General features: G+C 66.2%; 48 protein-coding genes and 3 tRNA genes (2 of these 51 only partly in view). 46 read left to right on the top strand and 5 right to left on the bottom strand.

Translation table 11 applies throughout. From position 1 onward, the window contains the following. From prmB to D5301_RS12370, 13 genes are all read left to right on the top strand, one after another. Positions 1 to 320 carry the end of a 50S ribosomal protein L3 N(5)-glutamine methyltransferase gene (gene prmB, locus D5301_RS12310; RefSeq protein WP_110713009.1) on the top strand. It extends 610 nt beyond the left edge of the window, so the window shows 320 of its 930 coding nt (coding positions 611-930); the start codon falls outside the window, past its left edge; its stop codon occupies positions 318 to 320. After that, positions 317 to 1,420 carry a chorismate synthase gene (gene aroC, locus D5301_RS12315; RefSeq protein ID WP_005410486.1) on the top strand — a complete coding sequence of 368 codons (1,104 nt, stop codon included), beginning with the start codon at positions 317 to 319 and terminating at the stop codon, positions 1,418 to 1,420. Before prmB ends, aroC begins: the two co-directional genes overlap by 4 nt. Continuing rightward, positions 1,413 to 2,450: a D-glycerate dehydrogenase gene (locus tag D5301_RS12320; protein WP_153855808.1), complete on the top strand. Its 1,038-nt coding sequence runs from the start codon at positions 1,413 to 1,415 to the stop codon at positions 2,448 to 2,450. Before aroC ends, D5301_RS12320 begins: the two co-directional genes overlap by 8 nt. A gap of 91 nt (positions 2,451 to 2,541) precedes the next feature. Beyond that, on the top strand, positions 2,542 to 3,570 hold the full coding sequence (locus tag D5301_RS12325; protein ID WP_110713006.1) for an aspartate-semialdehyde dehydrogenase: 1,029 nt from the start codon (positions 2,542 to 2,544) through the stop codon (positions 3,568 to 3,570). 172 nt (positions 3,571 to 3,742) lie between these two features. Further along, positions 3,743 to 5,791: a FimV/HubP family polar landmark protein gene (locus D5301_RS12330; RefSeq protein ID WP_153855809.1), complete on the top strand. Its 2,049-nt coding sequence runs from the start codon at positions 3,743 to 3,745 to the stop codon at positions 5,789 to 5,791. Positions 5,792 to 5,817: 26 nt separating this feature from the next. Next, the gene (locus tag D5301_RS12335) at positions 5,818 to 6,180 is read left to right on the top strand and encodes a VOC family protein (RefSeq protein ID WP_093999948.1); all 363 of its coding nucleotides are present in this window, start codon (positions 5,818 to 5,820) and stop codon (positions 6,178 to 6,180) included. Between the two features lie 31 nt (positions 6,181 to 6,211). Beyond that, on the top strand, positions 6,212 to 6,982 hold the full coding sequence (gene truA, locus D5301_RS12340; RefSeq protein ID WP_153855810.1) for a tRNA pseudouridine(38-40) synthase TruA: 771 nt from the start codon (positions 6,212 to 6,214) through the stop codon (positions 6,980 to 6,982). Then, positions 6,979 to 7,635: a phosphoribosylanthranilate isomerase gene (locus D5301_RS12345; RefSeq protein WP_153855811.1), complete on the top strand. Its 657-nt coding sequence runs from the start codon at positions 6,979 to 6,981 to the stop codon at positions 7,633 to 7,635. The genes truA and D5301_RS12345 overlap by 4 nt, the downstream gene beginning before the upstream one ends. A gap of 168 nt (positions 7,636 to 7,803) precedes the next feature. Then, a complete protein-coding gene (locus tag D5301_RS12350; RefSeq protein WP_110713002.1) occupies positions 7,804 to 8,478 on the top strand; it encodes an OB-fold-containig protein in 675 nt (224 codons plus the stop codon). Next, the gene (locus tag D5301_RS12355) at positions 8,478 to 10,496 is read left to right on the top strand and encodes a hypothetical protein (RefSeq protein ID WP_180846267.1); all 2,019 of its coding nucleotides are present in this window, start codon (positions 8,478 to 8,480) and stop codon (positions 10,494 to 10,496) included. Before D5301_RS12350 ends, D5301_RS12355 begins: the two co-directional genes overlap by 1 nt. A gap of 85 nt (positions 10,497 to 10,581) precedes the next feature. Continuing rightward, positions 10,582 to 15,978 carry a DNA repair ATPase gene (locus D5301_RS12360; protein WP_153855812.1) on the top strand — a complete coding sequence of 1,799 codons (5,397 nt, stop codon included), beginning with the start codon at positions 10,582 to 10,584 and terminating at the stop codon, positions 15,976 to 15,978. 2 nt (positions 15,979 to 15,980) lie between these two features. After that, complete coding sequence (locus D5301_RS12365) at positions 15,981 to 16,682, top strand: hypothetical protein (protein WP_153855813.1); 702 nt, start codon at positions 15,981 to 15,983, stop codon at positions 16,680 to 16,682. Positions 16,683 to 16,722: 40 nt separating this feature from the next. Further along, positions 16,723 to 17,832: a toxic anion resistance protein gene (locus D5301_RS12370; protein ID WP_110712999.1), complete on the top strand. Its 1,110-nt coding sequence runs from the start codon at positions 16,723 to 16,725 to the stop codon at positions 17,830 to 17,832. 71 nt (positions 17,833 to 17,903) lie between these two features. Here the strand turns inward: D5301_RS12370 and D5301_RS12375 are convergent, their stop codons facing one another. Further along, complete coding sequence (locus D5301_RS12375; RefSeq protein WP_153855814.1) at positions 17,904 to 18,791, bottom strand: LysR family transcriptional regulator; 888 nt, start codon at positions 18,789 to 18,791, stop codon at positions 17,904 to 17,906. Between the two features lie 96 nt (positions 18,792 to 18,887). Between D5301_RS12375 and trpB the strand changes: the two genes are divergently transcribed. The 6 genes from trpB to D5301_RS12405 all read left to right on the top strand — a co-directional run bounded on the left by trpB (position 18,888) and on the right by D5301_RS12405 (position 24,787). Next, positions 18,888 to 20,105 (top strand): tryptophan synthase subunit beta, encoded by a 1,218-nt coding sequence (gene trpB / locus D5301_RS12380; RefSeq protein WP_110712997.1) that lies wholly within the window; start codon positions 18,888 to 18,890, stop codon positions 20,103 to 20,105. Continuing rightward, positions 20,102 to 20,782, top strand: coding sequence for a hypothetical protein (locus tag D5301_RS12385; RefSeq protein WP_164161529.1), 681 nt, complete (start codon positions 20,102 to 20,104; stop codon positions 20,780 to 20,782). Before trpB ends, D5301_RS12385 begins: the two co-directional genes overlap by 4 nt. Position 20,783: 1 nt before the next feature. Continuing rightward, positions 20,784 to 21,593 carry a tryptophan synthase subunit alpha gene (gene trpA / locus D5301_RS12390; protein ID WP_110712995.1) on the top strand — a complete coding sequence of 270 codons (810 nt, stop codon included), beginning with the start codon at positions 20,784 to 20,786 and terminating at the stop codon, positions 21,591 to 21,593. Between the two features lie 218 nt (positions 21,594 to 21,811). Then, the gene (accD, locus tag D5301_RS12395; protein WP_110712994.1) at positions 21,812 to 22,687 is read left to right on the top strand and encodes an acetyl-CoA carboxylase, carboxyltransferase subunit beta; all 876 of its coding nucleotides are present in this window, start codon (positions 21,812 to 21,814) and stop codon (positions 22,685 to 22,687) included. Further along, positions 22,687 to 24,048 (top strand): phosphoglucosamine mutase, encoded by a 1,362-nt coding sequence (glmM, locus tag D5301_RS12400; RefSeq protein WP_110712993.1) that lies wholly within the window; start codon positions 22,687 to 22,689, stop codon positions 24,046 to 24,048. Before accD ends, glmM begins: the two co-directional genes overlap by 1 nt. Before the next feature lie 256 nt (positions 24,049 to 24,304). Further along, positions 24,305 to 24,787 carry an RcnB family protein gene (locus D5301_RS12405; RefSeq protein WP_110712992.1) on the top strand — a complete coding sequence of 161 codons (483 nt, stop codon included), beginning with the start codon at positions 24,305 to 24,307 and terminating at the stop codon, positions 24,785 to 24,787. 48 nt (positions 24,788 to 24,835) lie between these two features. On the opposite strand, the gene galE is transcribed toward D5301_RS12405, so the two are convergent. From galE to D5301_RS12425, 4 genes are all read right to left on the bottom strand, one after another. After that, positions 24,836 to 25,858, bottom strand: a complete 1,023-nt coding sequence (galE, locus tag D5301_RS12410) for a UDP-glucose 4-epimerase GalE (protein ID WP_110712991.1) — start codon at positions 25,856 to 25,858, stop codon at positions 24,836 to 24,838. A 75-nt stretch (positions 25,859 to 25,933) separates the two neighbouring features. After that, positions 25,934 to 26,791, bottom strand: coding sequence for a polysaccharide deacetylase family protein (locus D5301_RS12415; protein WP_014037956.1), 858 nt, complete (start codon positions 26,789 to 26,791; stop codon positions 25,934 to 25,936). Then, positions 26,784 to 27,929 carry a glycosyltransferase family 4 protein gene (locus tag D5301_RS12420; protein ID WP_110712990.1) on the bottom strand — a complete coding sequence of 382 codons (1,146 nt, stop codon included), beginning with the start codon at positions 27,927 to 27,929 and terminating at the stop codon, positions 26,784 to 26,786. The genes D5301_RS12415 and D5301_RS12420 overlap by 8 nt, the downstream gene beginning before the upstream one ends. An 18-nt stretch (positions 27,930 to 27,947) precedes the next feature. Further along, positions 27,948 to 29,828 carry a DUF3413 domain-containing protein gene (locus D5301_RS12425; protein ID WP_153855815.1) on the bottom strand — a complete coding sequence of 627 codons (1,881 nt, stop codon included), beginning with the start codon at positions 29,826 to 29,828 and terminating at the stop codon, positions 27,948 to 27,950. A gap of 153 nt (positions 29,829 to 29,981) precedes the next feature. Here D5301_RS12425 and D5301_RS12430 point away from each other — a divergent pair, with 153 nt between their 5' ends. From D5301_RS12430 to pnp, 27 genes are all read left to right on the top strand, one after another. Beyond that, positions 29,982 to 30,959 carry a 2-oxoglutarate and iron-dependent oxygenase domain-containing protein gene (locus tag D5301_RS12430; RefSeq protein ID WP_153855816.1) on the top strand — a complete coding sequence of 326 codons (978 nt, stop codon included), beginning with the start codon at positions 29,982 to 29,984 and terminating at the stop codon, positions 30,957 to 30,959. Between the two features lie 689 nt (positions 30,960 to 31,648). Then, on the top strand, positions 31,649 to 32,404 hold the full coding sequence (gene tpiA, locus D5301_RS12435; RefSeq protein WP_153855817.1) for a triose-phosphate isomerase: 756 nt from the start codon (positions 31,649 to 31,651) through the stop codon (positions 32,402 to 32,404). Positions 32,405 to 32,435: 31 nt separating this feature from the next. Next, positions 32,436 to 32,873, top strand: a complete 438-nt coding sequence (secG, locus tag D5301_RS12440; RefSeq protein ID WP_153855818.1) for a preprotein translocase subunit SecG — start codon at positions 32,436 to 32,438, stop codon at positions 32,871 to 32,873. Between the two features lie 51 nt (positions 32,874 to 32,924). Next, positions 32,925 to 33,009: transfer RNA gene (locus D5301_RS12445), tRNA-Leu, on the top strand. A gap of 111 nt (positions 33,010 to 33,120) precedes the next feature. Further along, entirely contained in the window at positions 33,121 to 33,477 is a 357-nt protein-coding gene (locus D5301_RS12450) for an NADH-quinone oxidoreductase subunit A (protein WP_008265012.1), read from the top strand. Continuing rightward, the gene (locus D5301_RS12455; protein WP_005417936.1) at positions 33,468 to 34,022 is read left to right on the top strand and encodes an NADH-quinone oxidoreductase subunit B; all 555 of its coding nucleotides are present in this window, start codon (positions 33,468 to 33,470) and stop codon (positions 34,020 to 34,022) included. The genes D5301_RS12450 and D5301_RS12455 overlap by 10 nt, the downstream gene beginning before the upstream one ends. Positions 34,023 to 34,055: 33 nt before the next feature. Next, entirely contained in the window at positions 34,056 to 34,805 is a 750-nt protein-coding gene (locus tag D5301_RS12460; protein ID WP_005410462.1) for an NADH-quinone oxidoreductase subunit C, read from the top strand. Further along, entirely contained in the window at positions 34,802 to 36,109 is a 1,308-nt protein-coding gene (locus D5301_RS12465) for an NADH-quinone oxidoreductase subunit D (RefSeq protein WP_110712985.1), read from the top strand. Before D5301_RS12460 ends, D5301_RS12465 begins: the two co-directional genes overlap by 4 nt. Positions 36,110 to 36,206: 97 nt before the next feature. After that, entirely contained in the window at positions 36,207 to 36,734 is a 528-nt protein-coding gene (gene nuoE, locus D5301_RS12470; protein ID WP_005410460.1) for an NADH-quinone oxidoreductase subunit NuoE, read from the top strand. A gap of 4 nt (positions 36,735 to 36,738) precedes the next feature. Beyond that, complete coding sequence (gene nuoF, locus D5301_RS12475; protein ID WP_005410459.1) at positions 36,739 to 38,079, top strand: NADH-quinone oxidoreductase subunit NuoF; 1,341 nt, start codon at positions 36,739 to 36,741, stop codon at positions 38,077 to 38,079. After that, positions 38,076 to 40,310: an NADH-quinone oxidoreductase subunit NuoG gene (nuoG, locus tag D5301_RS12480; protein ID WP_006381130.1), complete on the top strand. Its 2,235-nt coding sequence runs from the start codon at positions 38,076 to 38,078 to the stop codon at positions 40,308 to 40,310. Before nuoF ends, nuoG begins: the two co-directional genes overlap by 4 nt. After that, entirely contained in the window at positions 40,307 to 41,401 is a 1,095-nt protein-coding gene (nuoH, locus tag D5301_RS12485; protein ID WP_006381129.1) for an NADH-quinone oxidoreductase subunit NuoH, read from the top strand. Before nuoG ends, nuoH begins: the two co-directional genes overlap by 4 nt. 3 nt (positions 41,402 to 41,404) lie before the next feature. Further along, a complete protein-coding gene (gene nuoI / locus D5301_RS12490; RefSeq protein ID WP_006381128.1) occupies positions 41,405 to 41,893 on the top strand; it encodes an NADH-quinone oxidoreductase subunit NuoI in 489 nt (162 codons plus the stop codon). Positions 41,894 to 41,902: 9 nt separating this feature from the next. Next, positions 41,903 to 42,559, top strand: a complete 657-nt coding sequence (locus D5301_RS12495; RefSeq protein ID WP_032128645.1) for an NADH-quinone oxidoreductase subunit J — start codon at positions 41,903 to 41,905, stop codon at positions 42,557 to 42,559. Then, complete coding sequence (nuoK, locus tag D5301_RS12500) at positions 42,556 to 42,861, top strand: NADH-quinone oxidoreductase subunit NuoK (RefSeq protein WP_005417921.1); 306 nt, start codon at positions 42,556 to 42,558, stop codon at positions 42,859 to 42,861. Before D5301_RS12495 ends, nuoK begins: the two co-directional genes overlap by 4 nt. A gap of 7 nt (positions 42,862 to 42,868) precedes the next feature. Further along, a complete protein-coding gene (gene nuoL / locus D5301_RS12505; RefSeq protein WP_110712983.1) occupies positions 42,869 to 45,028 on the top strand; it encodes an NADH-quinone oxidoreductase subunit L in 2,160 nt (719 codons plus the stop codon). Between the two features lie 23 nt (positions 45,029 to 45,051). Then, positions 45,052 to 46,560 carry an NADH-quinone oxidoreductase subunit M gene (locus D5301_RS12510; protein ID WP_049437087.1) on the top strand — a complete coding sequence of 503 codons (1,509 nt, stop codon included), beginning with the start codon at positions 45,052 to 45,054 and terminating at the stop codon, positions 46,558 to 46,560. Between the two features lie 15 nt (positions 46,561 to 46,575). Beyond that, on the top strand, positions 46,576 to 48,036 hold the full coding sequence (nuoN, locus tag D5301_RS12515) for an NADH-quinone oxidoreductase subunit NuoN (protein ID WP_032128648.1): 1,461 nt from the start codon (positions 46,576 to 46,578) through the stop codon (positions 48,034 to 48,036). Between the two features lie 127 nt (positions 48,037 to 48,163). Then, positions 48,164 to 48,240 (top strand) — tRNA-Met (locus D5301_RS12520). A gap of 84 nt (positions 48,241 to 48,324) precedes the next feature. After that, positions 48,325 to 48,401, top strand: a tRNA-Met gene (locus tag D5301_RS12525). Positions 48,402 to 48,767: 366 nt separating this feature from the next. After that, the gene (gene rimP / locus D5301_RS12530; RefSeq protein ID WP_019660578.1) at positions 48,768 to 49,358 is read left to right on the top strand and encodes a ribosome maturation factor RimP; all 591 of its coding nucleotides are present in this window, start codon (positions 48,768 to 48,770) and stop codon (positions 49,356 to 49,358) included. Positions 49,359 to 49,362: 4 nt separating this feature from the next. Then, positions 49,363 to 50,874: a transcription termination factor NusA gene (nusA, locus tag D5301_RS12535; protein ID WP_005410449.1), complete on the top strand. Its 1,512-nt coding sequence runs from the start codon at positions 49,363 to 49,365 to the stop codon at positions 50,872 to 50,874. A 92-nt stretch (positions 50,875 to 50,966) separates the two neighbouring features. Further along, positions 50,967 to 53,612 (top strand): translation initiation factor IF-2, encoded by a 2,646-nt coding sequence (infB, locus tag D5301_RS12540; protein WP_032128650.1) that lies wholly within the window; start codon positions 50,967 to 50,969, stop codon positions 53,610 to 53,612. A gap of 159 nt (positions 53,613 to 53,771) precedes the next feature. Further along, positions 53,772 to 54,155, top strand: coding sequence for a 30S ribosome-binding factor RbfA (gene rbfA, locus D5301_RS12545; protein ID WP_005410447.1), 384 nt, complete (start codon positions 53,772 to 53,774; stop codon positions 54,153 to 54,155). 107 nt (positions 54,156 to 54,262) lie between these two features. Beyond that, positions 54,263 to 55,171, top strand: a complete 909-nt coding sequence (truB, locus tag D5301_RS12550) for a tRNA pseudouridine(55) synthase TruB (RefSeq protein ID WP_110712981.1) — start codon at positions 54,263 to 54,265, stop codon at positions 55,169 to 55,171. Positions 55,172 to 55,344: 173 nt separating this feature from the next. After that, the gene (rpsO, locus tag D5301_RS12555; RefSeq protein WP_005410445.1) at positions 55,345 to 55,605 is read left to right on the top strand and encodes a 30S ribosomal protein S15; all 261 of its coding nucleotides are present in this window, start codon (positions 55,345 to 55,347) and stop codon (positions 55,603 to 55,605) included. A gap of 151 nt (positions 55,606 to 55,756) precedes the next feature. Next, on the top strand, positions 55,757 to 57,671 hold the 5' portion of the coding sequence (gene pnp / locus D5301_RS12560) for a polyribonucleotide nucleotidyltransferase (protein ID WP_032128652.1). The gene runs 194 nt beyond the window's last position; the window shows 1,915 of its 2,109 coding nt (coding positions 1-1,915); the start codon lies at positions 55,757 to 55,759; its stop codon lies off the right edge, out of view.

Consider the following 57,671-nt stretch of genomic DNA (forward strand, 5'->3'; position numbering starts at 1 on the left):
CGCCGTACGTCACCAACGACGAGACCGATGCCCTGCCGCAGGAGTACTCCTACGAGCCGGAGATGGGCCTGCGTGCCGGCGACGACGGCCTGGACCTGGTGCTGAAGATCCTGCGCGATGCCCCGCTGCACCTGAGCGAGGACGGCCTGCTGATCTGTGAAGTGGGCGAGTCCGAGCAGCACCTGATCAAGCTGCTGCCGGAAGTCGACTTCGCCTGGATCGAATTCAAGGTTGGCCAGATGGGCATCTTCGCGGTCGAATGCCGCGAGCTGATCGCCCACAGCGCCCGCATCACCGAACTGGCGGCGCAGCGCCCGTGAGTTCCAATTCGTTCGGCAAGCTGTTCACCGTCACCACGTTCGGCGAGTCGCACGGGCCGGCCATCGGCTGCGTGATCGATGGCTGCCCTCCGGGGCTGGCGCTGGACGCGGCCGAATTCGCCCACGACCTGCAGCGTCGCGCTACCGGCAAGAGCCGGCACACCTCGGCCCGCCGCGAGGCGGACGAGGTCGAGATCCTGTCCGGCGTGTACGAGGGCCTGACCACCGGCACGCCGATCGCCCTGCTGATCCGCAACACCGACCAGCGCAGCAAGGACTACGCCAACATCGGCCAGCAGTTCCGGCCGGGCCATGCCGACTACAGCTACTGGCACAAGTACGGCATCCGCGACCCGCGCGGTGGCGGTCGTTCTTCCGCGCGCGAGACCACCATGCGCGTGGCCGCCGGCGTGGTCGCCAAGAAATGGCTGGCCGAGCGCTTCGGCGTGACCGTGCGCGGCTACCTGTCGCAGCTGGGCGACATCACCCCGGCCGGTTTCGACTGGTCGGCGGTGGAAGACAATCCGTTCTTCTGGCCGCACGCCGCACAGGTGCCCGAGCTGGAGGCGTACATGGATGCGTTGCGCAAGTCCGGTGATTCGGTCGGTGCGCGCGTGGACGTGGTGGCCGACAACGTGCCGCCGGGCTGGGGCGAGCCGATCTACGGCAAGCTCGATGGCGAACTGGCCGCCGCGCTGATGAGCATCAACGCGGTGAAGGGCGTTGAGATCGGCGACGGTTTCGCCAGCGCCGCACAGAAGGGCACCGAACATCGCGACCTGCTGACCCCGCAGGGCTTCGCCAGCAACCATGCCGGCGGCATCCTTGGCGGCATTTCCACCGGCCAGCCGGTGGTCGCCTCGATCGCGTTGAAGCCGACCTCCAGCCTGCGCCTGCCGGGCCCGTCGCTGGATACCGCCGGCAACGTGGTGGAGGTGGTCACCACCGGTCGCCACGATCCCTGCGTCGGCATCCGCGCCACCCCGATCGCCGAGGCAATGGTGGCGATGGTGCTGATGGACCAGGCGCTGCGCCATCGCGCGCAGTGCGGCGATGTCGGCACGATCACCCCGCGCATTCCCGGGCAGATCGATGGCTGACACGCGGCCGACCGTGTGGGTGAGCCAGCCGCTGATCGACGCGGCCATCGCGCCGCTGCGCGATCGCGTGCAGCTGCGCATCACCGACACCGTCACCGCCTGGTCGCCCGAGCAGATCGCCGAACAGCTGGCCAGCGCCGACGGCGCCATCATCACCCTCAACGAGCGCATCGGCGCAGCGCAGGTGGCCGATGCCGCGCAGCTGCAGGTGATCGCCAATGTCGGTGTCGGCTACAACAACCTGGATGTCGACGCGCTCAGTGCGGTCGGTATCCTGGCCAGCAACACGCCGGACGTCCTGACCGAAACCACTGCCGATCTCGGCTTCGCACTGCTGATGGCCACCGCGCGCCGCATCACCGAGTCCGAGCGCTGGCTGCGCGAGGGCCAGTGGCAGCAGTGGTCGTTCCAGACCATGCTCGGTGCCGACATCCACGGCAGCACGCTGGGCATCCTTGGCATGGGCCGCATCGGCCAGGGCATCGCCCGTCGCGGCGCGCACGGTTTCGGCATGAAGGTGCTGTACCACAACCGTTCGCAGCTGCCGGCCGCGACCGAAGCGGAGGTGGGGGCCCGTTATGTGGACCTGGACACGCTGCTGGCGCAGTCCGATCACCTGCTGCTGGTGCTGCCGTATACCCCTGCCTCGCACCACCTGATCGATGCCGCCGCGCTGGCGAAGATGAAGACGTCGGCGACGCTGGTGAACATCGCCCGCGGCGGCCTGGTCGATGAGATCGCGCTGGCCGATGCGCTGGCCAACGGCCGCCTTGCTGCAGCGGGTCTGGATGTGTACGAAGGCGAGCCAAAGGTACGCCCCGAACTGCTGGCGCTGCGCAACGTCGTGCTCACTCCGCACATCGGCAGCGCCTCGCTGGCTACGCGCACGGCGATGGTACAGCTGGCCGTGGATAATCTGGTTGCCGGGCTCGGCCTGGACGGCGGCCCGTCGCGCATGCCGAGCGCGATCAACGCTGACGCGGCGATGGCCGCGCGCGTGACTCTGGGCAAAAAAACCGGGAAACGATAGGGAACCTCCGCGCGCCCCGCTTGAGGAGGTTCCCCGAACCCAGCTGTCGTGCGTGTTTTTTCCCATCCCCGTTTTCGTGAGAGTTTCCCCCATGAGCAATGCACAGCGCAGTTTCCACGTCGCCGTCGTCGGTGCCACCGGTGCGGTCGGCGAGACCATGTTGTCGATCCTGGCCGAGCGTGGTTTCCCGGTCGGTACCCTGAGTGTCCTGGCCTCCGAGCGTTCGGCCGGCGGTGAGATCGAATTCAACGGCCAGAAGGTCAAGGTCCAGGATCTGGCCACCTTTGATCCGACCGGCGTCGAGATCGCCCTGTTCTCGGCCGGTGGCAGCGTGTCCAAGGAATACGCACCGAAGTTCGCGGCTGCCGGTGCGGTGGTGATCGACAACTCCTCGGCGTTCCGATACGACGATGACGTGCCGCTGGTGGTGTCCGAGGTCAACCCGGAGCAGGTCGCCAACCGTCCGCGTGGCATCATCGCCAACCCGAACTGCTCGACCATGCAGATGCTGGTGGCGCTGGCGCCGCTGCACCGCAAGTACGGCATCGAGCGCATCAACGTCTCCACCTACCAGTCGGTGTCCGGCGGTGGCCGTTCGGCAACCGAGGAGCTGGGCAAGCAGACCGGCCAGCTGCTGAGCTTCCAGGAAATCGATCCGCAGCGTTTCCCGGTGCAGATCGCTTTCAACCTGATCCCGCACATCGACGACTTCCAGGACAACGGCTTCACCAAGGAAGAGATGAAGCTGATCTGGGAGACCCGCAAGATCCTCGGCGACGACAGCATCCTGGTGAACCCGACCGCGGTGCGCGTGCCGGTGTTCTACGGCCATTCCGAGTCGGTGGCGATCGAGACCCGCGACAAGGTCACCGTCGCCGAAGCGCGTGCGCTGCTGGAGCAGTCGCCGGGCATCGAAGTGGTGGATCGCCACGAGGCCGGTGGTTACCCGACCCCGGTCACCCACGCCTCGGGCACCGACGCGGTGTACGTTGGCCGCATCCGCGAAGATCTGTCGCATCCGCGCGGCCTGAACCTGTGGATCGTGTCGGACAACGTGCGCAAGGGCGCGGCGCTGAACGCCGTGCAGCTGGCCGAACTGGTCGCCGCCGAGCAGCGCTGATCTCCGGTTATGTAGCGTCGAGCCATGCTCGACTGCTTGTCGGTAGTGCCGGCCGCTGGCCGGCATTGCCCTGATCCACCAGCTGAAGGGATTGCCGGCCAGCGGCCGGCACTACCTCAAGGGTCTTTCCGGTGGGTGCGGACCTTGGTCCGCACGCTTTATAGTGTCGCCCATGAATAAACGGGCCAAGGGCGCAAAGCGCCCGCTCAGCTATCTTTCCGCCGCGCTGCTGGCCCTGGCCAGCAGTTCGGCGTTTGCCCTGGGCCTGGGTGACATCCGGGTCCTGTCCAAGCCGGGCCAGCCGTTGCTGGCCGAAATCCCGGTGGTCTCGGCCGATCCGTCCGAGCTGGAGAACCTGCGCGTCGCGCTGGCCTCACCGGTCACCTTCGAGCGTGTCGGCCTGCAGCGGCCGACCGGGCTGGTCAGCGAACTGCAGTTCGAACTGACCCGCAATGCGCAGGGCAGGGCGGTGGTGCGGGTGACTTCGCAGGCGCCGGTCGAGACCCCGTCGCTGAGCTTCCTGATCGAGGCCGACTGGGGCCAGGGCCGGCTGGTGCGCGAGTATTCGGCGCTGGTTGATGCACCGTCCAGTGCGCTGGCAGTAACCGAACCGGAGATCGTTGCCCCGGCAGGCACGCTTTCCAACACGATTGCCCGCGAGCCGGCGCCCGTGTCTGCAACGGAGGCGCCCGATGTGCCGACCCGTGCCGCTGCAGCGACACCGCCGGCACCGGCACGGCCGCGTGCGGCACCTGCACCGGTGGCGGCCACTCCGGTTGATGGCAGCATCACCGTGCAGCGCGGTCAGACCCTTTCGCAGATCGCCAGTGCGGTGGCGCGCGGCAACCAGGTCAGCCGCGACCGCGCGATGATCGCCCTGCTGCGAGCCAATCCCGAAGCTTTCATCCGTGGCAACGTCAACCTGCTCAAGCAGGGCGCGGTGCTGCGTGTGCCGGGCAGCGATGCGCTGGCCGCCGTGGATGCGGCGGAGGCCGCTGCGCTGGTGCGCGAGCACGCCGCGCAATGGCGGCAGGCACGTACCGTTCCGCAGCCGGCGGGAACGGTCGCACCGGTCGCCAGGGCGGCAACCACGAGCGCTTCTTCCCCGGCTGCGACCAATGGCGCACGACTTGAGATCGCTCCGGCGCTGGCGTCCGACGCCGCGCATGCGGGCACAACCACCGGCACCGCTGCCGGCAGCGAGGGTGACATGCTGGGCAACGAACAACTGCGCCAGGCGCGTGAAGACATCGCCACCCGCGATGCCGAGATCGGCGAGCTGAAGCAGCGCGTGGCCGATCTGGAGAAGCTGAAGGAACAGCAGCAGTCGCTGATCGCGATGAAGGACAACGACCTGGCGGCCGCGCAGCAGCGACTGGCGCAGGCCCCGGGGGCCCGTGACGCGGTGACGCCGTGGTACTGGCTGGGCCTGCCGGTGCTGCTGCTGGCGGCCGGTGCGGCCTGGCTGCTGCGCCGTCGCAAGCCGTCGCCGCTGCCGCCGCTGCGTGAAGAAGACGATGCCGCGGGCCTGACGGCTGCGGTGCCGGCGGGCGCGGCGCTGGATACGCTGGCCGAGCAGTCTTCATGGTCGTCGGCGGTAGCCGATGGCGGCCGCCACGAGCCGGCGATGCCGGCCTGGGCGAGCGAGCCCGAGGTGCAGGCCGAAGCCGCAGTCGATCCGATCACCGACCCCATGGCGCCGCCCGAGTGGCGGGCTGACTCGCTGCGTGACGAAGACGTGGTCGTACTGCCCGAGGCGGTGACCGATCTGCCGCGCTGGGACGAACCCGCGACCGCCAGCGGCGAGGGTGTCGTCGTCGAGCCGGTGCAGGATGAACCGATTGCACCGGAAGCCCCGGCCGACATCGGTGTGCCGGACTATGCGCTGCATGCCGAACAGCAACCGCAGTTCCGTGGCGTGTTCGATCTGCCGGCAGAAACGCATGACGTCGACGCCCCGGTCGATGCTATCGATCAGGCGCCCATCGACCGTGACGGCATTGATGCCCCGCATCACGAGGATGCCGCGCCGATCACCGCGGCGGCGGGCACCGACGCTGGCTGGTCGCCCCGTGCGGGCCAGGAGCGCCTGGAACTGGCCATCGCCTATCTCGACCTGGGCGACGCGCAGACTGCGCGTACCCTGCTGCTGGAGGTCGCAGAAGGCGGCGACCTGCACAGCCAGGCACAGGCGCGCGAATTGCTGGCGCGCCTGCCGTGACCGAACCTGCTGACAAGGACCGTGCCATGAGCCGCGAGCGCCGCATCGACTACGTAGAGTTCGCCTCCAGTGATCCGGCCGCCAGCCGCGCCTTTTTCGAGAAGGTGTTCGGCTGGTCGTTCGTCGACTATGGCAGCGACTACACCGCTTTCGACGATGGCCGCCTGCAGGGCGGCTTCTTCCGCGGCCAGCCGCAACGGGCCAGTGACAGCGGCGCGCCTTTGCTGGTGCTGTACGCCGACCAGTTGGCGCCGATCGAGGCGGCGGTGCGTGATGCCGGTGGCGAGATCGTGCGCCCGGTGTTCTCCTTCCCCGGCGGCAGCCGCTTCCAGTTCGTCGAGCCCGGTGGCAACGAACTGGCGGTCTGGTCCGAACGCGATCCGGCCTGAGCGCCGCCCACCCGCAACATCGAGGTAGCACATGCGTTACGCGCTTGGCGTCGAGTACGACGGCAGCGATTTCAGGGGCTGGCAGAACCTGGGCGAGGGCGGTCCCAGCGTGCAGGCCAGCCTCGAGCAGGCCCTGTCGTCGGTGGCCGACGCGCCACTGCAGGTGGTCTGTGCCGGCCGCACCGATGCCGGTGTGCATGGCCAATGCCAGGTCGTCCACTTCGATACCGACGTGGTGCGCGATCCGCGCGCCTGGATGCTGGGTACCACCACCCGCCTGCCGCGCTCGATCGCAGTGCGTTGGTGCGTGCCGGTGGCCGATGATTTCCATGCCCGTTTCTCGGCGCGTGCACGTCGCTACCGCTACCGCCTGCTCAACCGTGAAGTGCGGCCGGCGCTGGAGCGGCAGACCCTCAGCTGGGAGCGCCGGGCGCTGGACGAGACCCTGATGCATGCGGCCGGCCAGTCCCTGCTCGGCGAGAACGACTTCAGCGCGTTCCGTTCGGTGCAGTGCCAGGCGCTGCATGCCCGGCGTGAACTGCAGTCACTGCAGGTCAGCCGCCAGGGCGAGGTGATCGAGGTCGCCGTGCAGGGCAATGCATTCCTTCATCACATGGTCCGCAATATCGTCGGATCGTTGATCCTGGTGGGCAGCGGCGAAAAGCCGGTGGAATGGATCGCCGAACTGCTGGCCGGGCGCGATCGCACCGTAGCTGGCCCCACCGCACCGCCGCAGGGCCTGGTGTTCCTTGGGCCCCTGTACCCCGACAACTGGCATCTGCCCGCCGAGGTCACGCTATGAGCCGCTCCTACTACCGTACACGCATCAAGTTCTGTGGCATGACCCGTGCCGGCGATGTCCGCCTGGCCGGTGAACTGGGCGTGGACGCGGTGGGCTTCATCTTTGCCCGCGAGAGCAGCCGCCGGGTCGCGCCGGCCGAGGCCCGCGCGATGCGCCAGGCGATCGCGCCGATGGTCGACGTGGTGGCGCTGTTCCGCAACAACAGCAAGGAAGAGGTGCGCGAGGTGCTGCGCACGGTGCGTCCGACCCTGCTGCAGTTCCATGGCGAGGAAGACGAGAGCTTCTGCCGCAGCTTCAACATGCCCTACCTGAAGGCGATCGCCATGGGCGGGCGTGAAGAGGTCAACGCCCGCACCCTGCAGCTGCGCTATCCCAGCGCCGCTGGCTTCCTGTTCGACAGCCACGCACCGGGTGGTGGTGGCGGTACCGGCGTAGCGTTCGACTGGGGCCGCATTCCGAACGGGTTGCACCGGCCGTTCCTGCTGGCCGGTGGCCTGAACCCGGAAAACGTCTATGACGCCGTCCTGGCCACGCTGCCGTGGGGCGTGGACGTCTCCAGTGGCATCGAGCTGGAGCCGGGCATCAAGGACGGGTACAAGATGCGCACCTTCGTCGAAGAAGTGCGCCGCGCGGACTGCACGGTTCTGGAGTGATACGCGTCACCCTTTGTCGTGATTTGCGGCCGGATTTGAGCCTGCACGCATTCTTCACATAGGATGGAGCCAACGCGCCTGCCAAGAGGGCCGGCGCGGGGATCGACGGGGCGCGCTCTGCGCGTCCCGAACGGGCGAACACCGCCCACTGCCCAGGAAGGCAAAGCGATGCAGGAATTCCTCACCGTCGTGTTCGGTTTCCCGACCCTGCCGTACAGCATCGTGCTGGCGGTGGCGGTGCTGTATTGGGCGCTGGCGGCGTTCGGCCTGGTCGATGACGGGTTCGGCGATGCCGGCGCCGATGGTGCGCTGCATGGCGATCACCACGACCTGCAGGGCCTGTCCGCGCTGCTGGCGCGCTGGGGCCTGGGCGGGGTGCCGCTCATGCTGGTGGTGACGCTGCTGGGCTTCTTCGCCTGGATCGTCACCTATTTCATCCATCTGTTCGTGCTGCTGCCGCTGCCCGACCTGCTGCGCTGGTCGATCGGCGCGGTCGTGGCCGTGCTGGCGCCGTTGCCAGCGGTGCCGGTCACTGCGCTGCTGCTGCGGCCCATCCGCCGGTTCCTGCTGCGCCTGCGACCAGTGGCGCAGGCCTCGCTGCTGGGACGGACCGGCGTGGTCGCCTCGCCCAGGGTGGATGCCCGCAGCGGTCACGCCACCTTCGACGACGGTGGTGCCGGGCTGGTGCTGCAGGTGCGCAGCGACATCGAACTGCAGCGTGGCGAGCGCATCGTGCTGGTCGAGCACATGGCCGAACAACACTATTACCGGGTGGTCCGCGCTGATGCGGTCGCCCTCGATTTCCAGGACAACCTGCTTCCGGGCAACAAGGAGAATCACTGATGACATTGGCAACCATGGCCCCCTTCCTGATCGGCGTGGTGGTCCTGCTGGTCGGCCTGCTCGGCCTGGCCGGCCTGTTCAAGGCCTTCTACCGCAAGGTCGACCAGGGTGTGGCCCTGATCGTCAACGACATGAGCTCCACGCCCAAGGTGCATTTCACTGGCGCACTGATCATCCCGGTGCTGTACCGCGCCGAGCTGATGCGGATCAGCCTGATCACCCTGCAGATCGATCGCCGCGGCAAGGAGGGCCTGATCTGCCGCGACAACATGCGTGCCGACATCGCCGTGGCCTTCTACCTGCGGGTCAACGAGACCCAGGCCGACGTGCTGCGCGTGGCCAAGGCCATCGGTGCCGACCGTGCGTCGGACAAGCACGCCGTCGATGAGCTGTTCAACGCCAAGTTCTCCGAAGCGCTGAAGACGGTTGGCAAGAAGTTCGACTTCACCGAACTGTTCGAGAAGCGCCAGGAATTCCGCGACGAGATCATCGCGGTGATCGGCAACGACCTCAATGGCTACGTGCTGGAAGACGTGGCGATCGACTACCTGGAGCAGACGCCGAAGTCGCTGCTGGACCAGTTCAACATTCTCGACGCGCAGGGCATCCGCAAGATCACCGAGCTGACCGCCGCGCAGAACGTGGTGACCAACGAGCTGGAACAGAACGAAAAGCTCGCCATCACCAAGAAGAACGTGGAGGCACGTGAAGCGCTGCTGGCGCTGGAACGCCAGCAGGCCGAAGCCGAAGCACGCCAGAAGCGCGAGATCGAGACCATCCGTGCCCGCGAGGAAGCCGAGACCGCCAAGGTGCAGGAAGAACAGCGCCAGCTGTCCGAGAACGCCCGCATCGAAGCACAGCAGCTGATCGAGATCCGCGACCAGAACCGCCTGCGCGAAGTGGAAGTGGCCGAGCAGAACCGCCAGCGCGCCGTGGCCATCGAGGCCGAGCGCGTGGAGCGCGCGCGCCAGCTGGAGCAGGTCACCACTGACCGCGAAGTGCAGCTGCAGGGCGTGGAGCGCGACAAGGTGGTCGAGCAGGGCAAGATGGATGTGGCCAACATCACCCGCGAACGCATCTCCATCGACAAGACCGTGGCCCAGGAAGAGGAGCGGATCAAGGAAGTGCGCGAGGTCTCCGAGGCCGACCGCCAGAAGCAGGTGCTGATCCTGGAAGCCGAAGCCAAGGCGCAGGAATCGCTGGTACGCGAGGTGAAGGAAGCGCAGGCACGCGAAACCGCCTCCAAGCACCGCGCAGTGGAACTGACCACGCTGGCCCAGGCCGAACACGAAGCGGCCGGCAAGCAGGCCGAAGCCAAGCGACTGCTGGCCGACGCACTGCGCGCCGAGCAGGCCGCGCCGGGCCTGGCCGAAGCGCAGGTGCGTGAAGCCTCCGCGCTGGCCATCGAGAAGGTCGGCATCGCCGAGGCCCGCGTGATCGAAGCCAAGGCCGAAGCCAGCCTGAAGCAGGGCAGCAACGAGGCCCAGGTGCTGGCGCAGACCCTGCAGGCGCAGGCACAGGGCGAGGAGAAGATGGGCCTGGCCCGTGCCACCGCCACCGAATCGCTGGGCAATGCCGAAGCCGGCGTGGTGCAGAAGAAGCTGCTGGCCGAGGCCGAAGGCCTGGTGCGCAAGTTCGAGGCCATCGCCTCGCTGAGCGACCAGGCACGTGGCCACGAAGAGTTCCGCATGATGCTGGACAACAGCCTGAAGCAGGCGCTGGCCTCGATCGAAGCCGGCAAGGAAGTCTCGCGCGAGAACGCCAACGTCATCGCCAGTGCGCTGCGCAATGCCGACATCGATCTGGTCGGCGGCGACGGCGGCATGTTCGAGAATCTGGTCAAGGCGGTTTCGCTGGGCAAGTCGATCGAAGGCTTCGCCGGCAAGAGCCCGATCGTGCAGGAGCTGATGCAGCGCTACCTGGGCGTGGCCGTGGCCGAACCGGCCCCGCGCCAGATCACCGAGGATGCCGACGCGGTGCCGACCGTGTCGGCCACCGTGGTCGACAGCGCCCGTTGATGCATGGGGCGGTGGCCGCCGTGGCCATCGCCCGTCCGTGCCGGCCGCACACGCGGCCGTTCGCCCGTGAGCTGGAAGCCTGCTGATGTCTGAAACCCATCCGTCCGCCGAAACCACCGCGCCGGAGGCCGGCGGCACCACCGTCGACCAGGCCGTCGCCCAGGGCGGTGCCTACGAAGTCCTGCGCCGCCGCCTGGCCGAGCAGGGCCAGCGCCTGCAGGGCCTGGCCGAAACGCTCAACCGCCAGCGCCTGGCCGAATTCGGCGACAGCCGGTTGGAAGTGGCTGGGCGCTTCCGCATCCGCAGCGAGAACAACTGCGTCGGCCGCGACATCGTGCAGGTGGGTCCTGACCGCCTGCTGTTCGGCTACAACGTGTTCATCGGGCTGAAGACCCAGACCCGCATCGAGGACGTGTTCGGCCTGTACCGGCTGGTGCAGGGCAGCGATGGCTACGACGTGGCCGCGCTGGAGCTGAAGGGCAGCTTCCTCGACCAGCCCGGCTTCGTGCACGACTTCAACGAGCTGTACGCCTACTACAAGCACGCACGCCTGCTGCAGCTGATCGTGGTGGGCGACAAGCTGCTGGCCTCGTTCCAGATCGGTGAACGCAGCAGCGATGTGCGCGTGTTCCGCTGGGCACTGTCGCGCGATGGCGAGCTGACCTATCTGGATGCGCGCGGCGAGCGTGACATCGCGCTGCCGCCGCCGTTCGACTTCGAATGGACCAAGGCCACCCGCGACCTGGCAGTCAATGGTCGCCATTCGCACCTGAACATCCTCGACACCCTGTTCGTGGAGACTACCGGCGGCGATCTCACCATCAAGGTCGAGAACAACACCGAGACCGGGCAGGGCATCTACAGCGAACCGGTGGAGGACAGCACGCAGTCGCTGGACGACGCCCAGTTCGAATTCGCCCGGGTGGGCTCGCTGGTGCTGCTGAAGGTGCTGCCGTACCGCGAGACGGAGTGGCGGGGCCTGATCTACAACACGCTGACCGGCGGCATCGTGCGCAACGATGCGATCGTGCAGGCCTGCGTGCAGCTGCCTGAGGACCACGGCGTGATCTTCCCGGGCGGCTACTACCTGCAGGGAGGCGAGCACAAGGCGTTCGACGCCTCGATGGCCGGCATGCAGTTCAAGCGCAGCATCCGCTCGCCCAATGGCGAGGATGTGCTGTACATCTTCTACGAGCGCGAGGGTGGGCGCTCGGCGCTGTTCGTCTACAACACCATCCAGCGCGTGCTGCAGAACCCGGTGTTCGGCCATGGCTACGCCTTCCTGCAGGACGGGCGCATGGTGCTGTTCCATGCCGAAGGCAACGAACCGACCCGCATCCACCCGATGCAGGTCTGGCAGACTCCGTTCAGCAGTGACGAGTTTGCTGCCAGCCGACCGCCCGGCAACACCTTCATGGGCCGCATCGGCAACGCCGAGCTGGTGCGTGGCATTTCCAACCTGTTCAACCTGGCGCGCGAGATCGATGGCCAGGACGTGTCGGTGCAGCGCTACCAGCGCCTGGTGGCCGACACCCGGCGCCTGTTCGATGCCCACCACTGGCTGGGCGACGCGGCCTGCGATGGTGCAGAGGCGCTGCTGCGGCAGATCAGCGCCACCGGCGAATCGGTGCTGGACGAATACGAAAAGGTGCAGTCGATCCGCCAGCAGTCGGCGCAGGCGATGGTCGAGGCCGAGGCCGCGCACAAAGCCCTGCTGGGCCGCCTGCAGCCGCAGAACTGGAACGAGGTGCAGGCCTTCGTCGAGGCCCTCAACGCAATCACCGCATTGCGTGGACGCCTGCTGACCATCCGCGAGCTGCGTTACATCGACACCGCACGCATCGAGACAATGACGGCCGAACTGGTGGAGGCCCAGGATCGCGTCGGCGCCGCCACGGGTGACTTCCTCGCTGGCGATGCCGCGCTGGCACCGCTGACCGCGCGCCTGCAGGCGCTGGATGACGCGGCCCAGCAGGCACAGAGTGCCCGCCAGCTGGACGAGCAGCTGGAAGGATTGCGTGGCATGGCGGCCGATCTGGACATGCTGTCCGAGCTGATGGCCGGCCTGAAGGTGGACGATGCCACCGCCCGTACCCGCGTGGTCGAGTCGATCTCGGTGCTGTACGGGCGTCTCAACCAGGCGCGTGCGCGCGCCGATCAGCGCCGCAGATCGCTCGGTTCGGCCGAAGCCGTGGCCCAGTTCGCCGCACAGTTCGCGCTGTTCTCACAGTCGATCACCAGCGCGCTGGCCCTGGCTACCGATCCGGAGCGCGCCGACGAGCAGCTGTCGCGCCTGCTGGTGCCGCTGGAAGAGCTGGAGAGCCAGTTCGGCGAATATGAGCAGTTCCTCGGTGACATCCTGAGCAAGCGCGAGGAGCTGGTCGAAGCCTTCGAGACGCACAAGCAGGCGTTGCTGGATGACCGCCAGCGCAAGGCGCGCTCGGTGCTGGATGCGGCCAACCGCATTCTCGATGGCCTGGCCAAGCGCACCGAGCGCTTCGCTACCGCCGATGAGCTCAACGCATTCTTCGCTGGCGATCCACTGATCCTCAAGCTGCGTGAGCTGGCCGAGCGCCTGCGCGCATTGCATGACAACGTCAAGGCCGACGACATCGAGGCGCGGCTGAAGGGCGTGCGGGACCAGGCGGTGCGCCAGCTGCGCGACCGCAGTGATCTGTACGAAGCCGGCGGCAACGTGGTGCGGCTTGGACCGCGCCACCGCTTCAGCGTCAACACCCAGGCGCTGGACCTGACCCTGCTGCCGCGTGGTGACACGCTGGCGATCCACCTGACCGGCACGGACTTCCTTGAGACCCTGCACGATCCGGAGCTGGATGCGCTGAAGCCGTTCTGGCCAGTCACCCTGGACTCGGAATCGCCCACGCTGTATCGCGGCGAGTATCTGGCCGGCAGCCTGCTGATGGCTGCGCAGGAGGGGCGCGACGGCCTTGACCTGGCCACGCTGCAGCACGACGTCGCCACGCCCGAAGCGCTGGACCAGCGCGTGCGTGCGTTCGCCGCACCGCGCTACCGCGAAGGCTACGAGCGCGGCATCCATGACCACGATGCCGCGCTGATCCTGCGCGCACTGTTGCCGCTGCAGCAGGCCGCGGGCAGCCTGCGCCACCTGCCGCAGGTGCGTGCGCTGGCACTGCTGTTCTGGGCGGCCGAGCAGCGTCGTGAGGCGGTGGCACAATGGCCGGCGCGGCAGGCCGGCGCCGAGGCACTGGCGCGATTGTTCGGATCCGACGAGGGACGCCAGGCCTTGCGTGCGGAGATGGCCGTAGCGCTGTCGGCCTATGCGCAGTCCCATGCCTTGCCTTTCGATGCCGATGCCGCAGAGGCTGCGGCGGCTTATCTGGGTGAAGAGCTGGCGGCGGGCGAGCCGGTGTTCAGCAGCAGCCGCCATGCGCTGGTCCTGCTGGAGGCACTGTCGCAACAGCTGGAGCAGGCAGGGCAGCGTGAAGCGGTCGAGCGTGCCCTGCAGCGCAGCCAGGATCCGCTGGCCACGCGCTGGGCACTGGCCAGGCAATGGCTGCGTGCACTTGCGGGAACGCCGGCGTACGCCATGCATGCCGGCTATGTCGATGAAGCGGCGGCACTGCTCCTGGTGCAGCGCCAGCTGCGCACCCGTGCCAGCGACGCTGCGTTGCGGGTGGAGGTCAATGGCCTGCTCGGCGAGCATGCGCGCATCGGCAATGGCACGCTTGCGTTGTCACTGGACGATTTCCTGGCACGCCTGCAGCAGCACCTGCGTCACTTCGTGCCGGCATTCCATGCCTATCAGGCGTTGCGCCAGGGCATCATCGGCCGCGAGCGCGAGACCCTGCGGCTTTCCGAGTTCAAGGCGCGGCCGCTGTCTTCGTTCGTGCGCAACAAGCTGATCAACGATGTCTACCTGGGCGTGATCGGTGACAACCTGGCCAAGCAGATGGGCACGGTGGGCGAGAACAAGCGCAGCGACCTGATGGGCCTGCTGATGATGATTTCGCCCCCGGGCTACGGCAAGACCACGCTGATGGAATACGTGGCGCACCGCCTGGGCCTGGTCTTCATGAAGATCAACGGTCCGGCGCTGGGTCATGAGGTGCGCTCGCTGGACCCGGCCCAGGCACCGGACGCAACCTCGCGGCAGGAGCTGGAGAAGCTCAATCTGGCATTGGAGATGGGCAACAACACCATGCTGTATGTCGACGACATCCAGCACACCCATCCCGAGTTCCTGCAGAAGTTCATTTCGCTGTGCGATGGCACCCGCCGTATCGAAGGCGTGTGGCGCGGCCGTACCCGCACCTACGACATGCGTGGCAAGAAGTTCTGCGTAGTGATGGCCGGCAACCCGTATACCGAGTCCGGCGAGGTGTTCAAGATTCCCGACATGCTGGCCAACCGTGCCGACATCTACAACCTCGGCGACGTGCTCGGTGGCATGGAAGCCGCTTTCACGCTCAGCTACATCGAGAACAGCCTGACCTCCAACCCGGTGCTGGCGCCGCTGGCCACGCGTGACATGGCCGATCTGTATGTACTGGTCGAGCGCGCGATGGGCAAGGAGGTCTCGACCAATGGCCTCAGCCATGCCTACAGCAGCGCAGAGATCAACGAGATCACTGCCACCCTGCAGCGCATGCTGCGCGTGCGCGACGTGGTCTACCGGGTCAACCAGCAGTACATCGCCAGTGCCGCGCAGGATGATCGCTACCGCACCGAACCGCCGTTCCGCCTGCAGGGCAGCTACCGCAACATGAACAAGCTGGCCGAGAAGATCTCGCCGGTGATGAACGAGGAGGAGCTGCAGCAGCTGATCTCCGACCACTACCTGGGCGAGGCACAGCTGCTCACCACCGGTGCCGAGGAGAACCTGTTGAAGCTGGCCGAACTGCGCGGCGTACTGGATGACACGCAGGCGCAGCGCTGGGCGCAGATCAAGCGCGATTTCCTGCGCAACAAGGCGATGGGTGCCGACGACAGCGATGTCGGTGGGCGTGTAGTGGCGCAGCTGGCTGACATCGCCAGCGCGTTGCAGTTGCCCCCGGCCGCACCGGAAGTGACTGCCGTTGCAGATCCGGCACCGTGGCCGGCATTGCTGGATGCCTTGCAGCGTCTTTCCGAAGCGCGGCCGGTGCCCGCGGCACCGATGCCGGTCGTTGCTGCACCCAGCAGCCCGGCCACACTGCTGGCCGAGGACCTGCAGGCCGGCCTTGCGCCGTTGGTGGAACTGCTGGCGGCATCGCAGGCGCAGCAGGTACAAGTGTCGCAGACCCTGGCCGCGTTCGCCGGTTGGGCGCGCCAGCAGGTCGAGCGCGGCGGACCTGGCAGTGCGGTGCCGCAGCGCGCGCGGGTGCGCCGCGCCACGACGCCGGAAGAGCGTGCGCTGGATGAAGCCCTGATGCGCCACTTCTACGGCGAGTCGTTGCCGCCGGATGACAACGAAGACGTCGCCACGCTGACACCGCAGCCGCAGCCGCCGCCGCTGCTGTGACCATGCAGGCGCCACTGCCGTCACCGATGCTGCCGGACACCGCCGAGGTGGCCGTGCTGGCCGATTACGGTGCACCGCTGCTGCAGGCGCTGGCGCGCTGCGAGACCGCGTTGCCACCGGGTGCGGGTGAGGGCCTGGTGGCGGCACTGGCACGCATCGCGCTGGCCCTGCAGGCCGACAACCCGACGCGTATCCGGCAGCAGGAGAGCTGGTGGGGGCGCCTGCTGGGGCGTGATGTCGATCGCGAGGCGGAAGGGCGTGCGCTGCAGTCGCAGCTGGGCGTGCTGGCCCTGCAGGCACGCGAGCAGGCACAGCACCTGCAGCAGCACGTGCAGCTGCGGGCCATGGCCATCGCCGAACATTCAGCGGCGGCCACGGCGCTGGACGCCTGGGCCGAGCTGGCGACGTCGCGGCTGACGCAGCTGGATGCCGCCGGCCAGGCCGCGCTGTCACAACGGCGGGATCACCTGCGACGGCTGGCGACGCTGCGTCGTCTGGAAGCCGGTCAATGGCAGCTGCTGCAGGACCAGGACGACGTGCTGCTGCAACGCTTCGCGCGCATCCATGATGTCCTGCTGCCGGCCTGGCGACAGGCCGCATTGGCCGACCAGGCCGCCGCGGGCGCTGCATTGGCCGGCAAGGCTGCCACGCTGCACGCCCAGATCGATGACGAGGTTGCGGCCGCTCAGGCTAGACTGCGCTGAATCGGCCGCCGCCGCTTACCCATTGCAAGGAGATCGCCCGATGATCCAGGACAGTCAGAGCCCCGGCACGCTGGTGCCCGCCAACACCGCCGTTTCCACGCTCGACGAAGGCACGCTGAAGGCACTTGGCCTGGCCCACGAGGATCTGCCGCGCATCGCCGAGATCCGCCGTGAACTGGATGACCTGCGCCCCAGCAGCCTGCAGGTGTTCGGTCGCGATGCCGCCAGCCGCACGGCTGCGTTCTCGAGCCAGCTGCTGGACCAGGTGCGCAACCGCGACCTGGACGCCAGCGGCGAAAAGCTGGGTGAAGTAGTGCGCATTGCACGCAGCCTCAAGCTCGATGGGGTCGCGCAGCGGTCCAGGGTGCCGCTGATTGGTGGCCTGATCGATCGCCTGCGCGCCTCCAAGGGTGAGCTGGTGCAGAAATTCAGCGACACCAATGCGCAGATCGAACAGCTGCTGGGAGACGTCGGCGCGCAGCAGGTACTGATGGGCAAGCGTGTGGGTGAGTTCGACCGCATGCATGACATCGTCCGCGAAGAACGCCATGCGCTCGGCCTGTACGCCGCCGCCGGCAAGCAGCGCCTGGCCGAACTGCAGGCCGAACAGCTGGCCGGGCAGGGCAGTGAGGATCCGCAGCAGCGCATCCGCCAGAGCGATGTGGACAACGCGATCCGCCTGATCGAAAAGCGCGTGTCCGACCTGCAGCTGATGCAGCACGCCGCCGATCAGTCGCTGCCGATGATCCGCCTGATCCAGGCCAACGCGCTGCAGCTGATCGAGAAGTTCAACACGGTGCGCGAGATCACCATCCCGTCGTGGAAGCGCCAGTTCGCCATCCAGCTTTCGCTCGGCGAGCAGAAGGCCGCGGTCGAGCTGTCCACCGCCATCGACGATGCCACCAACGAGCTGATGCGCCGCAATGCCGACCTGCTGCGCCAGGCGTCGGTGGATACCGCACGCAGCAACCAGCGCGGCGTGATCGACGTGGCCACGCTGCGCCACGTGCACGACCAGTTGATCGCCACGGTCGAGGAAGTGCGCAGCATCCATCGCGAAGGCATGCAGCAGCGGCAGCAGGCGGAGGTGGAACTGTCGCGCCTGCGCGAGGACCTGCAGCAGCGGCTGGCCACCCCGACCGCCAGCTGAAAAAAGGGGACGGAGGGGATTAAGTCGTTTGTGCCACCTGCGACTTAATCCCCTCCGTCCCCTTTTTGTTGTCAGCGGAGTTGCTGGCCCAGCCAGTCGGCCAGCGCCTCCACGCGCGCATCGGCCTGTCCTTCTGGCCGCGCCAGCACCCAGAACCCGCCCGTGGCGGCAAATCCCCACGGTGCGACCAGCCTGCCCGCAGCCAGGTCTTCGGCCACCAGTGGCTCCGGTGCGATCGCCGGGCCCAACCCGGCCACCGCCGCCTCCAACAGGTAGTACAGATGCTCGAAGGCGGTGCCCAGCTGCAGCTTCGACGGATCCAGGTCGTGCGCTTGCGCCCACGCGGGCCACGCCTGTGGCCGAGAGCTGGTGTACAGCAATGTTTCCGGCAGCAGTGCCGTGGGCGGTGCCTGCCGCAGGCGCTGCGCCGCCGGATGCGAGGGGGCCACCACGACGCCAACCCGCTCCGGTGCCAGTTCGCGTACCTGCCAGCCACGCGGCCACGGCCCCTGCGCCAGCAGCAGCACCGCATCCAGTGCGGCCTGCGCTTCGGTGAAACTGCCATCCAGCGCCGACCACTGCAGGCGCACGCCTGGCAGCGCGGCCTGCAGTGCAGGCAGACGCGGGATCATCCAGCGCGCCAGCACGCTGCCACTGCACCCCAGCACCAGCGCCTGCGCTGCCGCCGGCCGTCGCAGTTCACGCACGCAGTCCTCGATGCCGCTGAAGGCCTCGCTGCACGCTGCCTGCAGGCGCGTGCCCGCAGCGGTCAGGCGCAGCCCGCGCCCGGCACGCTGGAACAAGGCCATGCCCAGATGATCTTCCAGCAGCTTCAACTGCCGGCTGACCGCACCGTGGGTGACATGCAGATCCTGCGCGGCGCGGCCAACCCCGCCCAGGCGGGCGGTCGACTCGAACGCACGCAGCGCATTGAGCGGCGGAAGCAGGGAACGGCTCATGTGAGATTTCCTGACGATATGCGCCAGATAATATCCATTTTCCGGTCACGACCCGTGCGCTAGAGTATCCACCTGTCTGAACCACCGGTCGTATCCATGTCTGCCTCCCCCATTGCCGACTACCACGCCTTCCCCGACGCCCAGGGCCACTTCGGTCGCTACGGCGGCAGCTTCGTTGCCGAAACCCTGGTCGGCCCGCTGCAGGAACTGGCCCAGGCCTATGACCAGGCCCGTCAGGACCCGGCATTCCAGGCCGCCTACGACCGTGACCTGGCTCACTACGTGGGCCGGCCGAGCCCGATCTATCACGCCCAGCGCCTGAGCGATCATGTCGGCGGTGCGCAGATCCTGCTCAAGCGCGAGGACCTGAACCACACCGGCGCGCACAAGATCAACAACACCATCGGCCAGGCGCTGCTGGCCGCGCGGATGGGCAAGAAGCGCATCATCGCCGAGACCGGTGCCGGCCAGCACGGCGTGGCCAGTGCCACCGTTGCCGCGCGGCTGGGCCTGGAATGCGTGGTGTACATGGGCGCCACCGACATCGAGCGGCAGAAGATCAACGTCTACCGCATGAAGCTGCTGGGCGCGACGGTGGTGCCGGTCACCTCCGGCTCGGCCACCCTGAAGGACGCGCTCAACGAAGCGATGCGCGACTGGGTGACCAACGTGCAGGACACCTTCTACATCATCGGTACGGTCGCCGGTCCGGATCCCTATCCGCGCATGGTGCGCGACTTCAACGCCATCGTCGGCCGCGAGGCGCGCGAGCAGATGCTGGCCGAGTACGGTCGCCTGCCCGATGCGATTACTGCCTGCGTCGGCGGCGGCAGCAATGCCATCGGCCTGTTCCATGCCTTCCTCAACGATCGCCAGGTCGAGATCGTCGGTGCCGAAGCCGCCGGTGATGGCATCAGCACCGGGTGCCACGCTGCATCGATCGCGGCGGGTCGGCCGGGCGTGCTGCATGGCAACCGCACCTATGTGCTGTGCGACGACGACGGCCAGATCATCGAGACCCACTCGGTATCAGCCGGCCTGGACTATCCGGGTGTCGGCCCGGAGCACGCGTTCCTGGCCGATACCGGCCGCGCACGCTACCTCGGCATCACCGACGAGGAAGCGCTGCAGGCCTTCCACCTGCTGGCGCATACCGAGGGCATCCTGCCGGCACTGGAATCCAGCCATGCGCTGGCACAGGCGATCAAGCTGGCGCGTGAGCGACCGCGTGACCAGATCGTGCTGTGCAATCTGTCCGGCCGTGGCGACAAGGACGTGCACACCATCGCTGCGCGCGAAGGGCTGGTGCTGTGAGCGCGCGGCTGCGGAACAGCGGGGTGCTGCTGCTGGCGCTTGGGTTGGCCGCGTGCCAGCCGCCGGAGCCACCGGTGCTGGCGCCGGCCGCCAAGGCCACCACGCAGCCGGCGCAGCAGCTAGCCGCCAATGATGCCCTCGACCCGATGGCGCGCACGCCGATCGACGATCCGCCGTCTGTGGAAGCCAGTAATGGCGACAACGCACCCGCCGTCGCCTCGGTTGCACTGGACCATGCCGGCGAGGTGCTGGTCGGCCAGCACATGAGTGACCTGAACGCCCTGGGGCCCTGGAAGGCGCAGGGCGCGAAGGAATTCTTCGAAGGCGACTGCGAGTACTACGACGGCAAGGGGCTGCCGCCGGGCGTGTCGATGATGACCGACGACGATCGCGTGGTCCGTTTTGATCTGAAGCCGGGCGACGAGCCGGAGCTGCCGGTTGAACAGCCGGGACCGTTCGGCCTGCGCATCGGCATGACCCGTGCCCAGGCCGTGGCCCAGTTCCCGAAGCCGCCGGTGTCCAGCCCCCATGCCTACGACGGTGACCAGGGCGAGTACCTCACCTGGCAGGACCCGGGTTCGGACCTGGGCATCCGCCTGGAACTGTTTGAAGGGAAGGTCACCCGGATGTACTGGGGGACCAGCGATGCGATTGAACTGATTGAAGGATGTGCCTGAGATGCCTGTATCCCGACTCGATGCCTGTTTCCAGCGCCTGCGCGAGCAGCAGCGCAAGGCGCTGATTCCCTTCGTCACGGCGGGTGATCCGTCGCTGGAAGCGACCGTGCCGGTCATGCACGCACTGGTGGACGCCGGCGCCGACGTGATCGAACTGGGCGTGCCGTTCTCCGACCCGATGGCCGATGGCCCGACCATCCAGCGCAGCTCCGAGCGCGCGCTGGCGCGGGGGGCCGGCAGCCGCTATGTGCTGCAGGCCGTGGCGCAGTTCCGCGAGCGCGATGCGCAGACCCCGGTGGTGCTGATGGGCTACCTGAACCCGGTGGAGATCCACGGCTACGCGGCCTTCGCCAAGGCCGCCGTGGACGCCGGCGTGGACGGTGTGCTGCTGGTCGACCTGCCGCCGGAAGAAGCGGGCGAGGCCCTGCAGGCGTTCGACGCAGCCGGCCTGGCGCTGGTCCTGCTGGCGTCGCCGACCACCAGCGAGGCGCGTGCCGACAAGCTGCTGACGCTGGCCCGTGGCTATCTCTATTACGTCAGCTTTGCCGGTGTCACCGGCGCGTCCGAGCGCCTGGACAGCGATGCCGCCAGTGCCCGCCTGCAGGCATTGCGCGTGCGCGCGTCGGTGCCGGTGGTGGCGGGCTTCGGCATCAAGGATGCCGACAGTGCTGCGGCCATGGCCCGCCAGGCCGACGGCGTGGTGGTGGGCAGCGCGCTGGTGGCGGCGTTGGCCGAAGCGGGCTCGGCGGAAGAGGCCGCGCAGCGCGCCCGGGCCTTCCTCGCCCCGCTGCGGCAGGCGCTGGATGCCTGAGGGGGAGTGCCGGCCGCTGGCCGGCACACGCCTGGGCCGCGTGTGCGACAAGGGTTGCCGGCCAGCGGCTGGCACTTCCCCGCACCTAAACGTACGTCCCAGCATGGTTTTTTCCAGCTGCCCCGTGGCCGGCAAGGGGGTGCACGGGCGGGGAAAGCGGAGCTAGACTGTCCGCCTTTGCGGCCCCTGGGCCGCCCTGAACGGAAGTGTCCTCCCGCATGAGTTGGCTCAGCAAGTTGATGCCGTCCGGCATCCGCACCGACAACACCCCCAGCAAGAAGCGCAGTGTCCCCGAGGGCCTGTGGGAAAAGTGCAGCAACTGCGGCAGCGCGTTGTACCGTCCGGAACTGGAAGAGAACCTGGAAGTCTGCCCGAAGTGCGGCCATCACATGGCGATCCGCGCGCGCGCACGCCTGGCCGCCCTGTTCGACGCCGACAGCACCACCGAAATCGGTGCGCGGCTGGGCCCGACCGACCTGCTCAAGTTCAAGGACCAGAAGAAGTACAGCGAGCGCATCAAGATCGCGCAGAAGAACACCGGCGAGTATGACGCGCTGATCGCCATGCGTGGCCTGCTCAAGGGCCGCGCGCTGGTCGCCTCGTCGTTCGACTTCGCCTTCATGGGCGGGTCGATGGGCTCGGTGGTGGGGGAGCGCTTCTCGCTCGCTGCCGAAACCGCAGTCGAGATCGGTGCGCCCTACGTGTGCTTCTCGCAGAGCGGTGGCGCACGCATGCAGGAAGGCCTGTTCTCGCTGATGCAGATGGCCAAGACCTCGGCCGCGCTGGGCAAGCTGCGTGAAGCCGGCCTGCCGTACATCTCGGTGCTGACCCATCCGACCACCGGTGGCGTGTCGGCCTCCTTCGCGATGCTGGGCGACATCAACATCGCCGAGCCGCAGGCACTGATCGGCTTCGCCGGCCCGCGCGTGATCGAGCAGACCGTCCGCGAGAAGCTGCCGGAAGGCTTCCAGCGCTCGGAATTCCTGCTGGAGCACGGTGCCATCGACCAGATCTGCGACCGCCGTGAAATGCGCGACCGCCTGTCCGATCTGCTGGCAATGCTGGGCCGTCAGCCGGCGCCGGAGGTGGCTTGATGGGAGGCCGCAAGTACTTCGGTACTGATGGCATCCGTGGGCGGGTCGGCCAGGGCGTGATCTCGGCCGACTTCGTGCTGCGCCTGGGCAATGCCCTGGGCCGTGTCCTGGTCGCCCAGCGCGGCCAGGACGGGCGCCGGCCGATCGTGGTGATCGGCAAGGACACCCGCATCTCCGGTTACATGTTCGAAGCGGCACTGGAAGCCGGCCTGGTCGCCGCCGGCGCCGACGTACAGCTGCTGGGGCCGATGCCGACCCCGGCGGTGGCGTTCCTGACCCGCACGCTGGGCGTGGATGCCGGCATCGTCATCAGCGCTTCGCACAACCCGCACTACGACAACGGCATCAAGTTCTTCTCCGCCCAGGGCGAGAAGCTCGACGATGCCACCGAACTGGCCCTGGAAGCGGCGCTGGACGTTCCGTTCACCACCGCCGAATCGGAAAAGCTGGGCAAGGCGTCGCGTGCGCGCGAAGCGGTCGGCCGCTACATCGAGTTCTGCAAGGCCAGCGTGCCGCGCGCATTTGATCTGCGTGGCGTGCGCCTGGTGCTGGACTGCGCGCACGGCGCCACCTACCAGATCGCACCACTGCTGTTCCGCGAACTGGGCGCCGAGGTGATCGGCATTGGTGCCGAGCCCAACGGCGTCAACATCAACGCCGGCGTGGGTTCCACCCATATCGACAACCTGGCGGCCAAGGTCCGCGAAACCCGTGCCGATCTCGGCATCGCCTTCGATGGTGATGGCGACCGTGTGCTGATGGCCGACGACCAGGGCAATCCGGTCGACGGTGATGACCTGCTGTACATCCTGGCGCGCGCGTGGAAGGACGAAGGTCGCCTGCGCGGTCCGGTGGTCGGTACGCTGATGAGCAACTACGGTGTGGAGAAGGCATTTGCCGACCTGCAGATTCCGTTCGTGCGCAGCAATGTCGGCGATCGCTACGTGCACCAGGCGCTGATCGAAGGTGGCGGCGTGCTCGGCGGCGAAGCCTCCGGCCACCTGCTGTGCCTGGACCGGGCCACCACCGGTGACGGCATCGTCAGCGCGCTGCAGGTACTGGTGGCGCTGCGCAACAGCGGGCAGACCCTGCGCCAGGCACTCAAGGGGCTGATGCGGGTGCCGCAGAAGACGGTCAACGTGCGGCTGGGCAATGTCTCGGCCAAGGCCACGGTGCAGGCCGACAGCGTGCAGGCCGCGCTGGCCGTCGCGCAGCAATCGGTGGCGGGTCGTGGTCGTGCGTTCCTGCGCCCGTCCGGTACCGAGCCTGTGGTGCGGGTTACGGTCGAGGCCGATGACGCAGCGCTGATGCAGGACACGCTGGACCGCCTGTCCGCTGCGGTGCGCGACGCCGCGGCCTGAGGCTGGCGACGGTACAACCTGGCACCCCGACATGGCCGCTTCTGCGGCCATGTCGCTTTCCAGCACCACTGGCTGAACCGATCGCGATCTGCGATCACGTTCAGCTGCTGCTGTGCGCTTTGTGACGCGCTTTGAACGATGCGCGGCGTATCCCCGGCATCAGGATCCCTGCATCGACGCACGCCATGCGCAGGTGGGGACCCGGTCGGAGCGGACCACGCTCCATCCTTCTTCCTTCGTTGCAAGGACCATGACCATGAACACCTCACTGCGCTACAGCCGCCGCCTGCTGGCAGGTGCGCTGCTGGTGCTGCCGCTGCTGGGCGGTGTCTCCATTGCCAGCGCAGAACGCCGGCCCGAAGGAGGGCCGCACATGTCCGCGCCACGCGAAGAGCCCCTGCGGGCGCCGTGGGGCTACCCGCGGATGGAGCGCCCGCGCGAACTGGGTAATGCGCGCCCAGCGTTCCGCGAAGACTACCGGCACAATTTCCGTGCCGACCATGCCTTCCGCATCGGCCCCTATCATCCGCCGGTCGGCTACGCCTACCAGCGTTGGCACTACGGACAGATCCTGCCGCGCCCCTACTGGGTCGGCGACTATATCCTCAACGATTTCTGGCTGTTCGGCCTGGACATGCCGCCGATGGGCTTTGAATGGGTGCGCTATGGGCCCGATGCACTGCTGATAAACACGGGCAACGGCGAGATCGTGCAGGTCGTCTACGGGCGATTCTTCTGACCGATGGAACCAGCCTGCGTCATGGCGCAGGCAGGTGCGGTGTATCGCTCACGGGCGTGACGGTGGCGCTTGGGTCGGCATTTCCCGCTGCCACTTCCAGGTGTCGCGACACATGTCGGCCAGCGTGTGCCGGGCCTTCCAGCCCAGCTCGCGCAGCGCCAGCGAGGCGTCGGCGAAGCTGACCGCGATGTCGCCATTGCGTCGCGGGACGATGCGGAACGGAATCCGTGTCCCGGTGACCTGCTCGAACGCCTGGATCAGCTCCAGCACGCTGTGGCCCTGGCCGGTGCCGAGGTTGAGCGTGATGCTGCGCCGTTGATCGCGCAGGAACTGCAGGGCCAGCACATGGGCATTGGCTACATCCTGCACATGGATGTAGTCGCGTACGCCGGTGCCGTCATGGGTCGGATAGTCATCACCGAAGACCTGGACTTCCGGCAGCAGTCCGGCGGCAACCTGCGCGATGTAGGGCATCAGGTTGCTCGGTGTCCCCTGCGGCAGCTCGCCGATCAATGCCGTGCCATGCGCGCCGACGGGATTGAAGTAGCGCAGCGTCGCCACATGCAGGTCCTGGCCCGTGGCGATCAGGTCTGCAAGCATCTGTTCCACCACCAGCTTGGTACGGCCATAGGGCGTCATCGCACAGGTTGAAGCGGACTCGGCCACCGGGCAGTGCTCCTGGTTGCCGTACACGGTGGCGGAGGAGCTGAAGACCAGCAGCGTCACCCCGGCATCCTGCATCGCACCGAGCAGGGCGATCGTGCCGCTGATGTTGCTGTCGAAGTACTGCAGGGGCACCTTCTGCGATTCGCCCACGGATTTGAGCGCCGCGAAGTGCAGCACGGCATCGATCGCATGCTGCTGCATCAGGGCGGTCATGCGCGGTCGATCACGGATGTCAGCCTGCACGAACACCGGCGCCGCGCCGGTGATCCGCCCGATGCGCTCGACGACACCGGCGTCGCTGTTGCACAGCGAGTCCACGATGACGACATCGTGCCCCTGCTGCTGCAGCTCGACGCATGCATGCGAGCCGATATAGCCAGCGCCGCCGGTCACCAGTACGTTCATTGCCTTCACTGTTCCTTCGAATCCATTCAAGAATCGGGTGCTGCCCGATCGCCGGGACCGGTGCATTCGCGCCGTTTACGGGCCCGGCACCATCTTCTTCTGCCGGGCCTTGAAGCCGTTGAAGATCGGTGCGATCAGCGGGTTGTAGCTCCAGGCGATGCGTTTGCGAAGCCAGCTGGCCGGGCGGTTGCGGATCGCGAAGCGGTAGATGCGCTCCGGATCTCCACCGACCACGTTGCGGCCGAACGGATGGGTGGTATGCAGGTAGCGGAAACCCTGTTCGCGCGCCACTTCGATGTAGTCATCGTCGAAGTCACCATAGGGCCAGCACAGCGTGTCGGAGACTTCGCCGAGCTTCTCCAGCAGCGTCTGCCTGGCCATCGCCAGGTCACCGCTGATGCCTTCGCGGCGCTGTGCACGATCCAGGTCGTCACGCTTCAGCCAGCGGGTGTGGCTGTGGGTGTGGCAGTGGACCTCGAACGTGCCCGCTTCGATCGCCGCGCGCGCTTCGCTCCAGCGCATCATCACTTCGTCGCTGCGGCCCTGCTTGTAGATCAGGTCTTCGCAGGCACGGTGTTCCGGCGTAACCGGCAGCTCCGCGCCTTCGATGCCGGCGTGCGGGCGTACCGGTCCTTCGTGCATCCAGCCGGTGACCACGAACACCACCGCATGCATGCCGTACTTCTGCAGGATCGGATGGGCGTAGACCCAGTTGTCCAGGTAGCCGTCATCGAACGTGATCACGATCGACTTGCGCGGTACCGGCTTGCCGGCAAGGAAGTCGGCGTACTGGTCCAGCGTCAGCGATGTCCAGCCGGTACGTGCGAGCCAGGCGATCTGGCTCTCGAAGTTCTCAGGGGAGACGGTGATCATGCCCGGAGAGTTGCTGACATGGTGGTGCATCAGCACCGGTACGGTTCTGGCATTAGCCATGACCCAGCTCCTTCAACCATTGGAGGTAGTAATTTTCGGTGGCCTCGCCATGGCCGGCCGCGCTGAACCGCGCAGTGCTGCGGATCCAGTCCCAACCGGCACGGCCCATCTGCCGCCGGCGTTCCGGATCGTCCACCAGCAGGCGCAACGCGCCGGTGAGGGCGGCGTCATCGCCCAGCCGGGTGAGGATGGCATTGCTGCCTTCCACCAGCATTTCAGGTACGCCACCAACGCGGTGCGAGACGATCGGCAGCGCCGCCTGCGCGGCTTCGAGGAAGACCGTGCCCGAAGCCTCCTTGTGGGTGGCCAGGGCGAAGATGTCGAAACCGGCCATCAGCCGGTGGGCGTCGCTGCGGAAGCCGAGCAGATGCACCTGGCGCTCCAGCCCGAGTTCGCCGCGCAGGGCCTGCAGGCGGCCCATCACCGGCTCGCCGTCGCCGACCACGGCCAGATGCAGGTCGGGGTTGGCCTTGCACAACGGTGCAATGGCATGCAGCAGTTCGGCATGGCCCTTGGGCTCGCGCAGCACGGCCACGCAGCCGACCACGATGTCGCGCTCGGCGAAACCGAGTTCGGCACGCACCTGGGCGCGGGTGTCCTGCAGGCGGGTCCACGCATCGGCCTGCCCGGAGGCGTTCCAGCGTGGTGGTGTCGCCATGGGGGGCACGATGCCGATGCGCTCCGCAGCGATGCCACGATCGACCAGCAGCTGCTTGACGAAGTCGCTGACGGTGATGATCCGGTGCGGTAGGCGGGTATAGGTGAGCAGCGAGTTGACCGGGCTCATCAGGTGGCGCGAGCGCACCACCAGCGGTGTACCGCCCAGGCGCGCGCCGGCGGCAGCGATCAGCGCGTCACGGCGGCTGGTGGTATTGACCACGTCATAGCGCTCGCGGCGCACCAGGCGCGATACCGACCAGATGCCGCGCAGCAGCCGTGCCAGGCCTCCCATGCGCAGGGTATGTACGGTGAAGCCATCATCGCGAGCCAGCTGGGCCAGGCGTGCATCGGGCTGGCACAGCAGCGACACCTCATGGCCACGCGCACGCATCACCTGCATGTGGCGGAAGATGTAGATCTCCTGGCCCCCCATGCCCCTGGCGGCTTCGGTGTGCAGGATGCGCAGTGCGCGTTTCATGGAAACCATCCTCTGTGGTCAGCGGTTGCGGAAGCGGGTCAGCGCTTCCCATGCGGTACGGACGGCAGCGGCATCCGGGGCCTGCTGCGGCAGTGGGCGGTAGTGCAGGTCCAGCGAGGTCGCGTTGCCGAACTTGTCGAACACGTAGATGGCGTTGCCATGGCGGACGGCCCGTTGCGACCAGCTTTCCACCACCAGCGCGCGCTCGCCCGCAGGTTCGGCCAGCAGGTCCTGGCCAGTACTGAAATCGGTGAGCGTGTTCTCGCAGCCCAATGCGTGGCGCATCAGGGTCGGCACCCAGTCCTCGTGCGAGCTGATGCGCGTTTCATGTGCATTGCCCTTTCCGGGCCAGTGCAGCACGAACGGTACCTGCAGCTGGTAGTCGGAGAAGTTGCCGTTGTGGCCCCAGTAATTCAGTTTGAGGTCGTTGAATTCCTCGGCATGGTCGCCGGTGACCAGCACGATCGTGTCCTGGTCCAGGCCCTGCGCGCGAAGATCGTCCAGCAGCGTGCCGACCAGACTGTCGGCGTAGTGCACGGCCGTCCGATACTTGTTCAGTTCGGGGGTCGGGTCGTGGTCCGGGCCGAACTTCATGACGTCGATTTCCCTCGCCATCGGGGTCGCCAGCGGCGGGTAGCCGGGGGGCATGTGGTAGGGCGCGTGGGTGGAATCGAGGAAGACGAACCCGAACCACGGCGTGTGCGCGGCCTGGCTGGTCCGGATGTCCTTCCGCAGCGCGTCCACGATGCTGCGGTCGCGTCCTTCCGAACCCAGCTCGGAAGGCCCCTGGTGCAGCTGGTCGCGGACATCCGCGAACACAGTGCGGTCGAACTCTGGGCTGTACATCGGCGCACTGCCGTACAGATGCAGGTCGTAGCCCTGCTGGCCCAGCACCTTGAACAACTGCGAGCCGCGCTGCTCGTCGAGCATGCTCTGCCAGTAGCCGCCCGGAAGGCCGTAGAGCAGGCCGAACAGTCCGTAGCGGGTGGCATTGCCGGTGCTGAAGTGGCGGTCGTACACGCGCGCGTCCTGCGCCAGTGCCGAGGTGTTCGGCATGATCTGCGGGGTGAGGGCGTCGTGGCGCAGTGATTCCAGGACCACCATCAGCACATTCGGCCGGTGTGGATTCTGGCAGCGCAGTGGCTGCAGCGGGTACAACAGCTGCGCATGGCGTGGATCGGGCAGGCCGACCTGCTGCTCGCTGACCACGCCCAGCCTGCGCATGAAGCTCTTGGCAGTGATCGGCTGCGCCCAGGGCAGGTAGTTCCACTGGGCGATCACGTCGCGGTCGCCGCGCGCATCGTAGTAGGCGGTGGCGACCTGGCCACCGGCCATCAGCAGAACGACCACCGCCCAGGCCTGCAGTACCCGCCGCCGGCGCGGCGCGGCAGGCAGCAGCTTCCAGCAGGCCCAGGCGAGGATGCCTTCGGCGGCGAAGATGGCGGCGACCAGCAGTCCGGCCTGCAGCCAGGTTTTCCAGGACAACGCGACCTGGTCCTGCAGCGCGCCGCCGAACACCATGTTCACCACCATGGCATTGAGGTGGAACCGATACAGAGTGAAAACCTTCGCATCAACCAGCAACAGGCATAGCCACAGGCCCTGCAGCAGCACGGCGCTGATGCTCAGCGTGCGCGCGCTGCGCTGCCACAGGCCCAGCAGCAGCGGCAGCAGGCCGGCCAGCGCGCCGAAGGCAAGCAGGTGGCCGGGCAGGGCGATCGCCAGATAGGCCAGCCCCAGGCTGCCGCCCGGGTTGTCGCGCAGCGGCACGTTGCCGAGGGTGATCATCATCGCCAGCAATGCATTGCCCATGACGAACAGGGACCACCATGCGAGGCGGCGCCAGCGGCGGGCGGGGCCTGCGTAGGAGGTGGCAGCGGGGGCAGGGGCTGTGGGCATGGTGCTGGCGGGTTGAGGCGGCGCGGGAGGGCGGCGCGCCGGCAACGTAATGGATTCGTTAAATGCGCGCGGGTCGCGCATTGTATCGGTTTGTTTCCTTGTATCGAGTCGCGTTCGCCGGGCGATCTGTCACAATGTTCAGGCGGGCCATGAATGCGCTGGCCCCCCAGACCCAACGACAAGCCAGGAACCGCTGTGAGCCAGATCCCCACCCTCGACATCACCCGTTTTGACAGCGACCGCGAGGCCTTCGTGGCCGAGCTGGGCGCGGCCTACCGCCAATGGGGATTCGCGGGCATCCGCAACCACGGCATCCCGCAGGCCGACATCGATGCGGCCTACGATGCCTTCAAGGCCTTCTTCGCCCTGCCGGAAGAGATCAAGCGGAAGTACCACGTGGCCGGCAGCGGCGGCGCCCGTGGCTACACCCCGTTCGGCGTGGAGACCGCCAAGGGCTCCAAGCATTTCGACCTGAAGGAGTTCTGGCACATCGGCCGTGAAATCGCCGATGACTCGAAGTACCGTGACGTGATGGCGCCGAATCTGTGGCCGACCGAGGTCGAGGGCTTCCGTGAGCGCGGTTACGGCCTGTACCAGGCGCTGGACAACCTGGGGTCGCGCGTGCTGTCTGCGCTGGCCCTGCACATCGGCCTGCCGGAAGACTTCTTCGCCGACAAGACCAACTTCGGCAACTCGATCCTGCGCCCGATCCACTACCCGCCGATCACCACCGACGACATCCCGAACGTGCGCGCCGGCGCCCATGGCGACATCAATTTCATCACCCTGCTGGTCGGTGCCAGTGCCGCTGGCCTGGAGGTGCAGTCGCACGAGGGCGAATGGGTGCCGTTCACTTCGGACGCGGACACCATCGTGGTCAACATCGGCGACATGCTGCAGCGCCTGACCAACCACGTGTATCCGTCGACGATCCATCGCGTGGTCAATCCCCCGGGTGACCTGGCGCGCCAGCCGCGCTACTCGGTGCCGTTCTTCCTGCATCCGAACCCCGACTACCTGATCGACGTGCTGCCGTCCTGCATCACCCCGGAGAACCCGAGCCGGTACCCGGAGGCGATCACCGCCCACGGCTTCCTCGAGGAACGCCTGCGCGAGATCAAGCTGAAGTAATGAGTGAGAAGGCCGCCGAAAGGCGGCCTTTTTCTTTGCAGGGCTGCCGCCCTGCACCTGCAGAGGCCAAAGCCAAAGCCAAAGCGGCTCTGGGTTTCTGCTGGTTTGGCGGGGCGGTGTGGGCTGGCAGGACACGCCGTGAACCCGTCCCTGGGGGCTCGATGGCGCCATCCATGGCGCCAACGGTCCTGCCAACCCACACCGCCCCACCCCCGACAGTTTCCTGGTGACGGTGGGTAAATCGCGATTCCCGGTAGGTGTCGACCTTGGTCGACACGGTAGATCCACGCCATGCGTGTGGGGTAGGGGTCAGATCCCTTTTCCGCAGGAAAAGGGATCTGACCCCGGCAGCTACCCGCAATGCCGCTTTTGCTTTTGCTCTTCTTATTTCTTTCCGTGGCGGGCGGAACCGCCAGAATGTGTCAGAGGCCGGGCGGGTGGGGATGGCGGGGGTGTCCGCGGCATGGATGCCGCGGCCAAGCCCCCAGGGACGGGTTTACGGCGTCCCCCGGCATCCCCACCCGCCCGGCCAAGCTCACCAATCCAACCGGGCGATCCGCGACCAACCCCACCCCCGCCACGAGGGGCTGCGCCGTTCGCTGAAAATCCATGTAACCGCTTACACGGAAACGGATTTTTGCCGTAGCGGGTATCATGACCGGCTGACTTCACACAGGAGCCACCCGCTCATGCGCCGCAAGATCGTCGCCGGAAACTGGAAGCTGCATGGCAGCCGTCAATTCGCCAATGAACTGCTGGGGCAGGTCGCCGCCGGGCTGCCGCTGGAGGGGGTGGACGTGGTGATCCTGCCGCCGTTGCCGTACCTGGGCGAGCTGGTCGAGGACTTTGGTGATACCGGCCTGGCCTTTGGCGCGCAGGACGTGAGCAGCAACGAGAAGGGCGCCTACACCGGCGAGGTCTGCGCGGCCATGCTGGTCGAGGTCGGCGCCCGCTATGGCCTGGTCGGCCATTCCGAGCGCCGCCAGTACCACCATGAGAGCAGCGAGCTGGTCGCGCGCAAGTTCGCCGCCGCCCAGCACGCCGGCCTGGTGCCGGTGCTGTGCGTGGGCGAGACCCTGGAACAGCGCGAGGCCGGGCAGACCGAAGCGGTCATCGCCAGCCAGCTGGCGCCGGTGCTGGAACTGGTCGGCGCAGCCGGCTTCGCCAAGGCCGTGGTCGCCTACGAACCGGTCTGGGCCATCGGTACCGGCCGTACCGCTACCAAGGAGCAGGCGCAGCAGGTGCACGCGTTCATCCGTGGCGAAGTCGCGCGTATCGATGCTAGAATCGCTGATTCACTGCCCATTGTTTACGGCGGTAGCGTGAAACCCGACAATGCCGGGGAACTGTTCGCGCAGCCGGATGTCGATGGTGGGCTGGTCGGCGGCGCCTCCCTGGTGGCCGCGGACTTCCTGGCCATCGCAAGGGCGGCGGCCGCGAACTAATCCTAGAAGTATTGTCCGAGGGCGGTTTCCAATGCTGATGTTGATCCTCAATGTCGTCTACGTGCTGGTCGCTGTGGCCATGATCGCGCTGATCCTGATGCAGCGTGGTTCGGGTGCGGCGGCGGGTTCGGGCTTTGGTGCCGGTGCCTCGGGTACGGTGTTCGGTGCGCGCGGCGCCTCGAATTTCCTGTCCAAGTCGACCAAGTGGCTGGCCGTCGTGTTCTTCGGCATCAGTCTCTTCATGGCCTGGTATGCCGGTCATGGCAGCCGCCCGGCGGCCGACCAGGATCTGGGTCTGATGTCCGCCCCGGCGGCAGTCGCTCCGGCGGCTCCGGCGGGCGAGCTGCCGGCCGTTCCGAAGGCCGATGCGGTCCCGGTCGCCCCGGTTCCGGCTGCGAATGTGCCGGCTCAGGCGGAATCTTCGGTTTCTGGTGAAGAAAAGCCTTCGGAAGGCTCCCAGAAACGCTGAAGCCGGTTACAATACGCGGCGCATCGGGAAGATAGTCTGATGTGATCGTTTGCCCAGGTGGCGGAATTGGTAGACGCACTACCTTGAGGTGGTAGCGACGCAAGTCGTAGGGGTTCGAGTCCCCTCTTGGGCACCATTTGTAAGTAAAGCGGGTTCGTCTGGCGCGCAAGGCGCCAGGCAGATTCCCGTCCACTCCCCCATGCCAAAGCGCCTGCAGGCGCAGCGGCAGAGGCAAGAGAGAATCGCTGTGCTGGCCGAATATTTGCCGTCTCTGCTGTTTCTGATCGTTGCCACCGGTATCGGCATTACGCTGATGCTGGTTGGTCGATTCCTCGGTCCCCGCCGCCCCGATCTGGAAAAGCTGTCGCCGTACGAGTGCGGCTTCGAGGCCTTCGAAGACGCGCGCATGAAGTTCGACGTGCGCTACTACCTGATCGCGATCCAGTTCATCGTCTTCGACCTGGAAATCATCTTCATCGTGCCGTGGACCCAGGTCTTCATGGAGCTGGGTGCCCGTTCGCTCATCACCATGGGCCTGTTCGTCGGCATGCTGTTCCTCGGTTTCATTTACGTCTGGAAGAAGGGAGCGCTGGAATGGGAGTGATTCAGACTCTCGATGGCCTCATGAACAACCCGTCGCCGGAAGGCCGGGTTGATGACATCCTGCGGCCGGAAGGCGACAACCCGCTGCTGGAAAAGGGCTTCGTCACCACCAGCGTCGACGCACTGCTGAACTGGGCGCGCACCGGCTCGATGTGGCCGATGACCTTTGGCCTGGCCTGCTGCGCGGTCGAGATGATGCACGCCGGCGCCGCGCGCCTGGACCTTGACCGCTACGGCGTGGTGTTCCGTCCGTCGCCGCGTCAGTCCGACGTGATGATCGTGGCCGGTACCCTGGTCAACAAGATGGCCCCGGCGCTGCGCAAGGTCTACGACCAGATGCCGGACCCGAAGTGGGTCATCTCGATGGGTAGCTGCGCCAACGGCGGTGGCTATTACCACTACTCCTATTCTGTGGTGCGCGGCTGTGATCGCGTGGTGCCGGTGGACGTCTACGTCCCGGGCTGCCCGCCGACCGCCGAGGCGCTGGTGTACGGGATCCTGCAGTTGCAGAAGAAGATCTGGCGTACACAGACCATCGCCCGCTGACCCCTTCACCTGACAAGAGCGCGCCAAGCCCCCATGGCAGAGCAAGCATCCTTCATCGACCGACTCTCCGCACGTTTCGCAGGTGCGAAGGTCATCGTGGTCGAACCCCGCGGCGAAGTGACGCTGGAAGTGCCTGCCGCCGAGTGGCACGCCACCGCCCTGGCGCTGCGTGACGAGTTTGGTTTCGAGCAGGCCGTGGATCTCTGCGGCGTCGACTACCTCGGCTATGGCTCCGACGAATGGGACACCGCCGACGTGTCCTCGCAGGGCTTCAGCCGTGGCGTCGAAGGCAAGGCCCAGGGCCGCTTCGCGTGGGGCGAGTTCCCCACCGAGGAAAACGGTGCCGACGGTGCCCGCCCGCAGCACATGCCGACCCAGCGCTTTGCCGTGGTCGCCCAGCTGCGTTCGTACCAGCACAACCTGATGATGCACCTGCGCTGCTTCGCCCCTGACGAAGCGCTGCCGGTAGTGTCCTCGCTGACCGGCATCTGGCCGGGCCTGAACTGGTTCGAGCGCGAAGCGTTCGACCTGTACGGCGTGATCTTCGAAGGCCACCCGGACCTGCGCCGGATCCTGACCGACTACGGTTTCGTCGGCCATCCGTTCCGCAAGGATTTCCCGCTGATCGGCAATGTCGAAGTCCGCTACGACGAAGAAAAGAAGCGCGTGATCTACGAACCGGTCACCTCGGTGGAGCCGCGTGTCGGCGTGCCGCGCGTGATCCGCGACGACGCCCGTCTGCAGACCGCAGAAGGTGAGCGCGCGCAGGAGGCAGTGAAGTGAGCGAGTTCCACCAGGCCCGCGAAGCGTTCGCGAGCAATCCGGCCGAAGCACGGCAGGAAATCCGCAACTACACCATGAACTTCGGCCCGCAGCATCCGGCCGCGCACGGTGTGCTGCGCCTGATCCTGGAAATGGACGGCGAAACCATCATGCGCGCCGACCCGCACGTGGGTCTGCTGCACCGTGGTACCGAAAAGCTGGCCGAGTCCAAGCCGTTCAACCAGTCGATCGGCTACATGGATCGCCTGGACTACGTGTCGATGATGTGCAACGAGCACGCCTACGTGCGCGCGATCGAGACCCTGATGGGCATCGAGGCGCCGGAGCGTGCGCAGTACATCCGCACCATGTACGACGAAATCACCCGCATCCTCAACCACCTGATGTGGCTGGGTTCCAACGCGCTCGACCTGGGTGCGATGGCGGTGATGCTGTACGCCTTCCGCGAGCGCGAAGAGCTGATGGACTGCTATGAAGCGGTCTCCGGCGCGCGCATGCACGCGGCGTACTACCGTCCGGGCGGTGTCTACCGCGACCTGCCGGACCACATGCCGAAGTACAAGGAATCGCGCTGGCACAAGGGCAAGGCGCTGAAGCAGCTCAATGCTTCGCGCGAGGGCTCGCTGCTGGACTTCCTGGAGAACTTCACCGTCGAGTTCCCCAAGCGCATCGACGAATACGAAACCCTGCTGACCGACAACCGTATCTGGAAGCAGCGTACCGTCGGCATCGGCGTGGTCACTCCGGAACTGGCCCACCAGTGGGGCATGACCGGCGTGATGCTGCGCGGCTCGGGCATCGCCTGGGACCTGCGCAAGAAGCGTCCGTATGCCAAGTACGATGCCGTCGATTTCGACATCCCGCTGGGCAAGGAAGGCGACTGCTACGACCGTTACCTGGTCCGCGTTGCCGAAATGCGCGAGTCCAACCGCATCATCAAGCAGTGCGTGGCATGGCTGAAGGCCAACCCCGGCCCGGTCATGGTCAAGAACTTCAAGGTCGCTCCGCCCAAGCGCGAGGACATGAAGGACGACATGGAAGCGCTGATCCACCACTTCAAGCTGTTCAGCGAAGGCTATTGCGTGCCGGCCGGCGAGACCTATGCGGCAGTGGAAGCGCCCAAGGGCGAGTTCGGCTGCTACCTGGTCTCCGACGGCGCCAACAAGCCGTTCCGCGTGCACCTGCGCGCACCGGGCTTCGCCCACCTGTCCTCGATCGATTCGATCGTGCGCGGCCACATGCTGGCCGACGTGGTGGCGATGATCGGTACCTACGACCTGGTGTTCGGCGAGGTTGACCGGTAATGCCGTCCGCCACGCCAACGCCCGCTGCAGGCAGCCGGCGCAAGCCGGCGCCGCAGTTTCTGGAATTTCACGTTATGCATTTCGCTGAGGTCGGCCGATGAAGGCGACAGGTAATTTCGAGGCGGCGCGCGACGTCGACCCGATGGTGGTGCTGAGCGACAAGACCCGCGCTCACATCGATCACTGGCTGTCCAAGTTCCCGCCGGACCGCAAGCGCTCTGCCGTGCTGCAGGGCCTGCATGCGGCCCAGGAGCAGAACCAGGGCTGGCTGACCGACGAACTGATCGCCGGCGTGGCCAAGTACCTCGACCTGCCGCCGGTGTGGGCCTACGAGGTCGCCAGCTTCTACTCGATGTTCGAGACCGAGAAGGTGGGCCGCAACAACGTGGCCATCTGCACCAACATCAGCTGCTGGCTCAATGGCGCCGAGGACATCGTCCGCCATTGCGAGAAGAAGCTGGGCATCAAGCACGGTGAATCGACCCCGGACGGCCGCGTCTACCTCAAGCGCGAGGAAGAGTGCCTGGCCGGCTGCGGTGGCGCGCCGATGATGGTCATCAACGGTCACTACCATGAGCGTCTGACCCTGGAAAAGGTCGACGAGCTGCTGGACGGGCTGGAGTAAGGGCATGGCACATCACCACGAATCCAAGGGTCCGGTCGGCCCCGCGCCGCTGCCGCACCAGGTGGTCTACACCACCCTGCATTACGACACCCCGTGGTCGTACGAAAGCTACCTGAAGACCGGTGGCTACGCTGCCCTGCGCAAGATCCTCGAAGAGAAGATCCCGCCGGAGCAGGTCATCGAGATGGTCAAGGCCTCGGGCCTGCGCGGGCGCGGTGGCGCAGGCTTCCCGACCGGCCTGAAGTGGTCCTTCATGCCCAAGGGCAACATGCAGAAGTACATCCTCTGCAACTCGGACGAATCCGAGCCGGGCACCTGCAAGGACCGCGACATCCTGCGCTACAACCCGCATTCGGTGGTGGAAGGCATGGCGATCGCCTGCTACGCCACCGGTTCGACCGTGGGTTACAACTACCTGCGCGGTGAGTTCCACCACGAGCCGTTCGAGCACTTCGAGCAGGCCCTGGCCGACGCCTATGCAAATGGCTGGCTGGGCAAGAACGTGATGGGCTCGGGCGTGGACATCGACATCTACGGTGCGCTGGGCGCCGGTGCGTACATCTGCGGCGAAGAAACCGCGCTGATGGAATCGCTGGAAGGCAAGAAGGGCCAGCCGCGCTACAAGCCGCCGTTCCCGGCCAACTTCGGCCTGTACGGCAAGCCGTCGACGATCAACAACACCGAAACCTACGGTTCGGTGCCGGCGATCATCCGCAACGGTCCGGAGTGGTTCAAGGGCCTGAGCCTGACCGCCAACGGCGGTCCGAAGTGCTTCTCGGTGTCCGGCTGCGTGCAGAACGGCGGCAACTTCGAAGTGCCGCTGGGCACCAAATTCCACGACCTGCTGGAAATGGCCGGTGGCCTGCGTCCGGGCCGTACCCTCAAGGGCGCGATCCCGGGCGGCGTGTCGATGCCGGTACTGACCGCGGCCGAGCTGAAGGATCTGCCGATGGACTACGACACCATCCGTGCGCTGGGCTCCGGCCTGGGTTCGGGTGCGATCGTGGTGCTGGACGACAGCGTCTGCTGCGTCAAGTTCGCCTGCCGCATCAGCCAGTTCTTCCACAAGGAATCGTGCGGCCAGTGCACCCCGTGCCGTGAAGGCACCGGCTGGATGCACCGCGTGCTGGAGCGCATCGTCGCCGGCAAGGCCACGATGGAAGACCTGCACCAGCTGAAGGCGGTGGCCGGCCAGATCGAAGGCCACACCATCTGTGCGTTCGGTGAAGCGGCTGCATGGCCCATCCAGGGCTTCCTGCGCCAGTTCTGGGACGAATTCGAGTACTACATCGTCAACGGTCATTCGATGGTTGACGGCAAGAAGGTGGAGGCAGCCGCCGCATGAGCGCGCAACCCGTAAACCCGAACGTGCCACCGGATCACGTGACCATCGAAATCGATGGCAAGTCGCTGGTCGTGCCCAAGGGTTCGATGATCATCCAGGCGGCCGACAAGGCCGGCATTTCGATTCCGCGCTTCTGCTACCACGAGAAGCTGCCGATCGCCGCCAACTGCCGCATGTGCCTGGTGGACGTGGAAAAGTCGCCGAAGCCGGCGCCGGCCTGTGCCACCCCGGTGATGGATGGCATGAAGGTCGCCACCCGCAGCGAGAAGGCACTGAAGTTCCAGCGCTCGGTGATGGAGTTCCTGCTCATCAACCACCCGCTGGACTGCCCGATCTGTGATCAGGGCGGCGAGTGCGAGCTGCAGGACGTGTCGCTGGGCTATGGCCGTTCGGTCAGCCGCTTCAACGAGCGCAAGCGCGTGGTGCCGGACGAGGACATGGGCCCGCTGGTCGCCACCGAGATGACCCGCTGCATCCAGTGCACCCGCTGCGTCCGCTTCACCGCCGACGTTGCCGGTACCTATGAACTGGGTGGCATGTACCGCGGTGAGAACCTGCAGATCGGTACCTTCGACGGCAAGCCGCTGACCACCGAGCTGTCCGGCAACGTCGTCGACGTCTGCCCGGTCGGCGCGCTGACCAACAAGGTGTTCCAGTTCCGCGCCCGCCCGTGGGAACTGACCGCGCGCGAATCGCTGGGTTACCACGACGCGATGGGTTCGAACCTGTTCCTGCACGTGCGTCGCGGCGAAGTGCTGCGCACCGTGCCGCGCGACAACGAAGCGGTGAACGAGTGCTGGCTGTCCGACCGTGACCGCTACTCGCACCAGGGCCTGTACAGCGAAGACCGTGCGGTCAAGCCGCTGCGCAAGGTCAATGGCGAGTGGAAGGAAGTGAGCTGGGCCGAAGGCCTGGCCGCGGCCGCCGAGATCCTCAAGGCCAACCAGGGCGACAACCTGGGCGTGCTGGTGCACCCGTCCACCTCGAACGAGGAAGGCGCGCTGCTGGCCCGCCTGGCCAAGGGCCTGGGCTCGAGCAACATCGACCACCGCATCAACAACCGCGATTTCTCCGACGCCGCAACCGCCGAAGTGTTCGGCCTGCCGCTCGCCGAGATCGAAGGCGCCGACCGCATCGTCGTTCTGGGCAGCAACATCCGCCACGAACTGCCGCTGCTGCACGCCCGCCTGCGCAAGGCGCAGACCACCAACGGCGCGAAGATCCACGTCGTCAACCCGGTGGACTTCGACTTCGCCTTCAGCATCGCCGGCAAGCAGATCGTCGCGCCGTCGAAGTTCGTCGACGCGCTGGCCAACGCCGAGCTGCGTTCGGCGGTGCAGGGCGGCAACAACACCGTGCTGATCGTCGGTGGCATCGCCGAAAACCATCCGCAGGCTGCCGCGATCCGCGCCGCCGCGCGTGACTTCGCCGCTGCGACCGGTGCCAAGCTGTGCCGCATCCCGCAGGGTGCCAACGCCGTTGGCCTGACCCGCGCAGGCGTGCTGCCGGCCGGCAAGGACGTCGCCGCAATGCTGGCGCAGCCGCGCCAGGCCTACGTGGTGTACGGCCTGGAGCCGGGTCTGGACTTCGCCGACGCCCCCGCCGCGCGCAAGGCGCTGGTCGGCGCCAAGGTGGTGGCCTTCAGCCAGTTCGCCTGCGTCTCCACCCGCGACGTTGCCGACGTGATCCTGCCGATCGGTGCGCTGCCGGAAATCGACGCCACCCTGACCAACCTCGATGGTCGCGAGCAGTCGGCGCGTGCCGGCGGCAAGCTGCCGGGCGAGGCCCGTGAGGGCTGGCGCGTGCTGCGCGCCCTGGGCGGTGAGCTGGCGGTAGCCGGTTTCGACTTCACCGACCTGGCCGGCCTGCGCGCCAGCCTGGCCCCGGTGTCGGTCGCCGTTGCCGCCTCGGCACAGCCGGTGGTTGCCGGCGAAGGCCTGGAAGTGGCTTCGACCGCCGCGATCTACCGCACCGATGCGGTGGTCCGTCGCGCCCCGGCGCTGCAGTCGCATCCGCTCAACAACGCCCCGCGCATCGTGCTGAACGCTGAAGATGCCGCTCGCCTGCAGCTGCAGGAAGGGCAGATGGCCAAGGTCGGCACCGATGCCGGCAAGGCCACCCTGCCGGTGGTGATCGACGCCCGCGTCGCTGCGGGTTCGGTCTGGATTGAATCGGGCCACGGCGCGACCGCGCCGCTGGGTGCCGCTCGCGTAACGGTGGTGGCTGCATGAACGAATTGCTGTTGAACGCGGTCGATCCGCTGCACCAGTGGCTGCTTGGCCTTGGTGACATCGGCGCGCTGATCTGGATCATCCTGAAGATCCTGGTGATCACCGTTCCGGTGATCATCTCGGTGGCCTTCTACGTGGTCTGGGAACGCAAGCTGATCGGCTGGATGCACGTCCGCCACGGCCCGATGTACGTGGGCATGGGCATCTTCCAGGCCTTCGCCGACGTCTTCAAGCTGCTGTTCAAGGAAGTGGTCCAGCCGAGCAGCGCCAACAAGGCGATCTACCTGCTGGCCCCGCTGATCACCCTGGCCCCGGCCTTCGCGGCCTGGTCGGTGGTTCCCTTCGATTCGCAGATCGTGCTGTCCAACGCCAACGCCGGCCTGCTGTACCTGCTGGCGATGACCTCGCTGGGCATCTACGGCATCATCCTGGCCGGTTGGGCATCCAACTCGAAGTATGCGTTCCTGGGTGCGATGCGCGCCTCGGCGCAGATGATCAGCTACGAAATCGCCATGGGCTTCGCCCTGGTCGGCGTGATGATCGCGTCGGGCAGCCTGAACCTGAGCAACATCGTGATGGCGCAGGCCGGCAATTCCGGTTTCTTCGACTGGTTCCTGCTGCCGCTGTTCCCGCTGTTCGTCATCTACTGGGTGTCGGGCGTTGCCGAAACCAACCGCGCGCCGTTCGACGTGGTGGAAGGTGAATCGGAAATCGTCGCTGGCCACATGGTCGAGTACTCGGGCGGTGCGTTCGCGCTGTTCTTCCTGGCCGAATACGCCAACATGATCCTGATCAGCTTCCTGATCTCGATCTTCTTCCTCGGCGGCTGGCTGAGCCCCATCCAGGGCTGGGTCAACTTCGGCGACGTCTCGCCGCTGGTCGACTGGATCTGGAAGGGCGGTGCACCGTGGCTGTTCGTCAAGGTGTTCTTCTTCGCCAGTGCCTACATCTGGTTCCGTGCCAGCTTCCCGCGCTTCCGCTATGACCAGATCATGCGCCTGGGCTGGAAGGTCTTCATCCCGCTGGCCATTCTGTGGATCGCGGTTACCGCCGTCATGGTGTTCTTCGGCGTGATTCAAAAGGGCGTCTAAGTGATGAACAGGATTACCCATTACTTCAAGAGCCTGCTGCTGCTCGAACTCCTGGGTGGCCTTTGGCTGACGCTGAAGTACAGCTTCAAGCCCAAGTACACGATGATGTACCCGATGGAGAAGTTCCCGCAGTCGCCGCGCTTCCGTGGCCTGCACGCCCTGCGCCGTTACCCCAACGGTGAAGAGCGCTGCATCGCCTGCAAGCTGTGCGAAGCGGTGTGCCCGGCGCTGGCCATCACCATCGACTCGGCCAAGCGCGAAGACGGCACCCGCCGTACCACGCGCTATGACATCGATCTGTTCAAGTGCATCTTCTGTGGCTTCTGCGAAGAAAGCTGCCCGGTGGACTCGATCGTCGAAACCCACATCCTCGAGTATCACTTCGAGAATCGTGGCGAAAACATCGTTACCAAGCCGCAGCTGCTGGCCCTGGGCGACCGTCTCGAGTCCGAGATCGCCGAGCGTCGCGCCGCCGATGCCGCTTACCGCTGAGGTCGAGAGATGGATTGGGTAAATATCGCTTTCTGGGTGTTCGCCATCGCGGCAACGGTTTCGGCCGGTGCGGTGATCAGCGTGCGCAACCCGGTTCACGCCGTGCTCTGCCTGGTGCTGACCTTCTTCTCCATTGCCTGCGTGTGGCTGCTGGTCGGCGCCGAGTTCCTCGGCGTGGCGCTGGTGCTGGTCTACGTCGGCGCGGTGATGGTGCTGTTCCTGTTCGTGGTGATGATGCTCGACATCGACCCCACCAAGCTGCGTGAGGGCTGGGTCCGCTACCTGCCGGTCGGTCTCATTGTTGCCGTGGCGATGCTGGTGCAGATGCTGATCCTGATCGGCGTGAAGGGCAGGGCGGTCAACCCGTTCCCGGCCGACAACGCCGCCGCGGTCGCTGCCGACAGCTCCAACGTCACCTGGCTGGCGCGTACGCTGTTCACCGAGTACCTGCTGCCGTTCGAGTTCGCCGCCGTCATCCTGACCGTGGCCGTGGTTGCCGCCGTGATGCTGACCCTGCGCCGCCGTACCGGCGTGAAGAGCCAGAACCCGGGTGAGCAGACCATGGTCAAGGCCGGCCAGCGCCTGCGCATGGTCAAGATGGGCGCCGAAGCGCCGGTCGTGCACAGCAACAGCAAGCCGGCCGCCGGCGAGGAGACCCAGCCGTGATTACCCTTGGCCACATCCTTGCGCTGGGCGCGGTGCTGTTCGCCATCAGCCTGGCCGGCATCTTCCTCAACCGGAAGAACGTCATCGTCCTGCTGATGTCGATCGAACTGATGCTGCTGTCGGTGAACATCAACTTCGTCGGCTTCTCGCGTCAGCTGGGCGATCCGTCCGGCCAGCTGTTCGTGTTCTTCATCCTGACCGTCGCCGCCGCGGAAGCCGCCATCGGCCTGGCGATCCTGGTGACCCTGTTCCGTACCCGCCGCACGATCAATGTCGGCGAAGTCGATTCGTTGAAGGGCTGATCCACAGATGGAAATCACTCTCTCCAAGAGTCTGTTGATCGCAGTGGTGCTTGCACCGCTGTTCGGCAGCATCATCGCCGGCCTGTTCGGTCGCCAGGTCAAGCGCTTCGGCGCGCAGACCATCACCATCCTCGGCGTCGCGGTGGCCTGCGGCCTGTCGATGTACACGCTCTACCAGCTGCTCTGGGGCGGCGCGCAGCCGTTCAACCAGAACATCTACACGTTCTTCGAAGTCGGCCAGTACTCGGCCCACGTCGGCTTCATGGTCGACAAGCTGACCGCGATGATGATGGTGGTGGTGACCTTCGTGTCGCTGCTGGTCCACATCTACACGATCGGCTACATGCAGGACGATCCGGGCTACCAGCGGTTCTTCAGCTACATCTCGCTGTTCACCTTCTCGATGCTCACCCTGGTGATGAGCAACAACTTCCTGCAGCTGTTCTTCGGCTGGGAAGCGGTGGGCCTGGTGTCGTACCTGCTGATCGGCTTCTGGTTCAAGCGCCCGACCGCGATCTTCGCCAACATGAAGGCGTTCCTGGTCAACCGCGTTGGTGACTTCGGCTTCCTGCTGGGCATCGCCGGCGTGCTGTGGGTGTTCGGCACCCTGGACTACTCGCAGGTGTTCTCGCAGGCCGGCATGCTGGCTGACCCGCGCGCCCAGCTGCAGATCTGGGACGGCACCCTGTTCGGCATGCAGCTGCTGAACGAGCCGGTGATCTGGTCGATCGCCACCGTCATCTGCATCTGCCTGTTCATCGGTGCCATGGGCAAGTCGGCCCAGGTTCCGCTGCACGTGTGGCTGCCGGATTCGATGGAAGGCCCGACCCCGATCTCGGCGCTGATCCACGCCGCGACGATGGTGACCGCCGGTATCTTCATGGTCACCCGCATGTCGCCGCTGTTCGAGCTGTCGCAGACCGCGCTGAACTTCATCCTGTTCATCGGTGCCACCACGGCCTTCTTCACCGGCCTGATCGGCATCGTGCAGAACGACATCAAGCGCGTCGTCGCGTACTCCACGCTGTCGCAGCTGGGCTACATGACGGTTGCACTGGGCGTGTCGGCGTACTCGGCCGCCGTGTTCCACCTGATGACCCACGCCTTCTTCAAGGCGCTGCTGTTCCTGGGCGCCGGCTCGGTCATCATCGCGATGCACCACGAGCAGGACATGCGCAAGATGGGCGGCCTGCGCAAGTACATGCCGATCACGTTCGTCACCATGTGGATCGGTACCCTGGCCCTGGTCGGTACGCCGTTCTTCTCCGGCTTCTACTCGAAGGACACCATCATCGAGGCGGCCGAGATCCACGCCCACATGCAGAACAGCTGGGTGGCCACCTATGGCTACTGGGCAGTGCTGGGTGGCGTGCTGGTGACCAGCTTCTACAGCTTCCGCCTGCTGTTCCTGACCTTCCACGGCAAGGAGCGCTTCCGCGACGCGCATGATGATCACGGCCATGGCCATGACGATCATCACGCCGCCGACGCCCACCACGGCGATGCCCATGACGACCACGGCCATGGCCACGGTGCGCATGAGCCGCACGAAACCCCGTGGGTGGTGACGCTGCCGCTGATCCTGCTGGCCATTCCGTCGATCGCCATCGGTTTCTTCAGCATCGGTCCGATGCTGCACGGCACCGACTGGGCCGGCCACCATGCGCACGAGGCCATCAAGGGCCAGGCGCAGACGTTCTTCACCGGCATCGTGAATTTCTACGATCCGGCCAAGAACACCGTTGGCTTCCTGGGCGAAGAGTTCCATGGTCCGGTGGCGTTCGCGCTGCACGGCATGATGCTGCCGCCGTTCTGGCTGACCCTGGCGGGCTTCCTGCTGGCTGCACTGTTCTACCTGTGGAAGCCGGACCTGTCGGGCAAGGCGCGCAAGACCTTCGCCCCGCTGGTGTCGGTGCTGGAAAACAAGTACGGCTTCGACAAGCTGTGGATCGATGGCTTTGCCGGTGGCAGCGTCAAGCTGGGCAAGGTCGCACGCTGGATCGACAGCAACATCGTCGACGGCGTGGTCAATCTTTCGGCACGTGTTGTGGACGTCGCAGCCGGCGTGCTGCGTCGTACCCAATCCGGTTTCCTCTATCACTACGCCTTCGCGATGATCATCGGCCTGATTGCCCTTCTGGGCGTGCTGATGCATTACCTGCGTTGATGACCTGTACGGAATAAGAAGACGTGTCGAACTGGCCTCTACTCAGTGTCCTCATCTGGCTGCCGATCATCGGTGGTGCCCTGATCCTTGCGATCCGTGATGCGCAGACCGCCCGCTGGGCGTCGCTGGGCGTAGCGGTGCTGACGTTCGTGGCGAGCCTCTCGCTGCTGAGCGGCTACAACGCGGGCATCGACGGTCTGCAGTTCGTCGAGACGCATGCCTGGATCCCGGCGTACAAGATCGGCTACAACCTGGGCGTGGACGGCATCGCCGTGGCGCTGATCCTGCTGACCACCCTGGTCAGCGTGCTTGCCCTGATCGGCGCCTGGAGCGCCATCGACAAGCGCGTCAACCAGTACGTGGCCGCCTTCCTGATCCTGGAAGGCGTCACGGTCGGTATCTTCTCGGCCACGGACGCGATGCTGTTCTACGTGTTCTTCGAGGCGATGCTGATCCCGATGTTCCTGATCATCGGTGTCTGGGGCGGCCCGCGCCGCATCTACGCCGCGCTGAAGTTCTTCCTGTACACCTTCCTCGGCTCGGTGCTGATGCTGGTGGCGCTGATCTACCTGTACATGAAGGGGGGCAGCTTCCAGCTGGCCGACCTGTACGCGCTGCCGCTGTCGGCCAAGGAACAGACCTGGATCTTCTTCGCCTTCCTGATCGCCTTCGCGGTCAAGGTGCCGATGTTCCCGGTCCACACCTGGCTGCCGGATGCCCACGTGGAAGCGCCGACCGCCGGTTCGGTGATCCTGGCCGCCATCGCCCTGAAGATCGGTGGCTACGGCTTCCTGCGCTTCAACCTGCCGATCGTCCCGGACGCGTCGCAGGAATGGGCGTGGCTGGTGATCGCGCTGTCGCTGATCGCGGTGATCTACGTCGGCCTCGTCGCCCTGGTGCAGGACGACATGAAGAAGCTGATCGCCTATTCGTCGATCGCGCACATGGGCTTCGTCACTCTGGGCACGTTCATTGCCCTGTGGCTGGTGCGTGAAGCCGGCAACGCCGATGCCGCCCGCCTGGGCCTGCAGGGCGCCATGGTGCAGATGATCTCGCACGGCTTCGTGTCGGGCGCGATGTTCTCCTGCGTCGGCGTGCTGTACGACCGCATGCACAGCCGCCGCATCGCCGATTACGGCGGCGTGGTCAACGTGATGCCGTGGTTCGCCACCTTCGCCATGCTGTTCTTCATGGCCAACGCGGGCCTGCCGGGTACCAGTGGTTTCGTCGGCGAGTTCATGGTCATCCTGTCGGCCTTCCAGCGTAATCCGTGGATCGCGCTGGGCGCGGCCACCACCCTGATCATCGGCGCCGCCTACACCCTGTGGCTGTACAAGCGCATCTTCTTCGGTGAAGTGGCCAACAGCCATGTTGCCGAACTGAAGGACATCAACGGCCGCGAATGGCTGGTGCTGGGCGTGTTCGCCATCGGCGTGCTGGCCCTGGGCATCTACCCCAAGCCGCTGACCGACCTGATGGAGCCCTCGATCGCGAAGCTGGCGATGCAGATCGCATCCAGCAAGCTGCTGTAATTCCAGGATTTGATGATGACCACCTCGCCGCTGCTGCCATTGACCGCCGCTGACCTGCCACCGCTCGCTCCCGAGCTGGTGCTGATCGGCAGCGCCTTCGCCCTGATGATCCTCGACCTGTTCGTCAGCAACCGGAACAAGATCGTCACCCACCTGTTCTCGCTCGCTGCGCTGGCCGTGGTGCTGTTCATGCTGGCCACCGGCGTGGGCGGGCAGGGGGAGGTCTTCCATGGCATGTTCGTGCGTGATACCGCCGCGGACGTGATGAAGACCGGGATCGTGCTGCTCAGCGGCCTGACCCTGGTCTACGGCTGGCGCTACCTGCGCGATCGCAACCTGTTCCAGGGCGAGATCCCGGTGCTGATCCTGTTCGGCACCGCCGGCATGATGATCCTGGTCTCGGCCGGCAGCCTGCTGATGGTCTACCTGGGCCTGGAACTGCTGGCGCTGTGCTCCTACGCCCTGGTCGCCAGCAACCGTGAGAACGGCCTGGCCTCGGAAGCGGCGATGAAGTACATCGTGCTGGGTTCGCTGGCCTCCGGCCTGCTGCTGTACGGCATGTCGCTGATCTACGGCGCCACCGGCAGCCTCCACCTCGACGTCATCCGCGAGGCCATCCCGCACTCGGAAGAGCGCGTGCTGCTGATCACCGGTGCGGTGTTCATGATCGCCGGCGTCGCCTTCAAGCTGGGTGCCGCGCCGTTCCACATGTGGCTGCCGGACGTGTATCAGGGTGCCCCGGCACCGATCGCACTGTTCATCAGCTCGGCGCCGAAGCTGGCCGCCTTCGGCATGGCCTACCGCCTGCTGGAAATGGGCGTGGGCCCGCTGTCGACCGAACTGCAGCTGCTGATCGCCGGCCTGGCCGCGGTCTCGCTGGTCATCGGCAACCTGATGGCCATCGCGCAAAGCAACCTCAAGCGCATGCTGGCGTTCTCCACCGTCTCGCACATCGGCTTCCTGCTGATGGGCATTGCCGGTGGCGGTTCGCAGGGCTATGCCGCCGCACTGTTCTACGCACTGGCCTACGCCATCATGTCGACCGCCGCCTTCGGCGCGATCATCGCGCTGTCGCGTGCCGGCTTCGAAGCCGAGAACATCGAAGACTTCAAGGGCCTCAACGCCCGCAACCCGTGGATGGCCGGCCTGGTGCTGTGCATCATGGCGTCGCTGGCCGGCATCCCGCCGTTCCTGGGCTTCTGGACCAAGCTGGCGGTGCTGGGCGCGGCCGTCAACGGGGGCCTGCTGTGGCTGGCCATCCTTGGCGTGCTGTGTGCCGTGGTCGGCTGCTTCTACTACCTGCGCGTCATCAAGGTCATGTACTTCGATGAGCCGGTGGGCGAGGCCATGCCGCGCAGCAACGACCGTGTGCTGGGCCTGGTGCTGGGCGTGAACGCGCTGGCGCTGCTGGCGCTGGGCCTGGCCTGGAACCCGATCATGGTCTGGTGCCAGCAGGCATTTGCGCATCTTGCATAAAAGTTGACACAAAGCTGCGCGATTCGTGTAATATGCGCAGCCTGAGTTGTCACTGCAGCGGTTCAGCCAGAACATCGTTGCGGTAGCCCTCCTCGAAAGAGCAGGGCAGCAGTTCAAACACTTCCGGTGCGGGGTGGAGCAGTCTGGCAGCTCGTCGGGCTCATAACCCGAAGGTCGCAGGTTCAAATCCTGCCCCCGCTACCAACACATCGAATCGGCGCCAACCAGTTCGATGAATGAGGAAAAGCTTGCAGGTTTTGAAGTTATGCCTCATAATTCCGCTTCTGATGCGGGGTGGAGCAGTCTGGCAGCTCGTCGGGCTCATAACCCGAAGGTCGCAGGTTCAAATCCTGCCCCCGCTACCAAGTAAAGAGATCGCCTTCGAAGTCCTGCTTCGAGGGCGTTTTTCTTTGGGGCCTGCATCGTTTCTGCGTGATTGGGGTCAGATCCCTTTTCCCGTGGAAAAGGGATCTGACCCCGGGTCCGCACCTTGCACCAGCGCGGTGCAGTCGCTATCATCAGCGACCTAGCAGTACCCCTGAAGGCGGCCTCCCAGCGGGAGCCCGGACCCGGAAGGAGGGCCGCAACCGGCAGGCACTGCAGGTTGCAACCGGAATCCAGTCACCGGAGTCTTTCCGGAAAAGGGGCCCAGCGGGCCCTTTGTCGTTTCCGGGGCGTCATGTTTTCACGCCGGCCAAGGCCGGCACCCAACCAAGAGATCAAGGCAGGCTGTGAGCGACAAGGCAACCGACATCGCGAATCTGCTCGCCCCGACCGTTGTGTCGCTGGGCCTGGAGCTGCTGGGCGTTGAGTATCTGCCGGCCCCCGGCGGTGCGACCCTGCGCCTTTACATCGACGTGCCGCTGGCTGAACAGCCCGAGCGCATCATCAATGTCGACGACTGCGAGCGGGTCAGCCGCGAAGTGTCGGCGCAGTTGGACGTCGAAGACCCGATCAGCGGCAATTACACGCTGGAAGTGTCCTCGCCGGGCGTCGACCGCCCGCTGTTCAACCTGGAGCAGTTCGCCCGCCACCAGGGTGAATCGGCCAAGGTCACGCTGAAGCTGCCGCAGGACAATCGCCGTCGCCTGCAGGGCCGCATCGAAGCGACCGACGAGGCCGCGGGCACCATCACCTTCATCGTCGACAAGGCCGAAGTGGTCGTGTCGGCCGACAACATCGACAAGGCACGGATCATGCCCGACTGGGTGGCGCTGGGGCTGGCCCCGAGCAAGCCGACCGGTCCGGCACCGAAGCGTCCGAAGCCGAACACGAATTCTTCTTCCAACGAGCCGGCGGCAAAGAAGCCGCGCGCGGAGTGAGCCAATGAGCAAGGAACTGTTGCTGGTAGTCGACGCGGTCGCCAACGAGAAGGGCGTGCCGCGTGAAGTGATCTTCGATGCCATCGAGGCCGCCCTGGCCTCGGCAGCGAAGAAGCGCTATCCCGACGAGGAAGTGCTGACCCGCGTGGTCATCGACCACAAGGATGGCAGCTACGAAACCTTCCGCCGCTGGGAAGTGGTGGCCGATGACGTGGTCATGGAATCGCCGGACCGCCAGATCCGCCTGATGGACGCCGTCGATGAAGCCGAAGGCGTGGACGTCGGCGACTACATCGAAGAGCAGATCGAGAACCCGGACTTCGGCCGCATTGCTGCCCAGGCCGCCAAGCAGGTCATCGTCCAGCGCGTGCGCGAAGCCGAGCGCCAGCAGGTCGTGGATGCATGGAAGGATCGCGTGGGTGAGCTGATCACCGGCGTGGTCAAGCGCGCCGAGCGCGGCAACATCTATGTCGACCTCGGTGGCAACGCCGAAGGCTTCATCCCGAAGGACAAGGGCATTCCGCGCGACGTGCTGCGCGCCGGTGACCGCGTGCGCGGCTACCTGGCCGAAGTCCGTTCGGAACCGCGTGGCCCGCAGCTGTTCATCAGCCGCGCCGCCCCGGAATTCATGATCGAGCTGTTCAAGCTGGAAGTGCCGGAAGTCGGCCAGGGCCTGGTGGAAATCAAGGCCTGCGCCCGCGATCCGGGCGACCGCGCCAAGATCGCCGTGCTGGCCCACGACCAGCGCACCGATCCGATCGGCGCCTGCATCGGCATGCGCGGTTCGCGCGTGCAGGCCGTGTCCAACGAGCTCAATGGCGAGCGCGTGGACATCGTGCTGTGGAACGACAACCCGGCCAACTTCGTCATCAACGCGATGGCGCCGGCCGAAGTGCAGTCGATCATCGTCGATGAAGACAAGCACTCGATGGACCTGGCTGTCGCTGAAGACCGCCTGGCCCAGGCGATCGGCAAGGGCGGCCAGAACGTGCGCCTGGCCAGCCGCCTGACCGGCTGGCAGCTCAACGTGATGACCCAGGACCAGGTCACCGCCAAGTCGGAGGCCGAGCAGGCTTCGGCCCGCCAGCTGTTCATGGACAAGCTGGAAGTGGACGAAGAGATCGCCGGCATCCTGGTCAGCGAAGGCTTCGGCACCGTCGAGGAAATCGCGTATGTCCCGGTTGGCGAACTGCTGGCCGTGGAAGGTTTCGACGAAGACATCGTCGAAGAGCTGCGCGCTCGTGCCCGCGATGCGCTGCTCAATGAGGCCCTGGCAGTCGAGGAAGGCCTTGAAGACGGCCAGCCGGCGCAGGACCTGCTGTCCCTGAAGGGCATGGACGAAGCCACCGCGTATGCGCTGGCCGGCCACGGCGTGCGCACCAGTGAGGACTTGTCCGACCTGGCCGCCGACGAGGTCATGGACTTCGGCATCGAAGGGCTGGACCAGGCGCGCGCCGCTGCGCTGATCCTGGCCGCGCGTGCCGAGGAGATCGCCCGACTGGAACGCGGCGAATGAGCCGGCAATGAACAGGGCCCTGAGCCGCTCAGGGCGTAGAATCCGCGCCACCTCCAGATGCGGGGGGGCGCCCACAAGATCATAGGATCCGAATGTCGCAGCAAACCACCATCCGCAAGCTTGCCGAACTGGTCAACACGCCGGTCGAAAAACTGCTGGAACAGCTGGCCGGTGCCGGCATGAAGTTCAGCGGTCCCGACCAGGTCGTGACCAGTACCGAGAAGGTGAAGCTCCTGGGCTTCCTTCGTCGTTCGCATGGCAAGCCCGAGCAGGCCCCGGAAGAGACGGATCAGTCCGCAAAGAAGATCACGCTCAACCGCCGGAAACAGCAGGAAGTGACGGTCAGCTCCGGTCGCAGCAAGACGACCGTGAATGTCGAGGTGCGCCAGAAGCGTACCTACGTCAAGGATGGTGCTCGCGCCATGACCCCGGACGAAGAGCGCGCCGACATCCTGCGCAAGCTGGAAGAGTCGCGTGCGCGCAACCTCGCCGAACAGCAGGCTCTGGCCGAGAAGGATCGTCTGCGCGACGAAGCCATCGTCCGTGCCCGTGAGGAAGAGGTTGCGGCCAAGGAACGCGCAGAGGCCGAGAAGAAGGCCGCCGAGGAAGCTGCGGCCGCCGCCAAGGCTGCCGAGGCACTGGCTGCCAGCAAGCCCAAGCGCGCTCCGATCGATGAAACCGCGCCGCGCCCGCCGCGTGCTCCGGCCGCCGCTCCGGCTGCGCCGCGCAGCGCTCCGCCGCCGCCGCGCAACGACGACCGCAACAACCGCAGCGCTCCGCGCAACGAGCGTGGCCCGGGCGACCGTTTCGCCGGCCAGATGCACCTGTCGGCTGCCGACCGCGCGCGTCGTGGCAACAGCAACAACAGCAACACCCGTGGTCGTCCGGGCGGGCGTAACCAGGCCGGTGGCCGTCGCGACATGTCGCGCGGTGGCAACAATGCAGGTCCGCACGCCTTCGAGCGTCCGACCGCGCCGGTGGTGCGTGAAGTGGCGATCGGCGACACGATCACCGTGGCCGACCTGGCGCAGAAGCTCGCGCTGAAGGGCGGCGAGGTGGTCAAGGCGCTGTTCAAGATGGGCGTGATGGCCACCATCACCCAGTCCATCGACCATGACACCGCCGCGCTGGTGACCGAAGAACTCGGCCACAAGGCCATCCGTGCCAACGACAACGACGCCGAAGACGCACTGCTGGCCTCGACCGGTGAAAACCAGGGCGAAGCCACCCAGCGTCCGCCGGTGGTCACCATCATGGGCCACGTCGACCACGGCAAGACCTCGCTGCTGGATTACATCCGCCGCACCAAGGTCGCCACCGGCGAAGCCGGCGGCATCACCCAGCACATCGGTGCCTACCACGTGGATACGCCGAAGGGCGTGATCAGCTTCCTGGATACCCCGGGCCACGCGGCATTCACCTCGATGCGTGCGCGCGGCGCCAAGCTGACCGATATCGTGGTGCTGGTCGTGGCCGCCGATGACGGCGTCATGCCGCAGACCAAGGAAGCGATCCAGCACGCCCGTTCGGCGGGTGTGCCGCTGATCGTGGCGATCAACAAGATCGACAAGTCCGACGCCGACCCGATGCGGGTCAAGAACGAACTGCTGTCCGAGCAGGTCGTGGCCGAAGACTTCGGTGGTGATACCCAGATGGTGGAGATCTCGGCCAAGACCGGCCTGGGCATCGACGACCTGCTGGACGCCATCTCGATCCAGGCCGAACTGCTGGAACTGAAGGCCGTCGACGAAGGCCGCGCCTCGGGCGTGGTGATCGAATCGTCGCTGGACAAGGGCCGTGGCCCGGTCGCCACCGTGCTGGTGCAGCAGGGCCGCCTGAAGAAGGGCGACTATCTGGTGTGCGGCATCCAGTACGGCCGCGTGCGTGCGCTGTTCGACGAAACCGGCAAGCAGCCGGAGTTTGCCGGCCCGTCCATCCCGGTGCAGGTCCTGGGCCTGTCCGGCGTGCCGGAAGCGGGTGACGACTTCGTGGTCGTCGAGGACGAGCGCCTGGCCAAGGACGTTGCCCAGCAGCGCGAAACCAAGCGCCGTGAATCGCGCCTGGTCGCCACCGCCGGCAGCCGCATGGAAGACATCATGGCGACCCTGGGCAAGGGCGAGGGCCAGCAGGTCCTCAATCTGGTCATCAAGGCCGACGTGCAGGGTTCGGTGCAGGCGCTGAGCCAGGCACTGGTCGCGCTGTCCAACGAAGACATCCGCATCAACGTGATCCACTCCGGCGTGGGCGGCATCACCGAGTCGGACGCCAACTCGGCTGCCGCTTCGAAGGCCACCGTCATCGGCTTCAACGTGCGTGCGGATGCTTCGGCCCGTCGCATCATCGAATCCAACGGCGTTGACCTGCGTTACTTCTCGATCATCTATGACGTGATCGACCAGGTGAAGCAGGTGGCCTCCGGTCTGCTGGGCGTGGAGATCCGCGAAGAGATCATCGGTATTGCCGAGGTCCGCGACGTCTTCCGCAGCTCCAAGCTGGGTGCCGTCGCCGGTTCGATGGTCATCGAGGGCGTGGTCAAGCGCAACAAGCCGATCCGCGTGCTGCGCGACAGCGTGGTGATCTTCGAGGGCGAGCTGGAATCGCTGCGTCGCTTCAAGGAGAACGTCGAAGAAGTCCGCAACGGTACCGAATGCGGTATCGCGGTGAAGGCCTACAACGACGTCAAGCCGGGTGACCAGATCGAGTGCTTCGAGCGTATCGAAGTGCCGCGCACCCTGTAATTGCTGCAACGGACCAGCCCTCACGGGCCGGTCCGCCCCCTGGTGGGGCCCGATCAAGGTCGGGCCGCTCCTCCTGGTAGGACCCGACCAAGGTCGGGCCGCTCCTCCTGGTAGGACCCGACCTTGGTCGGGTCACATTTGAATCGAGAGCCCGACCGCGTGCCCAAGACTTTCCATCGAACCGACCGTGTCTCCGCCCAGCTGCGCCGTGAACTCGGCACCCTGGTGCACAACGCCGTGCGCGAGCACGGGTTGCCCTCGGTGAGCGTGTCCGACGTGGAAATCACCCGCGACATGGCCCATGCCAAGGTATTCGTCACTGCGCTGATGCCGGAACGTTCGGCTGAAGCCGTGGCCGGCCTGAAGGAGCTGGGCTATCGCCTGCGCATGGACCTGGCCCGAGCGATGAAGCTGCGCCACGTGCCGGAGCTGCATTTCCACTACGACGACTCGGTCGACCGTGGTGAACACATCGACAACATCCTGCGCGACCTGCCCGATACGCTGGCCGCCGAGAAGCGTCGCGAGAGCGACGAAGAATAACCGCGCGACGCCGGGCATGCCCGGCGTTGTTGCATTCCGGCTGCGCGATGTCTGATGCAGACCGCGCTGCAGCAGTCGAGCATGGCTCGACTCTACAAACTCCTGTCATGACCCGAATTCAGTTCCGCCGCCTGGATGGCATCCTGCTGCTCGACAAGTCGACCGGCATGAGCTCCAACGCCGCCCTGCAGGTGGCCCGTCGCCTGTTCCGTGCCGAAAAGGGTGGCCATACCGGCAGCCTCGATCCGCTGGCCACCGGCCTGCTGCCGCTGTGCTTCGGCGAGGCGACCAAGATTGCCGGACTGTTGCTCGGCTCGGCCAAGGCCTACGACGCCGAGATCATGCTGGGCCAGACCACCGACACCGATGACTCCGAAGGCCAGGTGCTGCTGCAGCGCGCGGTGCCGGCGATCAGTGCCGAGGCCCTGCAGGCGGCGCTGGTGCCGCTGACCGGCAACATCCGCCAGCGTGCCCCGATCTATTCGGCGCTGAAGCAGGGTGGGGAACCGCTGTATGTGAAGGCCCGCCGCGGTGACGTCATCGAAGCGCCGGAACGCGAGGTGCAGGTGCATGCCATCGAGGTACTGGAGCAGCAGCCGGAACGGCTGCGGCTGCGCGTGACCTGTGGTTCCGGCACCTATATCCGCAGCCTGGCCCGCGACCTCGGCGAAAGCCTGGGCTGTGGCGCCCACATCAGCGCGCTGCGCCGGCTGTGGGTCGAGCCGTTCCGCGAGCCTGCCATGGTCACGCTGGATCAACTGCGGGCGATGGTCGAGGCGGGCGACGAGGCCGGCATGGACGCGCTGCTGCTGCCGCTGGCGGCCGGCCTGGCTGAATACCCGCGGGTCGACCTCGATGCCGACCAGGCCCACCGCTTCTGCGTCGGCCAGCGCCAGCGCGACCTGTCCTGGCCGCATGGCCTGGTGGCCGTGTTTGGCCCGGACGATGCTGTCCAGGGCCTGGGCCAGGTCGATGACAGTGGCCTGCTGGCCCCGCAGCGTCGTTTCAACCTCTGACCTGGGCCGGGCGGTTCAGCCCCGGTCCTTGTCCCGGAAGCCCCCGACCGTTACAATTTCGCGGCCGTTTTCCGGCAGCCTGCCTCGCGCAGGTTTCATCCTCGTAGTCCACGGCGAGCCTGGCGGTGCGCGAAGCGCGTTCCTGCCGGCCACGCATCACAGAGAAAAAAGAAATGTCGATCGACACCCAGAAGGTCATTGAAGACAACAAGCGCAGCTCGGCTGACACCGGCTCCCCGGAAGTCCAGGTTGCACTGCTGACCGCCCGCATCGAACTGCTGACCGGCCACTTCAAGACCCACAAGAAGGACCACCACAGCCGCCGCGGCCTGCTGCAGATGGTCAACCGCCGTCGCAGCCTGCTCGACTACCTGAAGAAGAAGGACGTCGAGCGTTACAAGGCCCTGATCGAGAAGCTTGGCCTGCGTCGCTAAGCAACGAATCCCCCGCGGCGCAGCGATGCGCCGCGGTTTTGTTTTGTAGCACCGCAATCCCCGATTCAGGCCGGAACGATCCGGCCACCCGCTGGCGGCAAGGGTCGCCGACGGTCCAAATTCGCAGACAGCATCCCCAAGGACACCCTCCGTGGCAAAAATCACCAAAACCTTCCAGTACGGCAAGCACACCGTCACGCTTGAGACCGGCGAAGTCGCCCGTCAGGCCAGCGGCGCCGTCATCGTCAAGATGGACGACACCGTACTGCTGGTCACCGCCGTCGCCGCCAAGAGCGCGCGCGAAGGCCAGGACTTCTTCCCGCTGACCGTCGATTATCAGGAAAAGTTCTACGCCGGCGGCCGTATCCCGGGTGGTTTCTTCAAGCGTGAAGGCCGTGCGACCGAGAAGGAAACCCTGATCTCGCGCCTGATCGACCGTCCGATCCGTCCGCTGTTCCCGGAAGACTACAAGAACGAAGTGCAGATCATCGCCACGGTCATGTCGCTGAACCCGGACGTGGACGGTGACATCCCGGCCCTGATCGGCGCCTCGGCTGCTCTGGCCCTGGCCGGCACCCCGTTCATGGGTCCGATCGGCGCTGCCAAGGTCGGCTACAAGAACGGCGAGTACATCCTGAACCCGACCGTCAGCGAACTGGCTGACTCGCAGCTGGAACTGGTTGTCGCCGGTACCTCCAACGCCGTGCTGATGGTCGAATCCGAAGCCGCGCTGCTGTCCGAAGAAGTGATGCTGGGCGCCGTGACCTTCGGTCACCGCGAAATGCAGAAGGTCATCAACGCGATCAACGAGCTGACAGTCGAAGCCGGCACCAAGCCGTCGACCTGGGAAGCCCCGGCCAAGAACGACGCGCTGATCTCCGCCCTGAAGGAAGCCATCGGCCCGCGCCTGGGCGAAGCCTTCCAGGTGCGTGACAAGCTGCAGCGCCGTGACGCCATCTCGGCGATCAAGAAGGACGTGGTCGAAACCCTGGCTGGCCGCGTGGCCGCTGAAGGCTGGAACCCGGCCGAGCTGTCGAAGGAATTCGGCGAGCTGGAGTACCGCACCATGCGTGACTCGGTGCTGGACACCAAGGTCCGTATCGACGGCCGTGCGCTGGACACCGTCCGCCCGATCGCCGTGAAGACCGGCGTGCTGCCGCGTACCCACGGTTCCTCGCTGTTCACCCGCGGCGAAACCCAGGCCATCGTGACCATCACCCTGGGCACCGCCCGTGACGGCCAGGTCATCGACGCCGTTGCCGGTGAGTACAAGGAAAACTTCCTGTTCCACTACAACTTCCCTCCGTTCTCGGTGGGTGAGTGCGGCCGCATGATGGGCCCGAAGCGCCGCGAAATCGGCCACGGTCGCCTGGCCAAGCGCGGCGTGCTGGCTGTCATGCCGTCGCTGGAAGCCTTCCCGTACACCATCCGCGTCGTCTCGGAAATCACCGAGTCGAACGGTTCCTCGTCGATGGCCTCGGTCTGCGGTTCGTCGCTGGCCCTGATGGACGCCGGCGTGCCGGTGAAGGCGCCGGTTGCCGGTATCGCCATGGGTCTGGTCAAGGAAGGCGAGCGCTTCGTCGTCCTGTCCGACATCCTGGGTGACGAAGATCACCTGGGCGACATGGACTTCAAGGTGGCCGGTACCGCTGAGGGCATCTCCGCCCTACAGATGGACATCAAGATCGAAGGCATCACCGAAGAGATCATGAAGCAGGCTCTGCAGCAGGCCAAGGCTGGCCGTCTGCACATCCTGGGCGAAATGGCCCACGGCCTGACCGCTCCGCGTGAAGAGCTGTCGGACTACGCGCCGCGCCTGCTGACCATCAAGATCCACCCGGACAAGATCCGCGAAGTGATCGGCAAGGGTGGTTCGACCATCCAGGCCATCACCAAGGAAACCGGCACCCAGATCGACATCCAGGATGACGGCACCATCGTCATCGCTTCGGTCAATGCCATCGCTGCCCAGGCCGCCAAGGCCCGCATCGAGCAGATCACCTCGGACGTCGAGCCGGGCCGCATCTACGAAGGCAAGGTCGCCAAGATCATGGACTTCGGTGCGT

This window comes from Stenotrophomonas sp. MH181796 (assembly GCF_009659995.1).
Taxonomy (GTDB): domain Bacteria; phylum Pseudomonadota; class Gammaproteobacteria; order Xanthomonadales; family Xanthomonadaceae; genus Stenotrophomonas; species Stenotrophomonas riyadhensis.

What these genes read in the sequence shown, in the direction of transcription:
- D5301_RS12320 (WP_153855808.1), top strand. Translation starts at nt 1,413, where the DNA reads ATGGCTGACACGCGGCCGACCGTGTGGGTGAGCCAGCCGCTGATCGAC.
- D5301_RS12325 (WP_110713006.1), top strand. Translation starts at nt 2,542, where the DNA reads ATGAGCAATGCACAGCGCAGTTTCCACGTCGCCGTCGTCGGTGCCACC.
- D5301_RS12330 (WP_153855809.1), top strand. Translation starts at nt 3,743, where the DNA reads ATGAATAAACGGGCCAAGGGCGCAAAGCGCCCGCTCAGCTATCTTTCC.
- D5301_RS12335 (WP_093999948.1), top strand. Translation starts at nt 5,818, where the DNA reads ATGAGCCGCGAGCGCCGCATCGACTACGTAGAGTTCGCCTCCAGTGAT.
- truA (WP_153855810.1), top strand. Translation starts at nt 6,212, where the DNA reads ATGCGTTACGCGCTTGGCGTCGAGTACGACGGCAGCGATTTCAGGGGC.
- D5301_RS12345 (WP_153855811.1), top strand. Translation starts at nt 6,979, where the DNA reads ATGAGCCGCTCCTACTACCGTACACGCATCAAGTTCTGTGGCATGACC.
- D5301_RS12350 (WP_110713002.1), top strand. Translation starts at nt 7,804, where the DNA reads ATGCAGGAATTCCTCACCGTCGTGTTCGGTTTCCCGACCCTGCCGTAC.
- D5301_RS12355 (WP_180846267.1), top strand. Translation starts at nt 8,478, where the DNA reads ATGACATTGGCAACCATGGCCCCCTTCCTGATCGGCGTGGTGGTCCTG.
- D5301_RS12360 (WP_153855812.1), top strand. Translation starts at nt 10,582, where the DNA reads ATGTCTGAAACCCATCCGTCCGCCGAAACCACCGCGCCGGAGGCCGGC.
- D5301_RS12365 (WP_153855813.1), top strand. Translation starts at nt 15,981, where the DNA reads ATGCAGGCGCCACTGCCGTCACCGATGCTGCCGGACACCGCCGAGGTG.
- D5301_RS12370 (WP_110712999.1), top strand. Translation starts at nt 16,723, where the DNA reads ATGATCCAGGACAGTCAGAGCCCCGGCACGCTGGTGCCCGCCAACACC.
- D5301_RS12375 (WP_153855814.1), bottom strand. Translation starts at nt 18,791, where the DNA reads ATGAGCCGTTCCCTGCTTCCGCCGCTCAATGCGCTGCGTGCGTTCGAG.
- trpB (WP_110712997.1), top strand. Translation starts at nt 18,888, where the DNA reads ATGTCTGCCTCCCCCATTGCCGACTACCACGCCTTCCCCGACGCCCAG.
- trpA (WP_110712995.1), top strand. Translation starts at nt 20,784, where the DNA reads ATGCCTGTATCCCGACTCGATGCCTGTTTCCAGCGCCTGCGCGAGCAG.
- accD (WP_110712994.1), top strand. Translation starts at nt 21,812, where the DNA reads ATGAGTTGGCTCAGCAAGTTGATGCCGTCCGGCATCCGCACCGACAAC.
- glmM (WP_110712993.1), top strand. Translation starts at nt 22,687, where the DNA reads ATGGGAGGCCGCAAGTACTTCGGTACTGATGGCATCCGTGGGCGGGTC.
- D5301_RS12405 (WP_110712992.1), top strand. Translation starts at nt 24,305, where the DNA reads ATGAACACCTCACTGCGCTACAGCCGCCGCCTGCTGGCAGGTGCGCTG.
- galE (WP_110712991.1), bottom strand. Translation starts at nt 25,858, where the DNA reads ATGAACGTACTGGTGACCGGCGGCGCTGGCTATATCGGCTCGCATGCA.
- D5301_RS12415 (WP_014037956.1), bottom strand. Translation starts at nt 26,791, where the DNA reads ATGGCTAATGCCAGAACCGTACCGGTGCTGATGCACCACCATGTCAGC.
- D5301_RS12420 (WP_110712990.1), bottom strand. Translation starts at nt 27,929, where the DNA reads ATGAAACGCGCACTGCGCATCCTGCACACCGAAGCCGCCAGGGGCATG.
- D5301_RS12425 (WP_153855815.1), bottom strand. Translation starts at nt 29,828, where the DNA reads ATGCCCACAGCCCCTGCCCCCGCTGCCACCTCCTACGCAGGCCCCGCC.
- D5301_RS12430 (WP_153855816.1), top strand. Translation starts at nt 29,982, where the DNA reads ATGCGCTGGCCCCCCAGACCCAACGACAAGCCAGGAACCGCTGTGAGC.
- tpiA (WP_153855817.1), top strand. Translation starts at nt 31,649, where the DNA reads ATGCGCCGCAAGATCGTCGCCGGAAACTGGAAGCTGCATGGCAGCCGT.
- secG (WP_153855818.1), top strand. Translation starts at nt 32,436, where the DNA reads ATGCTGATGTTGATCCTCAATGTCGTCTACGTGCTGGTCGCTGTGGCC.
- D5301_RS12455 (WP_005417936.1), top strand. Translation starts at nt 33,468, where the DNA reads ATGGGAGTGATTCAGACTCTCGATGGCCTCATGAACAACCCGTCGCCG.
- D5301_RS12460 (WP_005410462.1), top strand. Translation starts at nt 34,056, where the DNA reads ATGGCAGAGCAAGCATCCTTCATCGACCGACTCTCCGCACGTTTCGCA.
- nuoE (WP_005410460.1), top strand. Translation starts at nt 36,207, where the DNA reads ATGAAGGCGACAGGTAATTTCGAGGCGGCGCGCGACGTCGACCCGATG.
- nuoF (WP_005410459.1), top strand. Translation starts at nt 36,739, where the DNA reads ATGGCACATCACCACGAATCCAAGGGTCCGGTCGGCCCCGCGCCGCTG.
- nuoG (WP_006381130.1), top strand. Translation starts at nt 38,076, where the DNA reads ATGAGCGCGCAACCCGTAAACCCGAACGTGCCACCGGATCACGTGACC.
- nuoH (WP_006381129.1), top strand. Translation starts at nt 40,307, where the DNA reads ATGAACGAATTGCTGTTGAACGCGGTCGATCCGCTGCACCAGTGGCTG.
- nuoI (WP_006381128.1), top strand. Translation starts at nt 41,405, where the DNA reads ATGAACAGGATTACCCATTACTTCAAGAGCCTGCTGCTGCTCGAACTC.
- D5301_RS12495 (WP_032128645.1), top strand. Translation starts at nt 41,903, where the DNA reads ATGGATTGGGTAAATATCGCTTTCTGGGTGTTCGCCATCGCGGCAACG.
- nuoL (WP_110712983.1), top strand. Translation starts at nt 42,869, where the DNA reads ATGGAAATCACTCTCTCCAAGAGTCTGTTGATCGCAGTGGTGCTTGCA.
- nuoN (WP_032128648.1), top strand. Translation starts at nt 46,576, where the DNA reads ATGACCACCTCGCCGCTGCTGCCATTGACCGCCGCTGACCTGCCACCG.
- nusA (WP_005410449.1), top strand. Translation starts at nt 49,363, where the DNA reads ATGAGCAAGGAACTGTTGCTGGTAGTCGACGCGGTCGCCAACGAGAAG.
- infB (WP_032128650.1), top strand. Translation starts at nt 50,967, where the DNA reads ATGTCGCAGCAAACCACCATCCGCAAGCTTGCCGAACTGGTCAACACG.
- truB (WP_110712981.1), top strand. Translation starts at nt 54,263, where the DNA reads ATGACCCGAATTCAGTTCCGCCGCCTGGATGGCATCCTGCTGCTCGAC.
- rpsO (WP_005410445.1), top strand. Translation starts at nt 55,345, where the DNA reads ATGTCGATCGACACCCAGAAGGTCATTGAAGACAACAAGCGCAGCTCG.